Consider the following 56,166-nt stretch of genomic DNA (forward strand, 5'->3'; position numbering starts at 1 on the left):
GGCGACCTATGACTGTGCCTTGGGGGACTCGCGGTCACCGCGGGGGCCGGACCGGCGGCCCAGGGATCTCGCCCGGTCAAGCGACCCGGCCTCCTCGCACGGTCCGCGGCACGGGTCGCGGACCGCGCGGATTTTGGCGGATTGGGCGTCTGGCGGCGCGCCAAAACCGGGCGGCCAGATGGTGATCGACGCAGCGATAACGGCCGATTGCCAAGTCCCGGCTTTCCATTGCAGTATCATGTTCGTTCAAATCCGATGGCGTTGCGTCGGCGTTGTCGGGCGTTGTTGAGTTCGCGTGAGGCCAGGAAGGACGCGACATCTTTCTGTCCCGCCGGCTCGAACTGGGGAGGCGTTACAGTATGGACCGCAGGTTTTCCGCGGGCGGACGTTCACTCGTCGGCGTCCTGACAACATCTCGTCACAGCGCCGGCGCGCGTCTCTGCGGCCTCGCCGCCTGCGCGAGCCTGCTGGCGGCCGGATCGGCGATGGCGAGCGGCGGCGGCATCCGCACCGACGAGGATTTCACCGACAGCTTCAGCTTTCCGACGCTCTGCACCCTGGGCGCGGCCTGCAGCCCCACGTCCCTGGGCTTCAGCGTCAACGGCTCCAGTTCCATCTACCTCTACCGGGAAGGCATCATCGGCCTGGGCGCATCCCTGACCGGCGGGGCCACCCTGGGCTCGGTGGTCGGCGACTACGTCGCCCCGGCGTTCGGCGCCACCGCGAGCAGCTCGCGAAAGCAGTTCCGCAACGCCCACTACGAGGCGACCCATCAACCCGGTATCACCCTCATCAACTTCGACACCACAGATCCCGGCGGCGACAAGGGTGTCTACCAGGTGGCGTTCTTCAACAACAATGTCGCCTCCTCGCCGTTGGGTGGCTACGTCACCGGCAACCGGACCGTGACCATCTCCTTCGGCTATGGCCGCTTTGTAGATTGCTCGGCCCTGCCGGCGACCTGCGGCTTCACTCCGCTCAGCCAAGCCGGCTGGCGGGTGGGCAAGGTGAAGCAGCTGTTCGACGTGGGCAAGCTGCCCAGTCCCAACCTCACCCTGCCGATGGCCAAACCGAGCACGGGCACGCCGGAGCCAGCCACCTGGGCCATGCTGGTCACCGGCTTCGGTCTCGTGGGCCTGGCCGCCCGCCGCCGTCGCGTCGCCGCGCCCGCCTGACGCCCCGCCTTCGCCGGCGTGCGCTACGCGGCGTTCATCAGCTACAACCATCGCGACCGCCACATCGCGTCCTGGCTGCACCGCGCGCTCGAGACCTATCGCGTCCCGCATCGGCTGCGCGGCCGCCAGGGCGCGCTGGGCGACATCGGCGCTCGGCTGCCGCCCATCTTTCAGGACCGCGAGGAACTGGCGGCCTCCGCCGACCTGGCCGCCTCGGTGCGCGAGGCTCTGGGCGAAGCCGCCTCGCTGATCGTCATCTGCACGCCCAATGGCGCGGCCTCGCGCTGGGTCAATGAGGAGATCCGCGCCTTCACCGCCCTGGGCCGCGCCGGCCGCATCCAGTGCCTGATCGCCGGCGGCGTCCCACAGGCGGCCGCTTCCGGGGCCGATCCCGCCCTGGAGTGCTTTCCACCGGCCCTGTTCGAGACCGGCGCGAGCGAGCCCCTGGCCGCCGACATCCGCCCGGGCGGCGACGACCGCACGGCGGCAAAGCTGAAGCTCCTCGCAGGCATCCTCGGCGTCGGCTACGACGAGCTTCGCCAGCGCGATCTGGCGCGCCGCCAGCGCCAGCTGATGGGCGTGGCGGCGGCGGCGTCAGCGGGCTTCCTGGCCATGTCCGGCCTCGCCGCCGTGGCCGTCCGCCAGCGCGACGTGGCGCGCCAGAAGACGCTCACCGCCGAGCGCACCGTGGCCTTCGTCAAGTCGCTGTTCGCCGTGGCCGACCCGTCGGAGGCGCGGGGAGACACCATCACCGCGCGCGAAATCCTCGACCGCGGCGCGCGCCAGCTCGACCATGGGCTGGCCGGCGAGCCCACCGTGCGGGCGGAGCTCACCACCACCCTGGGCGAGGTCTATGGCGGGCTGGGCCTGCTACGCCAGTCGCAGGCCCAGCTGCAACACGGCCTCAGCATTGCCGCCGTCGATCCCGCCGTCCGCGCCCGCCAGCTGACCGCCCTTGGCGAGGCCCAGTGGCGCGCCGACGACTACGGCGCGGCGCTCGCCACCCACCGGCGCGCGCTGGCCCTGGCGCGCCGGTCCGAAGGCGAGGCCAGCCCGCTGGTCGCCCGCAACCTGGCGGGCCTGGCCCAGGCGCAGGACCGGCTGGGCGACTATGCCGGCGCCCTACGCAACGCCGGCGCGGCGCTGGCGCTGGACCGTCGGGCCCATGGCCCGGACAGCGCGGAGGCCGCCAACGATTACAAACTGATCGGCGAGACTCAGTTCTACGCCGGCGACCTGGCCGGCGCCCGCGCCAACGTCGAGCGCTCGCTGGCCATCTATCTGAAGACCCGGGGCGCCTCCCACCCGGAGGTCGCCGACGAGCTCAACACCCTGGGCAACATCGCCCATATGGCCGGCGACCCGGCCGGGGCGGAGGCCTATTTTCGTCGCGCGCTCGCCGGCTATGAGGCGATCCTCGGCCCCGATCACCCGCTGGTCGCCGGCGCGCTCAACAACCTGGCGCGGATGCTGTTGGAACGCGGGGCCTTCGCCGAGGCCGATCCGCTGCTGCGGCGCGCCGTCGCCATCGACCTGGCCCAGAAGGACGACATGGCCGACGACCTGGTGTTCGAATACGCCAACCTGGGCATTGCCGAGCGGGGCCTGGGCCGCTCGCCGGACGCCGACGCCCTGTTCGCCAGGGCCGAGGCCGCCGCGCGGCGCAACCACCACCGCAACCTGGCGCCCGTGCTGCTGGAACGGGCCGAGATCGCCTGCGCCGCCGGCGACCCGGCGCGCGGCCTGCGGCTGGTCGCCGAGGCGCGACCGATTATGGCGGCGGCCTATCCCAAGGACCCCTGGCGCATGGCGTGGGTCGAGGCGGTCGGCGGCGACTGCATGGTCCGCGACGGCCGGGCCCAGGCCGGCGCCGACGCGCTGCGCGCCCAGGCGCCGGTGGTCCACGCGCGCTGGGGGCCCGCCAGCCTCTACGGCGCCCGCCTCCAGGCCATGCTGCGCCACGCAGGCGCCGCGGCGGGGCGTTAGGTCGCCTTGTTTCTAGATCACGCCCTTTTCCCGCAACTTGGCGATCCGCGCCTCCGAGCAGCCGGCCCGCGCTCGCAGAACCTCGTCGGTGTGGGCGCCCAGCGGCGGGCCGGGCCAGCGCACGGCGCCCGGGGTGCGCGACAGCTTGGGAAAGACGTTCTGCATCTTCACCTGGCCGAACACCGGGTGGTCGGTGGTGACGATCGCCTCGCGGGCGACGAACTGCGGGTCTTCCAGCATGTCGGGCGCGCGGAACACGCGGGAGGCCGGGACGCCCTTGGCCTGCAGCCGGGCCAGCAGGTCGGGCAGGGTGAAGGTGCTGGTCCAGTCGGCGATGATCGCGTCGAGTTCGTGCTGGTTCACGCCGCGCGAGGCGTGATCGATGAATTTCGGGTCGGTCTTCAGGTCGGGGCGGCCCATCACCTCGGTCAGGCGGGCATAGACGGTGTCGCCGTTGCCGCCGATCAGGATCAGCTCGCCGCCCTGGCAGGGGTAGGCGTTGGACGGCGCGATGCCGGGCAGCACCGAGCCGGAGCGTTCGCGGACATAGCCGGTCAGGTCGTATTCGGTGACCAGGTTTTCCATAACCGCCAGCACGCTTTCATAGAGCGCCGCGTCGATCACCTGGCCTTTGCCGGTGCGCGCGCGCCCGTGCAGCGCCATGGTGATGCCCATCACTGCGTGCATGGCCGCCAGGCTGTCGCCGATGGAGATGCCGGCGCGCGCCGGGGGCCGGTCAGGCTCGCCGGTGACGTAGCGCAGGCCGCCCATGGCCTCGCCGATCAGGCCGTAGCCGGCGCGCTGCGAATAGGGGCCGGTCTGGCCGAAGCCGGAGACGCGGGCCATCACCAGGCCGGGGTTGTCGGCGGACAAGGCTTCATAGGACAGGCCCCACTTCTCCATGGCGCCGGGGCGGAAGTTCTCGATCACCACGTCAGCCTTGGCGATCAGCGCCCTGGCGATGGCCTGGCCGTCCGGCGTGCGCAGGTCCAGGCCGACGGACTTCTTGTTGCGCCCGATCACCGGCCACCAGGGCGAGTGGCCCTTGGGCAGGCTGCGGCCCCACTGGCGCATGGGATCGCCCGCCTTGGGGTCCTCGATCTTGATCACCTCGGCGCCGAAGTCGCCGAGGATCTGGCCGGCGAACGGCCCGGCGATCAGGGTGCCCATCTCGATGACAACGAGATCGGCGAGCGGGCCTTGGGCTTCGGGCGCATCGGTCATGGCCCTGGCATAGCGGTTCTGGCCGGGCCGTTCCAAGCCCCGAACGTGGTGCGCGCGCCGCCATGGGCGTTCGACAGTCGCCGCATGTCGCCGACCCCTTGGGTTCCGTAGCGTCGTCTGGTATCCCCTTGCGGCATGACTTCGGTTCGGAAAGACTTGCGAATTATCCGCCCGGCGTGACGCTGGCGGACGACCATGTCTGCGCGCGCGCCGGGTGCTTGTAAGCCCGTCATCCCCGGCCTACGAAGCGTCGAACGCCGCGAAGGCCGCGCCGGGGACCGCTCCGAACCAAGCTGGAAAATTCCATGGCCGACGACGCCGAGACACCCCTCTTCGACGAACAAAAGGGGCGGGACTATCGCGAAACCGTCTTCCTCCCCGAGACGCCCTTTCCCATGCGCGCGGGCCTGCCGCGGTTGGAACCGCAGATCCTGGAGCGCTGGGCGGGCATCGATCTCTACAACGCCATGCGCGCGGCCCGGCAGGCGGCGGGCGCCAAGCTGTTCGTGCTGCACGACGGCCCGCCCTATGCCAATGGCGCGATCCACATTGGCCATGCCCTGCAGAAGACGCTCAAGGACTTCGTGGTCCGCTCGCGCTTCGCGCTCGGCTACGACGTCGACTATCGACCCGGCTGGGACTGCCACGGCCTGCCCATCGAGTGGAAGGTCGAGGAGGAGCTGCGCGCCAAGGGCCGCCGCAAGGACGAGGTCTCCCGCGCCGAGTTCCGCGCCCGCTGCCGCGAGTACGCCGCCCACTGGATCGAGGTCCAGATGGCCGGTTTCAAGCGCCTGGGGGTGATCGGCGACTGGGAAAACCGCTACGCCACCATGGACTATTCGAGCGAGGCGACCATCGTCGCGGAGTTCCACAAGTTCGTCGCCTCCGGCCAGCTCTATCGCGGCTCCAAGCCGGTGATGTGGAGCCCGGTGGAGCGCACCGCTCTGGCCGACGCCGAAGTCGAATATCACGACCACACCAGCCCCACCGTCTGGGTGAAGTTCCCGGTGGTCGAGGGCTCCGACGCCACCGACGGCGCCAGCGTGGTGATCTGGACCACCACGCCCTGGACGATCCCGGCCAACCGGGCGGTGAGCTACAACCCCGATATCGCCTATTCGGTCTATCAGGTCGAGGCGATGCAGGCCGACCTGGCGTTCGAGCCCTGGGCGAAGGCCGGCGACCGGCTGATCGTCGCCGACAAGCTGGCCGCCGAGGTGATGGCCGCGGCCATGGTCGCCACCTTCAAGCGTGTCGAGACCGTCGATTGCCAGGGCATGGTGCTGGCCCACCCGCTGGCCGGGCTCGACAGGCACTACGGCTTCCAGGTGCCGATGCTGGCCGGCGACCACGTCACCGAGGACGCGGGCACGGGGTTCGTCCACACCGCGCCCGGCCACGGCGCCGACGACTATATGGTGTGGATCGCCCACGGTCATCGCGAGATCCCCGAGACGGTCGATCCCGACGGCGCCTATTACGATCACGTGGCGCTGTTCGGCGGGCTGAAAGTTCTGGAAACCGAGGGCAAGAAAGCCGGCCGGTTCGGACCGGCCAACGCCGCGGTGATGGATCGGCTGATCGAGGCCGGGACTCTGCTGGCGCGCGGCCGGCTGGCGCATTCCTATCCGCACTCCTGGCGGTCCAAGGCGCCGGTGATCTTCCGCAACACGCCGCAGTGGTTCATCCGCATGGACACGCCGCTGGAGGACGCCGCGCACGCCGGCCGCACCCTGCGGGAAACGGCGCTGGAAGCCATCGACGCCACCGCCTTCTACCCGGAGGGCGGGCGCAATCGCATCCGCTCGATGGTCGAGAGCCGGCCCGACTGGCTGGTCAGCCGCCAGCGCGCCTGGGGCTCGCCGCTGGCCATGTTCGTCGACAAGGAAACCAACCAGCCGCTGCACGACGAAGAGGTCAACCGCCGGATCGTCGAGGCGATCGCCCAGGACGGCGCCGACGCCTGGTTCACCCGCCCGGTGACCGATTTCCTCGGCGCCCACGACCCTGATCGCTATGAAAAGATCGAGGACATCCTCGATGTCTGGTTCGATTCCGGCGCGACGCACGCCTTCACCCTGGAAGGCCGCGCCGACACCCACTGGCCCGCCGACCTCTATCTGGAAGGCTCCGACCAGCATCGCGGCTGGTTCCAGTCGTCGCTGCTGGAAAGCTCCGGCACGCGCGGCCGGGCGCCCTACGACGCGATCCTCACCCATGGCTTCACCATGGACGAGGCCGGCGAGAAAATGTCCAAGTCCAAGGGCAACACCGTCGATCCCGAGACGGTGATCGGCGAGTCCGGGGCCGAGATCATCCGGCTTTGGGCCGCCAGCATCGACTACGCCGACGACAGCCGGATCGGCAAGACGGTGCTGCAGACCACCTCGGACGCCTACCGCAAGCTGCGCAACACGCTGCGCTACCTGCTGGGCGCGCTGGAGGGGTTCACCGACAGCGAACGACTGCCGCTGGAGGCCATGCCGCCGCTGGAGCGGTTCATCCTGCACCGGCTTTGGGAGCTCGACGCCCACGTCCGTGCCGCCTATGAGGGCTTCATCTTCCAGGACGTGGCGCGCGCCCTGATCGAGTTCTGCCAGGTCGAGCTTTCGGCCCTGTTCTTCGACATCCGCCGCGACGCCCTTTATTGCGACCGGCCCGACAGCGAACGCCGGCGTGCGACGCGCACGGTGATGGACGCGGCGTTCGAACGGCTGACCGTCTGGCTCTCGCCGCTGATGCCGTTCACCACCGAAGAGGCGTGGACCACGCGGTTCCCGGACGCCGCCTCGAACGGCCTGCGGGTGTTCCCCACGACGCCCGATGCCTGGCGCAACGACGTCGAGGCCGGGCGTTGGGCCCAGGTTCAGACGGTGACCTCGGTGGTTACTGGCGCACTTGAGGTCGAGCGGCGGGAGAAGCGGATGGGCGCCGCGCTGGAGGCCGCGCCCGCGGTGGAGATTGCCGACGCCGGCCTGCGGGCCGCCTTCGAGGGCCTCGACCCCGCCGAGGTGTTCCGCACCAGCGCCGCGACCCTGTCCCCCGGCCCCGGCCCGGAGGACAGCTTCCGGCTGAGCGAGGCGCCCGGCGTCGCGGTGTCGCCGATCCGGGCCAGCGGCCACAAATGCGCGCGGTGCTGGCGGGTGTTGCCGCAGGTCAAGGCGCCCAGCTTCCTCTGCGAACGCTGTGATGACGCCGTCGCCCACTGGGACGCGGCCAAGGCGGAGGCGGCGGCGTGAGCTGGGTGACAAGACTGGGCGGACTGGCGCTGATCCTGGCGCTGGCGGTGATCATCGCCGACCAGGCGTCGAAGCACTGGATCCTGGAGGTTCTGCAGCTGCGCGAGGGCGAAACCCTAGCGGTTTTCGGACCCCTGCACCTGACCGGCGTGCGCAATTCCGGGGTCAGCTTCGGCTTTCTGCAGGCCCGCCACGACCTGGTGCGCTGGGCGCTGGCGGTGTTCTCGATCGTCGTGTCGGTGGTGCTGGCGGTGTGGGTTCGCCGCACCGAGCGGCCGCTGTTCGCCGTGGCCGTGGGCCTGGTGATGGGCGGCGCCGTCGGCAACGTCATCGACCGCATCCGCTTCGGCGCCGTCGTCGACTTCATCGACGTCACCCGCCTCCAGTTTCCGTGGGTGTTCAATGTGGCGGATTCCGCGATCACCCTCGGCATCTGTCTGCTGCTGATCGACATGCTGCGCCAGGATGGTCGCGAACGCGCCGCAAAGACGTCGCAGGATACGGCCTGATGCGCCGTTGGCGTGTGCGCCCGTTTAGGCTATCCACAGTCTCTTTTCTGGCCGGGGGCGGTCCCCATCGATTTCCGGCATGCGGAATCGATGGGTCAACAAACTGGCGCGCTTCCCTTTCGGCGAGACTTCGCCGCGCCGGGAAGCGCTAGGAGCTACCACCTCATGAGCGTCAACCGAGTGATCGTCGCCTCCGCCCTGATCGCCGCGGCGGGTCTCGCCGGATGCCAATCGACGCGCAACGCGCTGGGCATGAACAAGGTGACTCCCGACGAATTCCGCGTGGTGACCAAGGCCCCGCTGGTGCTGCCGCCCGACTTCTCGTTGCGGCCGCCGGCGCCGGGCAAGCCGCGCCCGCAGGAGCTGCAGCCGGAAAGCGCCGCGCGCGTCGCCCTGCTCGGCCAACGTGAGGGCGAGGCTCGGTCCGACGGCGAGAAGCTGCTGGTGGCCAAGGCCGGCGCGGACAAGGCCGACCCCCTGATCCGCTACGTCGTCGATGACGAGTTCGGCGATGTCAGCCACAAGGAAAGGAGCTTCGCCGACAAGGTGATGTTCTGGCGCGCCGACAAGACCGCCGCGCCGGCGGCTGCGCCCATTGGCTCAGACGCCACGCCCATCGACGCCGCCGCCGAGGAAAAGCGCATCGCCCAACTGACCGGCGGCAAGACGGTGGTGATCCAGCGCGAAGGCCAGCACCGGATCAAGCTGCCGGGCCTTTAGAGTCCAGCTATTCGTCCCACTGGAACACATCGTCCAGGCTGGCTGAGAACACATGGGCGATGCGGAAAGCCGCTTCCAACGAGGGCGAATATTTGCCGGCCTCGATGGCGGCGATGGTCTGGCGGGTCATGCCGATTTTCTCGGCCAGCTGGCCTTGCGTCATCTCGCCGTGCTCGAACCGCAGGCGGCGGATCTGATTGACGATCGGCAGGCGCGCGGAGCCCACGTCAGGCCCCGCGCCGGAAGGTGACAATCTGGGCGACCGCGACAACCAGGGTGGCGATCACCACGCCCAGCAGCGCGAAGTTGGCCATGTCCAGCGCGCTGTGGCCCAGGTGGATCGGGATGAACATCGCCAGGCCCCAGACCATCAGCACATGGTAGCCGATCGTGTGTGAGCGGGCCTGGATCAGGATCTCGCGCTCGTCCCTCGGCGCGCGGCCGTCCCTGGGCGTGGTCAGCGCCGCGATCAGGGTCAGCCCGAGCTGCAACCCGATCAGGCCGACGCCGCAGATTAGCAGGAAGAACAGGGCTTGAAAGCCGCGGACGTGGCCGGTCAGCAGCGCGCCAAAATAGGCCCCGAAGCAGACGAGCACCGTCGCCAGGGTGATCCAGGCGGATTTCTCGCGGAACGACATGGCTTTGACCTCGGTGGACGACGGGCTTGAGAAGATGTATGATATCTTTTACATGATGTCAGTCTTTCTTGCCATCAATGCCCCGCCTTGGCGCGCGCCTGCGACCGGTTTCCGGGGCGGGGGAAGCCACGTCGAAACCTCAAGGAGCGTCACATGATTGCCTCGACCCGCCAACGCCTCGCCACGGGCGCCCTTTTCGCGTTCCTTGCGTTGAGCGCGCCCGCGCTGGCCCATCCGGCGCACAGCAAGGCCGCGGCGCCCGCCGCGGCCAGCCTGCAGGGCGGCCAGGAGCAGCAGGCCTGGATCAACGACCCGCACATGCACGCCTTCTATGACCTCAGCCGCGAGGCCTTCGCCAACGGCCCAGCCAAGGTCGATGTCGACGGGTTCGAGCAGAAGGCGTTCGCCATCTTTCGCGACTTCGGACCCACGATGGGCATGGCGCCGCTGAAGATGCAGGATCACCTGAAGCTGATCCCGCGCCAGGTGGTGCAGATCGTCCGGGAGGATCCCAAGGTGCTGGACAGCTACGCCAACTTCGTGGCCGCGACCTTCGGGCCCCAATGATCCGAGGCGCCGTTACTCCTCGTCTGCGGGCGTCGTCACCGTAAAGCCCTTCGAGCGAAGCCGGTCGAGCACGCCGCCCTGCGCCAGCAGCGGCCGCAGTTGCACCACGGCGATGGCGTGGCCCGGCGTCTTCAGCGCGGTCTCGATCGCCGCGACCTGATCGGCCTTGACCTGGGCGTCGAAGGCCTGGACGCCCGGCACACTGGCGATGCAGCGTTCGAAGGTCCGCTCATTGTCCAGCGCGCCGCGCACGTCGCCCTGCGCCCAGGCTCGCGCCGCGGCGATCGTGCCGGCGGGTCCCGCCTCGACCGTGCTCATCACCTCGTCGAGGCAGGTGCGCGCGGCCGGGGCGGGCGTGCGCGTGATGGCCCCCATCAGCGGGCCGATGTCATAGCTCTTCTGCAGGATCGGCACATGCGCCTGGCGGGCGAGCAGCCGGATCAGCTTGGTGGGATCGGTGACCGTCAGGCCGGTGTGCTCGCGGTTGTCGTTGGCCAGGATCAGGCCCGCCGCGAGTGCGCTGCGGGTGCCGTAGTGCGAGGCGGGCTGGCCCAGGCGCGTGCGTAGGGCGACGAACCGGGCGCGGGCAGCCGGCTCAAGAGTCTCCTCGAACGGGGTTCCAGACCGCAGGCGCAGGTAGGCGACGGCGGCGGCGAACGCCCCACCCAGCGTCACGCGGATCTGCTGGAAGGGAAGGATCACCACGTTCGCGCCCTTCAGGCGGCGTTCGAAGACGGTCCGGTCCCACGCCATGCGGCGCGGCGCCAGCGACGGCGAGCCCAGGACATAGACGGTCGTTTCGGCGTCGGAGACCGTCCACCAGGCCGGCCCCGGAAGGCGTCCCCTGACCACCAGTTCCTCGACCAGGACGGAATCGGGATCGGTGGGATCGGGTCTGGCGGCGGTCAGCGGGACCTGCGCCGTCGTCGCGGGCGCGGCGGCCATGCAGGCGGCCCCGAGCGCGGCCAGTGCGAACGCCGAAAGCTTGTGCCGCACGCCCATTCGCCGCCCCGGAATCGTCCTATAGTGCCGGACTGCTGAAAGCTCTGACATGCCGATCCGTCGCCTGCCGCCGCAAACCGTCAACCGCATCGCCGCCGGCGAGGTGGTGGAACGCCCGGCGAGCGCGGTCAAGGAGCTGGTGGAAAACGCCCTGGACGCCGGGGCGACCCGCGTCGAGGTGCAGGCCGACGGCGGCGGCCTGAGCCGCATCCTGGTGGCCGACGACGGCCAGGGCCTGGCCGCCGACGAGCTGCCGCTGGCCATCGAGCGGCACGCCACCTCCAAGCTCAGCCCCGACGCCGCTGGCGACTACGATCTGTTGCACATCTCCACCCTTGGTTTCCGCGGCGAGGCCCTGCCGTCCATCGGCTCGGTGGCCCGGCTGACGATCTCCAGTCGGGCGTGCGGTCAAGCCGAGGCTCACGCGATCTTCGTCGAAGCCGGCGCGGTGGGCCCTGTGACGCCCGCCGCCTTCCCCGATCCGCATGGGGCGAGGGTGGAGGTGCGCGACCTCTTCTACGCCACGCCGGCGCGGCTGAAGTTCATGAAGTCCGAGCGGGCCGAAGCCATGGCCATCGCCGAGGAGATCAAGCGTCAGGCCATGGCCCACGAGGCGGTCGCCTTCAGCCTGGACCTCGACGGCCGCCGCACGATCCGCCTGCCCGCCGAGGCGCCGGGGCCCGACGGGCGGCTGGCGCGGCTGGCGGCGATCATGGGGCGAGAGTTCGCGGAGAACGCCCTAGCCCTCGACCACGAGCGCGAGGGCGTGCGGCTGTCGGGGTTCGCCGGCCTGCCGACCTACAATCGTGGCAATGCCGGCCACCAGTACCTGTTCGTCAACGGCCGCCCGGTGCGCGACCGCCTGCTGCAGGGCGCGCTGAGAGCCGCCTACGCTGATTTCCTGGCCCGCGACCGCCATCCGCTGGCCGCGCTCTATCTCGAGCTCGACACGGCCTACGTCGACGTCAACGTCCACCCCGCCAAGGCCGAGGTCCGGTTCCGCGATCCGGGGGTGGTGCGCGGGCTGATCATCGGCGGCCTGCGCCACGCCCTGGCGGGCGCCGGGCATCGGGCCTCGACCACCCTATCGAGCGCGGCCCTGGGGGGCTTCCGGCTCGGCGGGCATGTTCCGCCGCCCTCCGCCGCCGGCTACTCCGCCTGGCGACAGGGCGGTTGGCAGCCGTCTGCCCTGGCCGCCGCCGTGCAGTCGATCCCCGGCCTGACCGAGGTCTCCGCCCGCGCCGAACCGCCCTGGGACTATGCAGCAGAGTCGGCGGTGGCCGAGGACGGCGCTCCCGCTCCGGCGTTCGATCCCGTCGACTACCCGCTGGGGGCGGCGCGGGCCCAGGTGCACGCGACCTACATCGTCGCCCAGACCCGCGACGGGGTGGTCATCGTCGACCAGCACGCCGCCCACGAGCGGCTGGTCTATGAGCGGATGAAGCACGAAATGGCCGAAGGCGGCGTCATGCGTCAGGCCCTGCTCTTGCCGGAGGTGGTCGAACTCGATCCCTCCGAGGCCGAACGGGTCTGCGCCAAGGCCGAAGAGCTGGCGGCGCTGGGCCTCATGGTCGAACCGTTCGGGCCGGGCGCGGTGCTGGTCCGCGAGACCCCGGCCCTGCTGGGCGAGACCGACGTCCAGGGTCTGGTCCGCGATATCGCCGACGACCTGGCCGAGAACGGCCAGGCCCTGGCGCTGAAGGAACGGCTGGAGGACGTCTGCTCGACCATGGCTTGCCACGGCTCGGTGCGCGCCGGCCGCAGGCTGGCCGCCGCGGAAATGAACGCCCTGCTGCGACAGATGGAAGCCACGCCCCACTCCGGCCAGTGCAACCACGGCCGCCCCACCTATGTCGAACTGAAGCTGGCCGACATCGAGCGGCTGTTCGGGCGGCGTTGATCTTCCTTTCCCGCACGTTGTTCACTAAGGGAGGGAAGCTACCCCCGCGTGCGGAACGGGTCGGCGGGGTAGACGCCGAGGATCTCGAACTTCTCGGCGAAGAAGCCCAGTTCCTCGAAGGCCAGCGCCAGGCCGCGGTCCTCGGGCCGGCCGTCGGCCTCGGCGTAGAAGAAGGTCGCTGTCCAGGCGCCGTCTTCCATGTAGCTTTCCAGCTTGGAGATGTTGACGCCGCTGGTGGCGAACCCGCCCATGGCCTTGTAGAGCGCCGCCGGCAAGTTGCGGACCTTGAAGGTGAAGCTGGTGATGCAGGGTTCGGTGAACGGCGGCGGCTTCGGCGCCGCCTCGGCGGTCATCACCAGGAAGCGGGTGGTGTTGTGGTGCTCGTCCTCGATGTCACGCGCCAGGATCTCCAGGCCGTAGATCTCGGCCGCCAGCGCCGGTGCGATCGCCGCGCGCGTTGGATCGGGGTGTTCCGAGACGATTCTGGCCGAGGCCGCCGTGTCGCCGGCGGCTTCCATGGTCACGTCAAGGGTGCTGAGCATTCGCCGGCACTGGCCCCAGGCAAAGGGCATGGAGACCACCGTCCTGATGTCCTCGCGCCGGACGCCGGGGTTGGCCATCAGGTGAAAGTGGATCGGCTTGAACCGCTCGCCGATGATCTTCAGGCCCGAGGAGGGCAACAGGTGGTGCACGTCGGCCACGCGCCCGGCGGTAGAGTTCTCCACCGGGATCATGCCCAGCTGGCAGTCGCCGGTCTTCACCGCCTCGAACGCCTCCTCGAAGGTGGCGTGCGGAACCGGCTGCATCGCCGGATAGGCGGCCATGCAGGCCTCATGGCTGTTGGCGCCCAGCTCGCCCTGGAAAGCGATGCGTCCCCCGCTCATGAAGACTCCCTTGCATGGTTGCGCGCGCGGTCCAGATCGGCGGGCGTGTCCACCGAGATCGGCGCTTCGTCGATTACCGCGGCCCAGATCGACAGGCCAAGCTCCAGGGCCCGCAGCTGCTCCAGCCGCTCGCGCAGCTCCAGCGGCGAGGGCGGGGTCGCGGCGAACCGCGCAAGCGCCGCCCGCCGGAAGCCATAGATCCCGTGGTGCAGCCACACCGGCCCCTCGCCATAGAGCACCGAGCGGGTGAAATAGAGCGCCCGGCCCGACCGTCCGTCGGCCTGCATCGCGGCGACCACCTTGGGGATGTGGGGGTTGGTCCGGTCGGCGGGATCGGCCAGCGCCACCATCACCGTGGCGATGTCGCAGGAGGGCTGGGCGGCCAGCAGGTCGGCCACCGCCCGCACGGCGTCGGGACGGACGAAGGGGATGTCGCCCTGCAGGTTGATCACCACGTCGTGGGCGCCGGCGGGGTCGAGCTGCGCCAGGGCGGCGACGATGCGGTCGGTGCCGGAGGGCAGGTCGGGGTCGGTCAGCACGCAGCGTCCTCCGGCGGCCTCCACCGCCGCGACGATCCGCGAATCACCCGCCGCCACGGCCACGGGACCGACGCCGGCGGCCTCAGCCTGGCGCAGCACGCGCACGATCATCGGCACACCGCCGATGTCGGCCAGGGGCTTGCCGGGCAGGCGGGTCGCGGCCAGGCGCGCGGGGATCAGCACGATCGGATTCATCGGAAGCGTTACGGCCTTGCCTGGGCGGTTGCGCGAGCGCCGGTAGCGTGTAAGAGAGCCGGGCGCAACAAGGGGCGGGATTCCCGCGCTTTCGCCGGCCTTCCCGGCCGGCCGTGAAGAGGGCCGATTTCGATACGATGAGCGACCTGACCTTCAACAAATACGCCGGCGCCGTGCTGGCGACGGCCTTCATCATCACCGGCCTGGTGCAACTGTCTTCCGGCGTGTTCAGCCCGGAGAAGGTCGCCAAGCCCGGCTATGTCGTCGAAATCACCCAAGACGCCGGCGGCGCGGCCGCGGCGCCCGATGTTCCGCCCGACTGGGGCGCGGTGCTGCAAAAGGCCGACCTGAAGGCCGGCGCGACGGTCTTCGAGAAATGCAAGTCCTGCCACAACGCCGACAACGGCGGCGCCAACGGCACCGGCCCGAACCTCTGGGGCGTCGTCGGCCGCGCGCCCGGCAGCCATGCGGGCTTCGCCTATTCCGACGGCATGAAGGCGTTCGGCGCCAAGCAGCCGATCTGGGACTACGAACATATCTACGAGTTCGTCAAAAACCCGCAGAAGTACATCAGCGGCACCAAGATGAGCTTCGTCGGCCTGAAACAGCCGCAGGACCGCATCGACGTTATTGCCTACCTGCACGCCCAGGGCTCCACCCTGCCGATCCCCGCGCCGAACCCGGCGGCCGCGGCCGCGCCGGCGCCGGCCGGAGCGCCCGCCAAGCCTGATAAGAAGCCAGCGGCGCCGGCCGCCGCCGAGACTGACGCCGCCAAGGCTCCCGCCGCGAAATAGGCGGATCGGGGGCGTCAATGGAAGATCTGGCCTGACGGCGCCGTCCCGCGCGACTCGGGCGCGGCCGGCGAATGGGCGAGACTCATTCCTGCGACTCTATTCTGGCTGGCGAAGGTCATTTCGGGGAGGATCATGAGCATCAAGGGCAAGGCCTATGTCATGGGCGCGTTCGAGCATCCGCTCCGCGATGCGCCGGACACCTCCACCGCGCAGCTGCACGCCGAATGCGCCCAAGGCGCCCTGGCCGACGCCGGCCTCTCCCACCTCGACATCGACGGCTACTTCTGCGCCGGCGACGCGCCGGGGTTCGGCGGCATGTCGATGGTCGACTACATGGGGTTGCGAAACGTCCGCCACCTGGATTCCACCGAGACCGGCGGCTCGTCCTACATCGTCCACGTGGGCCACGCGGCCCAGGCGATCGCGGCGGGCAAGTGCTCGGTGGCGCTGATCACGCTGGCCGGCCGGCCGCGACACGGCGGCAACCGGCCAGGCGGCGCCGGGCGCGGCCCGGCGGCCGGCGGGGGGCTCTCCGACGGGGCGCCGGAAGCTGGCTTCGAGAACATCTATGGCGGCTCGACCCACAACACCTACGGGATGTGCGCCATGCGCCACATGTATGAATACGGCACGACCAGCGAACAGCTGGCCTGGATCAAGGTCGCCGCCAGTCACCATGCCCAATGGAACCCGCACGCCTTCCTGAAGGACGTGGTCACCGTCGAGCAGGTGGTCAACTCCCGGATGATTTCCGACCCGCTACATCTGCTGGACTGCTGCGTCGTCACCGACGGCGGCGGCGCGCTGATCGTCACCTCGCCGGAAGTCGCCAGGACGCTCCACCGGCCAAAGGTGCGGGTGATCGGCGCGGGCGAGGCGCCGAAGGCGCCCCTGGGCGGCCTGGACCTCGACCTCACCCATTCCGGCGCCGTGTGGTCGGGGCCACGCGCGTTCGAGGAGGCGGGCGTGACACCTTCCGACATCAAATACGCCTCGATCTACGACAGCTTCACGATCACCGTGCTGATGCAGCTGGAGGACCTGGGGTTCTGTGCGAAGGGCCAGGGCGGCCGGTTCGTCAGCGACGGCAACCTGATCTCCGGCGTGGGCAAGCTGCCGTTCAACACCGACGGCGGGGGTCTGTGCAACAACCACCCCACCAACCGCGGCGGCATCACCAAGGTGATCGAGGCGGTGCGCCAGCTGCGCGGCGAAGCCCATCCCAAGGTCCAGGTGGCCGACTGCGACCTGGCCATCGCCCACGGCACGGGGGGCTCGCTGGGCACCCGGCACGCGGCGGCCACCGTGATCCTGGAAAGGGAGGGCTGAACATGTCTGAAGCTCAGGAGAAGATGACCCGCCCGATCCCGCCGCCGGCGGTGTCGATCGAGACCAAGCCGTTCTGGGACGCGGCCGCCGAGGGCCGATTCCTGATCGGCCGCTGCAACGCCTGCGGCAAAGCCTACTGGTATCCGCGCGCCATCTGCCCGCACTGCTTCTCCGGCGATACGGTGCTGGAGGAAAGCCCGGGCGAAGGCGTGGTCTACACCTATTCGGTGCTGCGCCGTTCGCCCACCGGCCCCTACGCCATCGGCTATGTGACGCTGAACGAGGGTCCGTCCGTGCTGACCAACTTCGTCGACGTGACCCCCGACGGGCTTGCCATCGGCCTGAAGGTCAAGGTTAGGTTCCAGCCGACCGAGGGCGGGCCGCCGGTCCCGGTGTTTGCTCCGGCTTAGGCGTCGGCTCCTGGCGGGCCCCTGGCCGGGCCAGATGGTGGAACGCTGATGCCCACGTCCGACTCCGCCGTCCTTCCAGCCGCCGCGACGGCGGGCGGCGGACACGGATCCGTCGGCCTCTTCGGGGCCACGGCGCTCGTTGCCGGCAGCATGATCGGTTCGGGCATCTACCTCCTGCCCGCCACCCTGGGCGCCGTGGGCTCCATATCGATCCTCGGTTGGCTGGCCGCGACCGCCGCGGCCCTGGCCATCGCCGGCATGTTCGCCTGGCTGGGGATCGCCGCGCCGCAAGCCCAGGGGCTGCCCGGCTATGTGGAGGCGGGGCTGGGCCCGTTCTTCGGCGTCCAGATCGCCGTGGCCTACTGGGCGACCAACTGGATCGGCACCGCGGCGATCGCGCTGGCCGTGGCTGGCGCGGCGGGGTTCCTGGTTCCAGCGCTGGCCGAGCCGGGTCCGCGGCTGCTGATCACCCTCGCCGCGATCTGGCTATCGGTCGCCGCCGCCTGGATCGGACCCAGGGCCGTCGCTCGTGTCGAGGGCCTGACCCTGGCGCTCGGCCTGCTGCCGGTGCTGATCACCGCGACCCTGGGCTGGCTCGCCTTTCACCCGGCCACCTTCATCGCGTCCTGGAATCCGCAAGGGCTGAGCCTGGGGTCGGCGGTGGGCGCCTCGGCGCTCAACGCCTTCTGGGCCTTCCTCGGCGTCGAGTGCGCCGCGGCGACAGCGGGCGTCGTGCGCAATCCGGCTCGCAATGTGCCGCGCGCCACGCTGATCGGCGTGATCGCGGTGGCGGTGCTCTACTTCAGCGCGTGCGCCGTGCTTATGGGCATTCTTCCGGCGACGGCCCTGGCCAGGTCCTCCGCGCCGTTCGCCGAGGCCGGGCGCACGACCCTCGGCGTCGGCCTCGCCGCGGCGATCGCGGTCTGCGCCCTGCTGCGCGCCCAGGGCTGCGTCACGGGCTGGGTGCTGGTGACCAGCGAGACCACGCGCACGGGCGCCGACGCCGGGGTCTTCCCGAAGGTCTTCCGCACCCGCCCGGGCGAGCACGCCTCGCCGATCAACCTGATGACCGCCGGCGGGCTGATGAGCCTGATGGCCGCCGTCACCGCCAGCCCGACGCTCGGCCAGCAGTTCGGCTTCCTGGCCAATGTCTCGGTGCTGCTCGCCCTCTACAGCTACACCCTGGCCGGCGGCTCGCTGATCCGCGTCTCGCGGGTGTTCGCCCCCCGGCGTAGGTTCGCCGCCGTCCTGACCGCCTTGGCCGCCATGGCCTGCAGCATCGCCTTGATCGCGACCGGCAAGCCCATTGAGCTGGCCTGCTGGCTGAGCGCCGTCGCCATGGCGGCGCTTCTGTATCTCTGGCTCCGGCGGCGCTAGGCTGGCGGTGCAACCCCAGCATTCCGGAGGCGCCATGCTGCGCGTCGATCTCTACTGCGGCGAAGAGCCCTTAAAGGTCGATCGGACCCAGGTGCTGCGGCGCTCCTGGCAGTTCATCGGTCATGAAGCCATGGCGCCCAGCCCCGGCGACTATCTGGCCGAGGAGATCGGCGGCGCGCCGGTGGTGGTGGTGCGGAACGCCGAGGGCGGCCTGGCGGCCTTCCACAACGTCTGCCGGCATCGGGCGGGCGCCCTGGTGGCCGACGGCCAGGGCAGCTGCGGCGAGGCCTTCGTCTGTCGCTACCATGGCTGGCGCTATGCGCTGGACGGGCGGCTGAAGAGCGCCACGGACTTCGGCGCAGCGCCGGGGTTCGATCCCCGGCGGTACGGGCTCTTCCCGGTGCGGGTGGAGACCTGGCGCGGACTGGTGTTCGTCAACCTTGACCTCGACGTCGCGTCCCTGGCGCAGATGCTGGAACCCCTGGCCGGGGCCGCACCTTTGCCGGCCTTTCCGCTGGTCGAGCGTCGCAGCCACACCTTGGCCTGCAACTGGAAGACCTATGTCGAGAACTATCTGGAGGGCTACCACCTGCCGATGGTGCATCCGGAGTTCGACGCCGACGTGGTGGTCGCCGACTACAGGGTCGAGATCCAAGGCGAGGTCATCTTCCATTCCGCCCCGCCGCGCGACGCCTCGGTCTACGCCGGGACCTGGGCGTGGCTGTGGCCCAACCTGGCCATCAACACCTATCGTCACGGCTACATGGTCGAGCGGATGACCGCGATGGGGCCGGAGGAAACGCGGCTCGACTATTTCTACTTCTTCGACCCGGCGCGCACCGCAGAGCTGGCGGCGATGTTCGCGGTCTCCGACCGCGTCACCGCCCAGGACAAGCGGGTCTGCGAGGAGGTGCAGCGCAACCTTCGGACCGGGATCTATCGCGGCGGGGTGCTCTCGCCCAAGCACGAACACGGCGTGGCCTGGTTCCAGACCCGCATCGCGCAGGCCCACGGCGAGCCCGCGCCGGCGTAGGCGCGCGCCTCGCTTGCATGGATCGGCGTCTATGGCCATGCTGAGGGTCGAGCCTGGGCGTGGCCGTTTCCTACGGGTCATGGGGCTTGAGGAGGGCGGTCGCATGCGAATTCAGGCGCTGGGCCACGTGGTGCTGCGGGTCACCGATCGCGCGCGGGCGGAGAAATTCTACAACGGCGTGCTCGGCCTGCCGATCTGCGCGCGAAACGACGAGGACGGGAAGAAGATGGCCTTCTTCACCCTGGGCAATCATCACGACTTCGCGGTGATGGAGGTCAGTGGCGAGGGCAGCGCGCAAGGCGACTCCGCCGTGGGACTGCACCACGTCGCCTTCAAGATCGGCAGTCATATCGACGCCTTGCGCGAAGCCAAGGCGAAGCTGGAAGCGGCGGGCCTGACCCTCCATCCCGTCGATCATGAGGTGACCAAGTCGCTCTACTTCAAGGATCCCGACGGCAACGGCATCGAGGTCTATGTCGATGTGTCCGACGCCTGGCGCCAGGATCCGCAGCGCGTCGCCCAGGGCGTCCCTATGGAACTCTAAAGGCGGGCCGGGCGCCCGCTGCCCGTCACCGGGATGAAAAGGGCCTCGGCGGCCAACCTTGCCTCCAGGGTCCGGGCCTCTCGCGGGTGGCGAAGGCGCTGTTTGCGGATGCCAGCGAGCCGCGCGTCGGCGAAGAGCATCTCGTACTGCGCGCGGCGGCGGGCAAAGGTGTCCCAGGCCCATCGGATCGGATGCTCCTTGTCGCGCCAGCGGCGGAAGGCCTCGCGATTTCCGGTACCCGGCCAAAGCTCCCGGCGGTCCAGCGCGCGCACGAACGAACGATGAATCACCCGCGGCATGACCACCCTGCGCGGGTAGTCCAGCCAGATCAGATCCGTCGCCCGGGGCAGAACAAGGGCCAGGGCGGCGCGGTAGTTTCCGTCGGTGATCCACTGATCGCCAATGATGGCAGCCTCGATCCGACGGGTGAACTCGCCGGGATCGGCAACGGACCGATTCAGCCAGGCCGGACCCCAGTTCAGCACGTCGAGTTCGACATGCGGCGCGTCGATCGCCGCGCTGAGGCGTCGGGCAAGCGTCGACTTACCCGATCCAGACGGCCCGACGATGACCACACGCATGGCTCACGCGTCCTCGTCTCCGCCCACCTCGGCCAGGATCTCGGCGGTGTGCTGGCCCAGGCCCGGCGGGTGGCGACGGATGTTGGACGGGGTCTTTGAAAACCGCACCGGCGGGCGCATCTGGCGATAGCAGCCGAGGTCCGGATGGTCGAAGGTCTGGAAGAAATCCACCGCCACCAGATGCGGATCGTCCGGCAAATCGTCGAGACGGTTGGTCTTCACCACCGGGATCGACAGCGGCTTTAAGAGATCCAGCCATTCCTGGGTGGTCTTGGTGGCGGCCGCCTCGCCCACCAGGGCGTAGAGCTCGTTGATGTGCTTGGACCGGGTGAAGTAGTCGGAAAAGCGTGGATCCGTGGCGATGGTGTCGGCCATGCCCGCGACCTCGAAGAACTGATCCCACTGCTTGTCGGTGTAGGGCAGGAGGCCGATGTAGCCGTCCTTGGTCGGAAACGGCCGGCGGTTGGGATTGACCACGCGAGTATAGCCCCACTGGCCGGTGGGCGGCTCGAACGTGTGGCCGAACAGGTGCTCGACCAGCAGGAACGAGGTGACGCACTCCAGCATCGGCACCTCTACGAACTGGCCCTCGCCGGTGCGCGCGCGGTGCAGCAGGGCGGCGGTCACCGACTGGGCCAGGAACAGACCCGAGACCTTGTCGGCCACCAGGGTCGGCAGGATGCGCGGCGTGGGATTGCCGTCGGTGCGCGGCAGCACGTCGGCCAGGCCCGAGGCCGACTGGATCAGATCGTCATAGGCGGGCTCGCCGGCATAGGGGCCGTCGGAGCCATAGCCGGCGGCGTGGACATAGACGATATCCGGCCGGATCGCTGCGACGTCCTCATAGGCTAGGCCCAGGCGCTCCAGGCCCTTGTAGCGGATCGAGGCGACGAACACGTCGCAGGACTTGATCAGCCGGACCAGGGCGCGCTTGGCGCCGGGCTTGGCGAGGTCCAGCAGCAGGGATCGCTTGTTGCGGTTGATGGTCACGAAGATCGGCCCGAAGCCGCGCGGGGCGCCGTCCGGCACGTGGCCGGCCCAGCGCATGATGTCGCCGCCGTCGCCGCGCCCGCTGCCGGGATCCTCGAGCTTGATCACGTCGGCGCCCTGGTCGGCTAGAATCTGAGTGCCATAGGCGCCGTTGACCACGCTGGTCAGGTCCAGGATGCGGATGCCGGCCAGCGGCCCCGTCGCTTTCCCGGCCAATTCCCTAGCTTGCGCCACTTGTCCACTCCCATCGCCGCTTCCGGTCGTTATGATCACCCTACAAAGAACGCGCACCCGGCGGGAGGGGCCATGGATTTCGAGATCGCCGAAGAGCATCGGATGCTGAAGGACCTGGTGGCCAGGTTCGTCCGCGACGAGCTGACGCCGCTGGAAGCCGGCGTGCTGGCGCGCGAGGCGTCCGGCCAGGGGCTGGGGATCGGTCCGGTGGAGCACGCCCGGCTGGACAAGGTGGCCCATGACCTCGGCCTGTTCGGCCTGGACGCGCCGGTCGACGTCGGCGGCTCGGACCTGCCGATGGTCGCCATGGTCGGCGTCGAGGAGGAGATCGGCCGCTGCGTCACCCCCTACACCCTGCCGCCGGACAGCCCGAACCTGCGGATGCTGATGCAGACGGTGGATGAGCGCCAGCGCGCCGCCTATCTGGCGCCTTATGTGGCCGGCAAGACCATCTCGGCGATCGGGATCTCCGAGCCAGGCGCCGGATCCGACCCTGCCGGCATGACCACGCGGGCGGTAAGAGACGGAGAAGACTGGGTAATCAACGGTCGGAAGATCTGGATTTCGCGCGCGGCGGACGCCGACTTCACGATCCTGATGGCGGTCACCGACACCGAGAAGCGGGCGCGCGGCGGGATCTCGGCCTTCCTTGTGGACAAGGGCACGCCCGGGTTCAACGTGCTGCGGCGCATCCCGATGGTCGGCGGCGCCGACACCTATGAGATCGCGCTGGAGGACTGCCGGGTCGAGGGCTGGAAGCTGCTCGGCCAGGAAGGCGCGGGGTTCGCGCCGATGCAGACGCGGCTGGGAACCCGGCGCATCCAGATGGCGGCCTGGTCGGTGGGCATGGCGCAGCGGGCGCTGGACATGATCGTCGAGTACGCGCCGCAGCGAAAAACCTTCGGCATGCCCTTGAGCGAGCGTCAGGCGATCCAGTTCTGGGTCGCCGAGGCGGCGACCAAGATCCACGCCACCCGGCTGATGACCTATGACTGCGCCTGGAAGCTCGATCAGGGCCGCGATGTCAGGAACGAGATCTCGATGATCAAGTGGTTCGCCACCGAGATGGCCTATGAGACCGTGGACCGCGCCATGCAGGCGTTCGGCGCCATGGGCATGACCAAGGAGCTGCCGCTGGCCCAGATGCAGGCCAAGCTTCGCACCATGCGGATCTACGACGGACCCACCGAGGTCCACAAATGGGTGGTGGCCCGCAATCTGTTGGGGACAAGAAAATGAACAGCCAGTTCGGAGACCACATCACCGTCGCGGTGGACGGCCACGTCGCGGTGGTGACCCTGGATCGTCCGCCGTACAACCACGTCAGCGTGGAGTTCATGGCCGATCTGGCCGACGCCATCGAGGCGATCGACGGCGAAGTCGATCTGCGCTGTTCGGTGCTGCAGGCCGATGGCAAGAACTTCTGCGCCGGCGCGGACCTGGTGCGCAGCGAGGGCGCGGGCGGCCTGGGCGCAGTCAACCCTCTCTACGACCAGGCGGTGCGGCTGTTCTCGGCCAAGAAGCCGATCGTCGCCGCCGTCCAGGGCGCCGCCGTCGGCGCGGGCCTGGGCCTGGCGGTGATGGCCGACTTCCGCATCGCCTCACCCGATGCGCGCTTCGCGGCCAATTTCGTCAAGCTGGGCTTCCATCCGGGCTTCGGTCTGACCCACACCCTGCCCAGGCTCGTCGGCCAGTCCAAGGCCGAGCTGATGTTCCTGACCGCGCGCCGGGTGAAGGCGCAGGACGGCCTGGCCTGGGGCCTGGTGGACGAGGTCGTGCCGCTGGAAGCGCTGCGCGGGGCGGCGCTCAGCCTTGCCCGGGAGATCGCCGAGAACGCGCCGCTGGCGATCATCTCGACCCGCAAGACCCTGCGTGGCGACCTGGCCGCCGCCGTCCGCGCCCAGACCGACAAGGAGGCCGCCGAGCAGGGCTGGCTGCGCGACACCGCCGACTACGCCGAAGGGGTGCGCTCGGTCTCCGAGCGGCGGGTGGGGAACTTCGTCGGGCGGTGACGGGAGGCGGAAGCCGGCTCAAGGTCTCCGCGAATTGGCCGCTGGCGAACCCGGCAAAAACCTCTAGCCTCCCAGGCAAAATCGGGCGGGGGCGACCATGGCGGTAGGGACTGGGGCGATCAGGGTGGCGCAGCCGCGCGCCGGGATGGGCGCGGCGATCGTGCCGCTGTTGGCCCTGTCGGTGTTCATCAACTATGTCGACCGGGGAAACCTGGCCACCGCGGCGCCCCTGATCAAGGACGAGCTGCACCTCTCGGCCAGCGCCTTTGGCCTGCTGACCTCGGCGTTCTTCTGGACCTACACGCCCTGCCAGCTTCTGGCCGGCTGGCTGAGCGAGCGTTTCCACCCGTATCGGGTGCTGGCCGTGGGCCTGGCGATGTGGTCGCTGGCCACCGCCGCCACGGGTCTGGTCACCGGCTTCACCGCCCTGCTGCTGCTGCGGGTCCTGCTGGGCCTTGGCGAGAGCGCGGCCTTTCCCTGCAGCTCAAAGCTGATCGGCAAACATCTGCCGGCGCATCGGATGGGCGGGGCCAACGCCATGGTGCTGCTGGGCACCACGCTTGGGCCGGCGTTCGGAATCTTCTTCGGGGGACTGGTGATGGCCAAGGTGGGCTGGCGGCCGACCTTCCTGATGTTCGGCCTGGCGTCCTTGCTGTGGCTGGTCCCGTGGTTTCTGGCCACCCGGCGATCGCCGCAGACCCGGGCGGCCGAGGTGGTCGCCGACGCGGACGCGCCGAAGGCCCCCTCCTTCGCCGCGATCATCGTCCGGCGCGAGGCCTGGGGCGCCGGCTTCGGCCACTTCTGCCTGAACTACGCCTTCTATTTTCTGATCAGCTGGATGCCGCTCTACCTGGTCAAGGCGCGCGGGTTCTCCATGTCGCACATGGCCATCATCGGCGGGGAAATCTACCTGATCAACGCCGCCAGCGGCATTGCGCTGGGCTGGGTCAACGACCGGCTGATCGCCGCGGGCAGGTCGGTCACCCTGGTGCGCAAGGGCTTCATCGCCACCGGCTTTCTGATTGTCGCCGCCAGCTTCATCGTCACGGCCCTTGCCGACGCCGAGGTCGCCGTCGCCGCCCTTTACGTCGCCGGTTTCGGCTTTGGCTTCATCGGGGCCAGCAATTTCGCCAACGGCCAGACCCTGGCTGGACCGCACGCGGCGGGCAAATGGATGGGCTTCCAGAACTTCGTCGGCAATTTCGCCGGCATCGTCTGCCCGCTGATCACCGGCTGGATCGTCGACGCCACCGGCAGTTTCAGCTCGGCCTTTGTCGTGGCCGCCGCGGTCTCGGTCGCCGGCGTGTTCAGCTGGTGCGTCGTGGTGCGCAGGATCGAGCCCCTCACCTGGCCGAAGGCGGTGGCCGGGGCGTAGCGACCGCGCCTTCAATCCGCGCGTCGAGGGCGGCGATGTCGGCCGGCGGGCGGGGCAGGGTCTTCCAGGGCATGTCCTTGTGCAGGGTCAACGCCCAGCGGGTCACCCAGGGGGTTCCGGCCGCGCCCACATAGTCGTCGGCGATGGCGTAGGCCGGGTCGGTCATGGCGCGGTCCAGGGTCACAGGCTTCAGGTCGTTGGCGCGCAGGATCGCGGCCAGCTCGCCCAGGCTGTCGGCGTTGATCCGGGTGGCGTGCAACAGGAAGACGAACGCCGGGCGCCGGCCCAGAACCTCCAGCGCCGCCTGGCGATACCAGGGCACGATCTGGGCGGTGAACGTCAGATAGGCCTGGCGGATGCGCTCGGCCTCGCCCGCATCGCCCCTTGTCACCGCCTCGTCATAGGGCAGGGCGAACAGCCAGTCGGAATTCTCCATCGACACCGGCGCGACCCGATAGCCATGCGCGGCCAGCCAGGTCTCGAAGGTGGCGCGGTCCTGCGACGTCGCGCCGGTCTCCAGATAGGGATGGCGGTACCAGCGGAGCGGCTTGCCGCGCGCCGCGAGCAGGGACCGGGTGACGACCTCGCCCCGGGCTACATCGGCGATGTAGTCGGCCACCGGGGTGGTCGAGAAGTGCGGGTGCGAATAGCTGTGGTTGCCCAGCGTCATGCCGGCGTCGAGCCAGCGCGTGAGCAGCGCGATCCGCTGGGGCTTGTCGCGCGCCTCCAGCTTGACCTCATTGACGAAGCCGATGGCCGGGATGTGGTTGCGGCGCAGGCCGGCCAGCAGGGCCTTGGTGGTCACCAGGGCGTAGTCGGTGGTCGGCGACAGGGCCATGGTCGGCAGGTCGTCGAAGGTGATCGCCACCGGCTCGGCGGCGGCCGGGGCGGCGGTTGCGATCAGGGCGGCCAGGGCGAGCAACAGCCTGCGCATGGGCCGCCTCCTGCGCTCTAAAGTCGGCGAAATGTGGTCGGAGGTCCAGCGCCGGCGGCCTCGATCCGCGCCAGCGCGGTCTCCAGCGGCTCGATCGCCACGGCCATGTGGAAGGCGTTGGCATGGACGATGCGCTCAGCATCGAGGCCGATCGCCACGTGGCCCTTCCAGACCACCAGGTCGCCGCGGCCGAAGGCCTCGCGGGCGATCTCCCGACCGAGCCCGGCCTGCTGGTCGGCATCGCGCGGGCAGGCGATCCCGCAGGCGAACAGGGCGGCCTGCGCCAGGCCAGAGCAATCCAGCCCCAGGCTCTCGCGCCCGCCCCACAGATAGGGCGCGCCCACGAACCGCTCGGCGACGGCGGCGATGTCGGTCTCGAAGACGCCGATGGGCGCCAGGTGCTCGGCGGCCATCCAGCCGGCGCCGGCGACCTTCCTGAGGCGGCCCTCCTCAGCCTCCACCGCCACCAGGGCGTTCAGCGAATAGGGTCCGGAAGCCCGCGACTTGATGCTGGGCGCGGCGAAGGCGTAGGTGCGCAGCGCGCTGACCCTGTGGGTCGGGAGCACGGGGGCCAGGGGCGCGAGGCTGGCGGCGGCGACAAAGCCCACATAGCCGTCGCGGCGCGCCTGGCCCCAAAGCCAGGCGCCTTCCTCCTCGATGACCTCGAAGGTCTCGCCGAACAGGAGCTGGTCCAGTTGTTCGCAGGCCGCATCCGGCGCGCGATGCAGGCCGGCGGCCGGGACCGCGCAGGTCATCGCCGTCGGGTCGAGATAGACCTCGGCGCGGACCAGGCCTTCCAGAGAACGGCCGGCGATCCCGTCGCGCAGCGGGCTCACGCGGCCGTCGAGGGTGTCCAGCGCCGGCGTCACGCGAACCGCTCGCGGATCATCCGATAGAGCCCGCGGATGGCTTGCGCCTCCGCGCCGGCGGGAAAGCCCGGCCGGTTGCGCGGGTTCCAGGCGAAGATGTCGAGGTGCGCCCAGGGGCCGCAGTCGGGACCGGACGGGGCGAACCGCTGCAGGAACAGCGCCGCCGTCACCGAGCCGGCCTGCGCCCAGCCGTCGGGATCGTTCTTGATCTGCGCCACGTCGCTGTCCAGCGCGTCCACATAGCCCTTCCACAACGGCATTCGCCAAAGCGGGTCGCCTGCCGCCTTGGCCGCGGCCTCGATCTGCCCGGCTAGCTCGTCATCGTCGGTGTAGAAGGGCGGCAGCTGCGGCCCCAGCGCCACCCGCGCCGCGCCGGTCAGGGTGGCGAGGTCCAGGGTCAGCGCCGGCTTGAGCTCCCCGGCCCGGGTCAGGGCGTCGGCCAGGATCAGGCGGCCCTCGGCGTCGGTGTTGCCGACCTCGATGGAGATCCCCTTGCGCGAGGCCAGCACGTCGCCCGGCCGCATGGCGTCGCCGGAGATGGCGTTCTCGACCACCGGAAGCAGCACCGCCAGCCGCACCGGCAGGCCGGCGGCCATGATCATCCGCCCCAGCGCCAGGGCGTGGGCGGCGCCGCCCATGTCCTTTTTCATCTGCCGCATGCCGGCCGAGGGCTTGATGTCCAGGCCGCCGGTATCGAACACCACCCCCTTGCCCACTAGGCAGACCAGTGGCCTGTCGGCCCCGCCCCCGGGCGGCGCCCAGCTCATCTCGATCATCCGCGGCGCGCGGGCTGGATCGGCGGCGCGGCCGACGGCGTGGACCGCCGGATAGTTGGCCGCCAGCAGGTCGTCGCCGGCGATCACGCTGATCTCCGCCCGGTGCTGCTCGGCGATCTCGCGGGCGATGGTCTCCAGCTGCAGGGGGCCCATGTCGTTGGCCGGGGTGTTAATCATGTCGCGGGCCAGGGCGCAGGCATGGGCCACCTGGCGCACCTCGGCCACGTCGCAGCCTTCGACCAGCAGCTTCGCGCGCTCGCCGCCATGGGCCTTGTAGCGGTCGAACCGGTAGCTCCCGAGCGCGAAGGCCAGCGCCATCTGGTCGGCGGCCAGACCCGGCGGCGTCTGGGCGATGCGGTAGACCCCGGCCGGCAGTTTCGCGGCGAGCTGGCGCAAGGTCATGGGGTCTGGATCGGCGCCAAGCCCGAACCAGACCCTGGCCAGGGCGCCGTCGGCATCGGGCGCCAGCAGGATCTGGCCGACCTTGCCCTTGAACTCGCACAGCGCGGCGAGGGCCCTGACCCACGGGGTGGCGGCGTCGAGGGCGTTCGCGACGTCGCTTTCCACGAGGGCATGGACCGGGATCGCGGGGATCTCCGAGGTTTCCAGGATCACTTCGGACATGCTGGGCTCCCTACCGGACGAGGAGTGACCCTCTTCAGGTCGCATGTGCGCCGCCGCCGCGACGGCCGCAAGGCCCCCTCAGAGGCGCGCCAGAAGGCTGCAGCCCGGAAAGGCCGCCAGGGCGCCCACCGCGATGGCCACGCCATAGGGCACATTCTCGCCGGGCTCGGCCAGCCGGACGAACCAGCCGGGCCCCGCCGGCAGATGCCGCCGCACGGCCGGCGCGCGCAGCGCCAGCAGGCCCACGGCCAGGACGCCGCCGGCCACGCCGGTCACCGCCAGGAAGGTCAGGATCGCTGGCCAGCCCAGCCAGAGCGCGGCGGCGGCGAACAGCTTGGCGTCGCCGCCGCCGATCCAGCCCAGGGCGAACATAGCCATCGCCGCGACGAGCGCGGCGGCGCCGAGGCCCAACTGTCCGCCGAGGACGGCCAGCGGCAGGCCCAGCGCCAGGGCCGCCAAAGGGAAGATCCCCACCAGCGCCAGCGAGATCCAGTTGGGTATGGTGTAGCTCGTCGCATCGCGCAGCGCCGCGATCAGTGTCAGCAGCGGGAAAGCGAGCAGGACGAGGCTCTGAAGTGCGTGGATCATCGCGTGACTCCGGGCCCCATGGTCTGGGCCCCGCCAGCATGACCGCGACGGGTGAACGGAGGGTTTCTCGAACGCGCGTGACGCTCGGGCGCGCCGAAAAAGAAGAACCCCTCGGCGGACGGTCCGCCTGGAGGCTCCCCTTAAGCGAACTGCGTCGGCGCCTAGACCCTGTCCCGGCTGACTTGGATCAAGTCAGCCGGATCTGGAGCCCTTCTCCTCCGCCCAGGTTGAACCAACCTGGGCGGGAAGAGCCCTAGGGAAGCGCGGCGCTGACGGCGGTAAAGGTGCTCGTGAGCTTGCCGCCCATCGCGGTGAGCGCGGAAACCAGTACGACGGCGACGAGCGCGGCGATCAGGCCGTACTCGATCGCCGTGGCGCCGGAGTCGTCCTTCATAAAGCGTGTGACAAAGTTGGACATGGTCAGGTCTCCCTTTCAAGCGAGCAGTCGATGGTGGGCTTCAAGCGGGTCAGCCTGCTCGCCCTCAATGCAGCCTCAACTTCGCAGGTCTCGCTTAATCCTGAGTAAAAATGTGAGTAATCGAAGCGTATTTCTATGATTAATTCAAATTTACTATCATTTTTGATGATCCGTTATCCAAGTTCAAAAAAAACTGTCATTCGTCTTGCTGTTAAGGACTACGCTTAAATCTCGATTATCCACGGCGTTGTAAATTGCGCCCTCGTTTCTCGAGGATGCCGTGTCGCTTGTCCGCCCTTCAGGCATGATCTCGTCGCTGCGGCGCTTCGCCCGCGCCGAGCACGGCGCGACGGCGGTGGAGTTCGCCATGGTCAGCCTGCCCATGATGGTGCTGGTCTTCGGGGTGATCGAGCTGGCCATGGTGCTGCTGGTCTGCACCACCCTGGAGAGCGCCACGGAGTCCGCCGCCCGGATGATCCGCACCGGCGAGTTCCAGACCAGCGCGTCCAACACCCGGGCCGACTTCAAGGCCCTGATCTGCGCGCGGATGAGCTGGCTGAGCGCCAAGTGCGCGAGCGACCTGTGGGTCGATGTGCGCACCTATTCGAACTTTGCCAGCCTGGGCGCCAGCGCGCCGCAACCGGGATCCACCTTCAACCCGGCGACCACCTGCTTCACGGCCGGCGCGCCCGCCGACATCGTGCTGGTGCGGACCTATTTCCAGTGGCGGCTGTTCACGCCCCTGCTGTCGACGGCGCTGGAGGACATGGGCGGCGGTTCGGGCCGGCGGCTGATCTCCACGGCCACCGCGTTCCGCAACGAGCCCTACAACGACAATCCGCCGGTGGGCGCCGCATGCTGAGGCGCCTGGCATCGGATCGGCGCGGCATGGCGGCGGTGGAGTTCGCGCTGATCGCCCCGATCATGATCTTGCTCTACATGGGCCTGGCCGAGCTCAGCCTGGCCATGATGGCCGAGCGGCGCGCGGCCCACTCCGCCTCGATCGTCGCCGATCTGGTGGCCCAATCCAACCAGATGGACGGCGTCCAGATGACCGACATCTTCAATGTCGGCGACGCCATCCTCAAGCCGTTCCCGACGACGCCGCTGAAGATCCGCGTGACCAGCGTCACCGCCGACGCCGCGGGTGTCGCGCGCGTCATCTGGAGCCAGGGCCACGGCCTGGGCGCGCTCGGCTCGGGCACGGCGGTGGGCGGGGTCCCCGGTGGCCTGCTGCTGCCCGGCGACAGTATCATCATGGCCGACGTGCAGTACGCCTTCACCTCGCCGCTGCACCACACGATCCCCACCGGCCTGCTGTTCAGCGAGACCTTCTTTCTGCGGCCCCGCAGGTCGCCGAGCGTGGTCTGGACCGGGCCTTAAGCCGTCGGCGTCCCCGCCTCCGAGCCCCGCCCGCCGCCCTTGACGAACATCAGCCCGAGCAGGCCCAGCACCAGCAGGATGATGATGGTGGCGAACCCGCCCTGCTGGCTGTGGGTGACCCGCGTGCCGATATTGACCAGGCTGGGCGCGAGCCATGCCGTGGCCACACCGGCCAGGGCATAGACCCCGAAGAACGCGCCCGTCCGCTCGGGCGGGGTCAGGCGGGTGAGCGCCGTGCGCGCCGAGGCGTACTGGCCGGTGATGAAGACCGCGTTGGAGAAACCGATCAGCAGGAAGATCAGGTCGGGCAGGGTGCGATAGACCGGACCGTTCCACAGCGGCGCGTGGTCGGCGGCGTGATAGGGCCAGACATAGAGGATCTTGTCCGGCGCCATGCCCAGCAGGGCGGTGAGGCCCAGGATGGTCATGAAGATCTCGATGCGCAGGGCGTTCTTCGGGCCAATGGTCTGGTCGAGCCAGCGCCCGGTGAAGCCGCCAAAGACAGCGACCACGCTCAGGATGATGCCGGTCAGCAGGAGGTCCAGCGCGCCCCATTTCATGACGCCGGCCGCCAGCACGCCGAAGAAGAACAGCACGCCGTTCATGCCGTCCACGAACAGCATCCGCGACAGCAGAAAGATCACCGCGTCCTTGAAGCGCGAGACGGTCCGAAGCATGCCCCACAGGTCGGCCGCGCCGTCGGCGAAGGCCTTGACGATCGGCACGCCGGTGCGCGGCGCGTCGGGGGTGAACAGGAAGATGGGGATCGCGCCCACCGCCAGGATGCCGGCGGCCAGCAGGGCGACAACCCGCTCAGGCTCGTGGGCCGCCGCGCTCAGGCCAAACAGCGGGCTCGCCGGCACCCAGCCCCAGGTCACCTTGCCGGGGAGCGCGAACGCCCAGGCGGTGAAGGCCAGCGCCAGCACCGAGGCGGCGTTGCCCAGCGAGAGCGCCAGGCCGGACGCTGCGTGGGCGCTCTTCATCCCGGCGGCGCGGATCAGCATCGAATTGTGCAGCACCTCGGAATAGGCGAACAGCACATTGACCAGCATGGCGATAAACATGGTCACCGGGATGGTCAGGCCGCTCTGATCTGGCTTGGCCCACCACAACGCACCGATCAGCGGGACCATGCCGGTCACCGCCAGCGCCAGCCACAGCTTGCGCGGCCCCAGCTTGTCGATCGAGGCGCCGAGGAAGGGCGCCGTGGCCATGACGATCCAGCCGGCGTATTGCTGGAAGCGCGAGATCACCTCCTGTCCTCTGACCGGATCGCCGACCATGGTCGAGGCGACGTAGGGCATGAAGATGTAGATGGTCATCAGGATGACGTAGGGGTCGCGGCCGCCCTCGAAGATCGACCAGGAGATCGCGCCGCGGCTCAGCCTGCCGTCGCCGCCCAGCTCGGAAATCGCCGGGGGGTCGATGACCGACGAAGGCCCATGGATCTCCAGGGGTGTGGATTCACTCAAGCACGTCCCTCCCGATCCGCTTTTCAACATGCGGTTGGCCAGACGTTAGTCGCTTTCCGCCAAAGCGCTAGGCGAGCTTCGCGTCCGCCGCCGCCAGCGCCGCCTGGGCGTCGGCCTTGAACCCCTGGGCGTTCAGCGCCTCGCAGAGCGCCGTCAGGCACAGGCGCACGTGCCAGGGGGTGGCTGAGGCGCCCATCAGCCCGATCCGCCAGACCTGGCCCTTGAGTGGCCCCAGGCCCGCGCCGATCTCCAGGTCCCACACGTTCAGCACATGGGCGCGCACCTTGCCCTCATCGACGCCGTCGGGGACTCGCACCGTGTTGAGCTGCGGCAGGCGGTGGGCGGCGTCGACCAGCATCTTCAGCCCGGCGGCCTCCAGCCCGGCCACCAGGGCCTCGTGGGTGCGGGCGTGGCGCACGATGGCGGCCTGCTGGCCCTCCTCGAAGATCGCCACCAGGCTCTCGTGCAGGCCATAGAGCGCGTTGATCGGGGCGGTGTGGTGATAGGTCCGGCCGCCGCCCCCACGTCCATCGGGGCCGCCCCAGTAGGCCATCAAGAGGTTGAAATCCAACAGCCAGCTACGGACCTTTTCCTTTCGTCCGCTGATCGCCGCCTGCGCCCGCTTCGACAGGGCGATGGGCGACAGGCCGGGCGGCGCGGAGAGGCATTTCTGGGTTCCCGAATAGACCACGTCGGCGTCCCAGGCGGCCACGTCGACGACGATGCCGCCCAGCGAGGTGACGCAGTCGACGATCGACAACGCCCCGTGCCGGCGGGCGATCGCACACAGGGTGGCCGCGTCGCTGCGCGCGCCGGTGGAGGTCTCGGCGTGGACGAAGGCCAGCACCTTGGTCGGCGCCTCGGCGAGCGCGGCCTCGACCCGGGCCGGATCGACGGGCTTGCCCCAGTCGTGATCGACGGTGACCACGGTGGCGCCCGCGCGGCCGGCCATGTCGGCCATCCGCCCGCCGAAGGCGCCGTTGACGCAGATTACCGCCCGGTCGCCGGGCTCCAGCAGGTTCATGATCGCCGCTTCCATCCCCGCCGTCCCCGGCGCCGGCAGCGGCACGCAGGCGTGGTCCGGCGCGTTGAACAGCCGTTGCAGGGCGGCCTTGATCTCCTCCATCAGGTCCTGGAACGCCGGGTCCAGGTGGCCGATGGTCGGCCGCGCCAGCGCGCTCAGAACGCGCGGGCTGACGTCGGAGGGGCCGGGCCCCATCAGGATGCGTCGGGGCGGCTGAAAGCTCTGCATGATCGGTCCTTGGGTCTAGGCGAGCAGCCGGGCCCGCAGGCGGGCGCGCAAGGGGGCGTCGACGCCCAGGACGTCGGCCAGATAGCCGTCGAGCGAGCCGTTGGCCTGGCGGATCACCGAAAACGCCGTCTCCAGATAGTCGGCATTGACCGAGACGGCCACGCGCAGGCCGGCCTCGTCCACGGACTTGCCCACCGTGTCGCGCAGCCAGGGGCCGAGGAAGGCCATCTTGCGCGCCATCCGCGCCTCGTCATTGGTCAGGAGGTAGTCGGCCATGATGTCGTCGGCGCCGACGCCCAGGATGTGGTGGGTCAGCGCGCAGATCAGGCCGGTGCGATCCTTGCCCGCCGCGCAGTGGACGACAATGGCCCCGTCCGTATCGGCCAGGGTGTGGAAGTAGCGGCGGAACAGGTCGATGTGCCGGGCCTCGAACGGCGCGCGGCGATAGTAGGCCATGCCGTCGTCGAAGAACCACCGGGCGTTGACCTCGGCGTCCTTCATGGCCACCGCCCAGTCGGCGTGGTCGGAGAGGATGTCGTTCTCCACCACCGCGGCGCCAAAGCCCGGCCAGCGTTTGGAAGGCTCACGCGCCCGCTCCTCGCTGCGCCGCAGGTCGACGATGGCGGCCAGGCCCAGGTCGGCCATCCGCGCCAGATCGCCCTCGCTGGCATAGGCATGGTTGGCGGAGCGATAGAGCAGGCCGCGCTTTACGGCGCGCCCGTCGGCGCCGCCATAGCCGCCGAAATCGCGGAAGTTCTCGATGCCTTCGAAGTCGATGTGCCGGGTCATGGGCGTGCAGATAGCCGCAAATCAGCTCCGGATCGAGAGGCCGTCGCCAGGCGGATCGCCCGGCGGGGGAACCGACGCCGTTGCGGAAACATTAATCCTCCAAAGGCCGCACGCCGCGACCTATGAGAGGCAGAACAATGCTCGCGACTATCGCCGTCGTCCTTCTGGTCCTGTGGTTGCTGGGCTTCTTCGCCTTCCATGTCACCGCCGCCTTCATCCACGTGCTGCTGGTGATCGCCCTGGTGCTGGTCGTCCTGCACTTCCTGCAAGGCCGCCGATCGCTTTAGGCGGACGCCCCGCCGCCTACCGGAACGGCGGCTCGTCGAAGCTGCGGAGTTTGCGTGAGTGCAGGCGCACGCCGTCCTGGCGCAGCAGGTCCATGGTGGCGATGCCGATCCGCAGGTGCTGGCCGATGGCCCGGTCGTAGAAGGCGTTGGCCTGGCCGGGCAGCTTGATCTCGCCGTGCAGCGGCTTGTCGGATACGCAGAGCAGGGTCCCGTAGGGCACCCGGAAGCGATAGCCCTGGGCGGCGATGGTGGCGCTCTCCATGTCGATGGCCACCGCCCGGCTCTGGTTGAACCGCTTGGCGCTGGAGGAATAGCGCAGCTCCCAGTTGCGATCGTCGGTGGTCACCACGGTGCCGGTTCTGAGGCGCCGCTTGAGCACCTCGCCGGTCTCGCCGGTGACCATCTCGGCGGCCCGGTTCAGCGCCACCTGCATCTCGGCGATCGGCGGGATCGGGATCTCCGGCGGCAGCACCTCGTCCAGCACATGGTCGTCGCGCAGATAGGCGTGGCCCAGCACATAGTCGCCGATGGTCTGGGACCCGCGCAGGCCGCCGCAGTGGCCGATCATCAGCCAGGCCTGGGGCCGGAGCACCGCCAGGTGGTCGCAGATGGTCTTGGCGTTGGAGGGGCCGACGCCGATGTTGACCAGGGTGATCCCGGCCCGGCCCGGCGCCATCAGGTGATAGGCCGGCATCTGATGCTTGCGCCAGGTCGCCGCGGCCACCGTGGCCTCCGGATCCGGCGTCTCGGCGGTGATCAGCACGTTGCCGGCCGCCGACAGCGCCGTGTGGGGCCCGCCCGCCTTCAGCTGCTCGCAGCCCCAGCGGACGAACTCATCGACGTAGCGGTTATAGTTGGTGAACAGGATATATTGCTGGACGTGGTCGGCCGGCGTGCCGGTGTAGTGCGCCAGCCGGGCCAGCGAGAAGTCGGTTCTGAGCCCGTCGAACAGCGCCAGGGGGCGGGGCTTGTCGGGGCTGTGCGCCCAGGACCCGTCGACGATCTCGTCGCCGATGAACGCCAGCTCGGTGGTCGGGAAGTGCCGGGCGATCTCGGCCGACCCGATGTCGGCCAGCGCCACATCCGCCTGGCCGTCCAACACATAGGGGAACGGCATCTCCTGCGTCGAGCGGCCGACCTCGATCTCCACCTGGAAATCCTGGGCCAGCAGGCCCAGCTGCTCGATCAGATAGTCGCGATAGAGCCGGGGGCGGGTGACCGTCACCGCATAGTGTCCCGGCGCGCCGATCCGGGCATAGGCGCGGCCGATCCGCGGAAACGCCTGGCCCGCCGGCCAGTGCAGCCGAAGTTCCGGATAGTTGAAGGCGCCCGAGGCCCGGAGGCCGGGATCCGGCGGCGGGCCGCCGGCCAGGAACGCCTTGAGGGCGCCGCGCAGGGCCTCGACCGTCCTGCCGTATTCGTCTTCGAGCCGGTCGACGATGCCGGCGGCGTCTGTCTTCGCTGTCATCGCCTGCTTATAGCGACGCTGGGCGCGGCTTGCGAGCGGCGGCGCAAGGCGGGCGAACCGCCGCGCGCAGGTTGCCAGGGTTCACGGGGCAGCCCATGCTGCTGTGCAGCAGAGAGGCGAGGGCGCAGGCGGGCCTGGGGTCTCGGTCGAGAGGCGGACGTGACGACGGGCAGCAGAGTCGAGCGGCGACTGGCGGCGATCCTGGCGGCCGATATCTCGGGCTACAGCCGCCTCGTGGCCGCGGATGAGGAAGGCACCCTGGCCCAGGTCGCCGCGCATCTGCGCGAGATAATCCAGCCGGCGGTGGCCGAGCACGGCGGCCAGGTGATCAAGACCACCGGCGACGGGGTGCTGGCGGCGTTCGCCAGCGTGGTCAGCGCCCTGCAGTGCGCGCTGCGCATTCAGGCGGCGATGGCCGAGCGCAATATCGCGGCGCCGCGGGGCAAGCGCGTGGACTTCCGCATGGGCCTGCACGCCGCCGATGTGGTGGTCAGGGACGGCGACATCTTCGGCGACGGGGTCAACGTCGCCGCACGCCTGGAAACACTGGCCGAGCCGGGCGGAATCTGCGTTTCCGGCCGCGTCCAGGAGGACACCGACGGCCGGCTAGAGGTCGCCTTCGAGGATATGGGCGAGCAGTCGGTCAAGAACATTCCCCGCCCGATCCGCACCTTCCGCGTGCGGATGGAAGCCGGCCCGCCCCTGTTGGAGGCGCCCCTGACCCTGCCGACGAAGCCGTCCATCGCGGTCCTGCCGTTCCAGAACAAGAGCGGCGATCCCGAGCAGGAATATTTCGCCGACGCCATCACCGAGGACATCGTCACGGCGCTCTCGCGCTGGCGCTGGTTCTTCGTCATCGGCAGCACGTCGAGCTTCACCTACAAGGGCCGCGCGGTGGACGTGGCCCGCGTCGGCCGTGAGCTTGGGGTGCGCTACGTGCTGCAGGGCAGCGTCCGCAAGGTGGGCGCCCGGGTGCGGGTCAGCGCCCAGCTGGTCGAGGCGGCGAGCGGCGTGCACATCTGGGCCGACAACCTCGACCGCGACCTGGTCGACATCCTGGCGCTGCAGGACGACATCACCGAACAGGTGGTCGGGGCCATCGAGCCGGCCATGCTGCATTCCGAAGGCCGGCGGATCGCGCGCAAGAACCTCAACGACCTTGACGCGCTCGACTGCTTTCAGCGCGGCATGTGGCAGTTCAACAAAATGTCGCAGGACGGCTACCGGATCTCGCTCGACCTGTTCCGACAGGCGATCGCCAGCGATCCGGAGCTGTCGCTGGGCTACATCGGCCTGGCGCGCACCCTCTACGGCGGGGTGATCTACGGATGGTCGCGGCAGGTGTTGCAGGACCTGACCGAGGCGCGCGAGGCCGCGCAGACCGCCATCGGCCTGGATCCCCGCGACGCCTACGGCTATTTCGCCGCCTCAGGCGCGTCGCTATACCTGCGGCGCCACCGTGACGCCCTGGACGAGGCGCGCAAGACCCTGGCGCTCAACCCGAATTTCGGCTTCGGCCACTTCCGGCTGGGGCAGGTGCTGATCTATTCGGGCCGCGCGGCCGAGGCCGTTGCGCCCATCGAGCGCAGCCTGCGCCACAGCCCCTACGACCCCCAGCTCGGCGCCATGTACTCGCTGCTGGCGCTGTCGCACTTCCACGCCGGCGCCTATCCCGACGCGATCCGCGAGGCCGAGAAGGCGGTGCGCCTGCAGGATGGCCGCGCGGCCCTGGTGATCGCCATGAGCCTGGTCAAGCTGGGCCGCCTCGAGGAGGGCCGCCAGATGGCCGCGGGCGAGGCCTCGAGCGCCAGCATCGCCCAGATGTCCCGGCTCGCCCCCTACGCCAACACCGCCGACCGCGACGATATCCTGGACACCCTGCGCCAGGCCGGCCTGGCGGTGGACGCGTTCTGAGTTAAGCCTTCTGGATCGGGTGCTTGTCGTCCGGATAGCGGCTCTTCAACAGGACGGTGATGCCGCCCTTGGTCATCTTGGTGTCCGGCGCCTGCCACAAGGTCAGCTCATAGTCGTAGCCCGGCGCCCAGGCGAAGGTGATCTGCGTCGGCGGGCTGGTGGTCAGCGCATGGTGGATGATGCAGCGCAGCGTCTCGCGGAAACTCATCGGCGCAAGTTCGATATAGCTCTTCCAGGCGCGATAGAGCGGCGTCTTGGGGTCGACGAGAAAGGTCAGGTCTAGCGGCTTGCCGGCGGAGAACTGTTCGGCGCGCGCCTCGGCGAACCGGATGATCCGGTCTCTGCCGAACTCATGGTTCAGTTCCGCCAGAACGGTCTGAAAAGCAGGCATTGGTCATCCCTCTCTGGGGTCCGCCAAAGCGGCGCAACCGACACTCTCGTCCACGTCCAGCGATGACTATGCCTCCGCCGGGTCAGGCTTCAACTGTTGAATTGCCGATCCACCAGGCTTTGCAGCCGCGCGGCGACCACCAGGCGCACGCCCGCCGAGGTGACCTCGACCGATCCGTCGCGCACCCACGCCTGAAGTTTCCGGTTCACGGTCTCGCGCGAGACGCCCAGCCTGCGCGCCAGTTCCGACTGGGTGAGCGCGATCATCCCGCGGGCGTTCTGCTCGCCGACCAGCAGCTGCGCCAGGCGGCCCCCGAGGTCGAGGGTGGCGCGCGCGCCCAGCGCCGCGTTGGTCCGCCGCAACCGTCCGCTAAGGTCGGCCAGGAGGGCGACCGCCGCCTTCGGCTCGGTCTCCAGCGCCTCGATCAGCGCGGCGCGCGGGATGCGCCAGAGCCGGGTGCGGCGCGCGGCCACCATGTCCGCCGACCGCGCCCCGCCATCGAGCGCGGCCATCTCGCCGACGATTTCGCCGCGCCCCAGCGCCACGAGGCGGACGTCGCGCCCGCTGGAACTGCTCGCGCGCACCTCGATCTCCCCCTCAACGATCAGATAGACCGCATCGCCAGGGTCGCCGATCCGGCAGAGAAAGGCGCCGGTTTCCAGGTCGACCGGTCCGCCGCGCTGGGCCAGCGCCGCGCGCGCCCCGGGCGACAAGACGCCCAGCACCTCGCCGCCCCGAAGCGCCGCGAGGATCTGGCTAGGTGGCTCTTTGGCGACCGAGGGCATGGCCCACCCTTGCACGGGAAGCGCTGCGGTCCCAAGCGTCGGTGGCCAGTCCGCAGGCCGGCGCGCCGGGACACGCCCCGAGCGCCGGCGCCGGAAGGCAGGGCCACGCCTCAACGCGGGTCGCGGCTGGCCAGCAGGATGTTCGGCTGGGCGCGATAGAGCGCGGTCACCCCCGGCGCGGCCAGCTGGTCCACCGCCTTGCCGATCATCCGGGACTCGCAGGCGCGCTGGTAGGCGATGCGGCCCAGGTCGCGGCTGTCGCCGTCCCGGCAGAACCGCGCCGCGCCGGCGTGGATGCGCCGGAAGGCGACCTGCGCCCCCTGGGCGCTGGCGGTGTTGAGGTCGCCCAGGCGGATCACCATGATGTCAGTCTCGGCGCGCACGGCGCCGGCGCTGAGCAGGGTCGAGGCCGCCAGGGCGGCTAGCAGACTGAAGCGGGTCATCTGGGAATTCCTTGCGGAGGTTCGGCCGCCGATCGCGGCGGGGCATTTCCTACGCCGCCCGAGGGCGGCAGGCTGTGACACGGCTCACCCGCCGCGCGGGATGGACGCCGCCGTGCTTCCCGGCGACAAAGGCGGCCTTGGCGAACTCTCGGACCCCCGCATGAACCGGCTTTTCTCGATCCTCATCGTCTCGGCCATGGTCCTGGGGATCGGTGTCGGCTGGGCGATTAACCAGTACGCCACCCCCGTGCAGGCCAAGGCGGTCGCCGAGAACCTGTCGATCGTCACCGACGTGTTCCTGCGACTGATCAAGATGATCATCGCCCCCCTGGTGTTCTCGACCCTGGTGGCCGGAATCGCGCGCATGGAGGACGCCTCGACCATCGGGCGCGTCGGCGCCAAGACCATGGGCTGGTTCATCTCCGCCTCGCTGATCTCGCTGACCATCGGGCTGGTGATGGTTCACATCCTGCAGCCGGGCGCCGGCATGCACCTGGCGGTTCCCGACGCTGGCTCGGCCAAGTCGGCGGTCGATATGACCAAGTTCAACCTCAAGGAATTCGTCAGCCACATCTTCCCCAGGTCGATCGTCGAGGCAATGGCCAACAACGAGATCCTGCAGATCGTCATCTTTTCGATCTTCGTCGGCACGGCGGTCTCCGCGCTGGAGGATCGCGCCCCGGCGGTGCTTGTGCTGGTCGAGCAGATCTCGGCGATCATGCTGAAGGTCACCGGCTATGTGATGAAGACCGCGCCGTTGGCGATCTTCGCGGCCCTGGCCGCCACCGTGGCGACGCAGGGGATCGGCGTGCTGGCGACCTACGCCAGGTTCGTCGGCGGCTTCTACCTTTCGCTTGGCCTGTTGTGGGCGCTGCTGATCGCCGTGGTGACCCTGATCGTCGGGCCCCGCGCGCTGAAGCTGATGCTGGCGATCCGCAGCCCCGCCCTGCTGGCGTTTTCCACGGCCTCGTCGGAGGCCGCCTATCCGGGCACGCTCGAGGCGTTGCAGCAATGGGGGGTCTCGCGCCGGGTGGCCAGCTTCGTCCTGCCCCTGGGCTATTCGTTCAACCTCGACGGCACGATGATGTACTGCACCTTCGCGACCCTGTTCGTCGCCCAGGCCTATGGCATCCACCTGACCATCGGCCAGCAGATCACCATGCTGCTGCTCCTGATGATCACCTCCAAGGGCGTGGCCGGCGTGCCGCGCGCCTCGCTGGTGGTGATCTCCGCGACCCTGACCTATTTCCACCTGCCCGAGGCCGGCCTGCTGCTGATCCTGGCCGTCGACCATCTGCTCGACATGGGCCGCTCGGCCACCAATGTGGTCGGCAACTCCGTGGCCTCGGCGGTCGTCGCCAAGTGGGAAAACCAGATCGAGGCGCCGGCCATCGCGTCGATGGCGCCGGCCACCTAAAGCCCACACGCGCGACCGGCGGCGAACTTCCCCCGCCGCGGACACCAAATGGCGCGCCCCGCGTTGGGTGGACAGCACTCAGCTGACCACCACCCTTCACCGCCCACCTGGGGACCCCAAATGGCCAAGACCAAGCCCGCGCCGACCCACGCCAAGAAGCCCGCCGCCCCCCAGTTCGGCGCGAGCGCCGGACACGGCGGCGAGATTCACCAGACGGCGACCACCCCGGAGACCCGGCTGACGACCAATTTCGGCGTCCCCATCAGCGACGACCAGAACTCGCTCAAAGCCGGACCGCGCGGGCCGTCGCTGCTCGAAGACTTCGTCCTGCGCGAGAAGATCCAGCACTTCGACCACGAGCGGATCCCGGAGCGCATCGTCCACGCCCGCGGCTCGGCGGCGCACGGCTATTTCGAACTGACCCGGTCTCTGGCCCGCTACACCCGCGCCAATATCCTCACCGAGGTGGGACAGCGCACCGAGCTTTTCGCCCGCTTCTCCACCGTGGCCGGGGGTGCGGGGTCGGTCGACACCCCGCGCGACGTGCGCGGCTTTGCGGTCAAGTTCTACACTCGTGAAGGCAACTGGGACCTGGTGGGCAACAACATCCCGGTGTTCTTCATCCAGGACGCCATCAAGTTCCCCGACCTGATCCACGCGGTGAAGATGGAGGCCGACCGCGGCTATCCGCAGGCCGCCAGCGCGCATGACACCTTCTGGGATTTCATCGGCCTGATGCCGGAGTCCACCCACATGATCCTGTGGGCCATGTCCGACCGGGCGCTCCCGCGGTCGCTGCGGATGATGGAAGGCTTCGGCGTCAACACCTTCCGGCTGCTCAACGATCGGGACGAGGCCACCTTCGTCAAGTTTCACTGGCGCCCCAAGCTCGGGACCCAGTCCACCGGCTGGGACGAAGCCGTGAAGATCGCCGGCGCCGATCCTGATTTCCACCGCCGCGACCTGCACGAGGCGATCGCCTCCGGCGCCTTTCCGGAATGGGAGTTCGGCGTCCAGCTGCTGAGCCAGGCGCAGGCCGACGCGCTGCCCTTCGACATCCTCGACGCCACCAAGCTGATCCCCGAAGAGCTGGTCCCGATCCAGGTGGTCGGCCGCATGGTGCTGAACCGCAACCCCGACAACTTCTTCGCCGAGACCGAGCAGGCGGCCTTTCTGCCCACCAACATGCCGCCGGGCATCGACGCCTCCGAGGACCCGCTGCTGCAGGGACGGCTGTTCTCCTATCAGGACACCCAGCTGTCGCGCCTGGGCAGCGTCAACTTCCACCAGCTGCCAATCAACCAGGCCAAGGGCTGCCCGTTCCAGAACCTGCAGCGCGACGGCCACATGCAGATGCAGGTTCCCAGGGGCCGCGCCAACTATGAGCCCAACAGCCTGGCCGAGGCCGGCGAGATCGGCGGCCCCCGCGAGGACCCGCAAGGCGGCTTCCGCACCGCGCGGGTGGCCTTCGATGGGCCAAAGGTGCGCCTGCGCGCCGAGAGCTTCGCCGACCACTACAGCCAGGCTCGGCTGTTCTATGCCTCACAGACGCCCATCGAGCAGGCGCACATCGCCAGCGCGCTGGTGTTCGAACTCTCCAAGTGCGCCTTCGACCATGTCCGCAACCGCGTGCTGGCCAATCTCGGCAATGTCGACGCGGGCCTCGCCGGGCGCGTGGCGGCGGGCCTGGGCGTGGATCTTCCGGCAAGATCCAAGCCCGCCGTCGAGCCCATCGACCTGGACCTGTCGCCGGCGCTGCGGATCGTCGGCAAGTCGCCCCCGACGCTGATGGGGCGGACGGTCGGGGTTCTGGTCACCGACGGCGCCGACGGCGCCGTGGTCAAGGCGGTGCGCAGGGCCTGCGAGGCGCAAGGCGCCGCCGTCAAGATTATCGCGCCCAAGATCGGCGGCGTGACCCTGGCCAACGGCAAGCGGCTGAAGGCGGACGGCCAGCTCGCCGGATCGCCCTCGGTGATCTTCGACGCGGTGGCGCTGGTCCTGTCCAAGGACGGCTGCGCCCAGCTGCTGGGCGACAGCGCGGCCATCGACTTCGTCGCCAACGCCTTCGTCCATCTGAAGGCCATCGGGTTTACGCCCCAGGCCCAGCCGCTGCTCGACAAGGCCGGCGTCCATCCCGACCCCGGGATCGTTGACCTGGCAAAGGGCGGCGAAGCGTTCCTGGAGCCGGCCAGCACCCGGCAGTGGGCGCGCGAACCCAAGGTCCGCACGCTGGCCTGATCCACGCCTTGTCTTGCCCTGCCGCCTTGCCTCATCCGACGACGGATGGGAAACAGGGCGCAGGGGGGCCAGGCCATGCACAGTTCAAAGATCCACCGGGTTTCAGCAGGCTGCGGCAAAGAAGTGAGCGCATCGCTGGTGTGCGGGTTCTGAAGTACGCCTTCTTGCGGCATCGAGCACCGAACGGACTTCGGAGTCGGGACACTGGCCGCGCGCGCCATTGCGAACACCCCCGCCCGATGCTTTGGGGGCGCATGACGCCGGTTAGATTCGTCCTGACGCTGGGCCTCACCCTGGTCAGCGCGCAGGCCCAGGCCCTCGGCCAGACCCACGCCCTTGGCCAACCCCGGGCCCAGCAGGGCTATTCGCGCGCGGCGCAGCGGGTGCTCGCCCAGGCGCGCGCGGCCTCCGGCGGGGCGGCCTGGGGCTATCTGCGCGGCTGGCACGAGGCCGGCCGGCGGGACGGCGCGCCCTATGAGACCTGGGTGGACCCCCTCCGCTACGGCCTGCGCACCGAGATCCATGAGACCGCCGGCGTCAGGGTCCACGGGTTCAATGGCCTGGGCGCCTGGCAGATCGCCCCCTCGGGCGTGGTCAGCGGCACGGGCGATCCGGCGGCCGTGATCCCGGCCCGCGGCGAGGCCTTCTTCGCCGCCAACGGCTTTCTGTTTCCCGGCCGCTTCGACGCGCGCGGCGACTATCTTGGCCGCCGCCGGCGCCAGGGTCGTGACTTCGACGTGGTCAGCGTCAAGCCTTGGGGCGGCCCGGCGCGAGACCTGTGGTTCGACAGCGCCACCCACCTCCTGGCCCGCGCCGTCACCCCCGGTCGCCCGCGACCCACCACGGAGGAGATCTCGGACTATCGCCGCGTCGGACCCTTGCGCGTCGCCTTCCGCTTCACCCTCGACGACGGCGCGGCGGGCGGGGCGCGGGTGCGACAGCTGGAGCGCCTGGACTTCGCGCCCGCCGACCGCAGCCTGTTCAGCCTGCCCCGGCCTTGACCCCACGTTGCAAGGGGTGTGTCCTCGCGTCGAGGGCGAGAGGCGTTTCGGCGGGGCGATCCTGATGCGGCAGACCACCTTGTCAGTACCCCTGGAGGTCAAGCCGGAAAGCTGGGCGCGGCTGACCGGGCTGATCGACGCGCTGCGCGATGTCCAACAGCCGGCCGGCTATCCCGACCAGTATGCGCGCTTGCTGCGCGAGACGCCGGCCCTGCACTTCATGTCGCTGAGCGTCTTCCCGCATGAGGCGTTCGATCCGCTGTTTGTGCTTGAGGCCAATTTCGACGGCCCGCCGGGGGTGTTCTGGGGGCAGCTGGAGGCGACCTTCGGTCCGGAGCTGCGCGACATGCTGCGCTGCTGCAAGGCGCCGCTCGATGGGGACGGCCCGCTCTATACGGCGGTGACGGCGGCGGGATCGCGGGCGCCGATCGCGCCCTATCTGGAAGCCAGGACCGAACGGCCCAGCGTGTTCCATCACGGCAACCGCGGGCTTTCGCGGGACCGCATCCTGGCCGACGCGGCGCTGTTCCTGGCGATCCGCGCCGCCCTCTCGGGCTCCGAGCCCGGCGGCGTGGATCCCTACGCCGGCGCGACGCCGCAGGATGTCCACGCTCGCCTGCGCCGGGCGCTGGTTCCTGGGTTTCCCTGGCTGCTGGACGCTGCGCCGCCGCGCATCCCCTGGCCGGAACGGGTGGTGGATATCGCCCGGCTGTTCTGGTTTGCCATCGCGGCCATATTCTGCCTCTCCGCGCCGGGGTTGATCCTCAGCCTGGCCATGCCGACGACCCGCTACCTGGTGCTGATCGCCGTCCTGATCGGGCTGATCGGCCTGCTGATCTTCCGAAAACGCGCGCCGCTTCCCGGCACGGGCGTTCCCAGCCGCTTCAGGCTCGCGGGCGTGCTGCTGCGTCAGACGCCGCTGATCCTGTTTCTGCTGGCGGTCTACGTCGCCGCGGCGACGGCGGCGAGCGTCATCCCTGTCGCCCTGATCACCGGGCTCGACGCCAGCCAGGCCCTGCCGGAGACCTGGCGCTGGGTGCTGCTGGGCCTGGCCAGTGTGCCCCTGTCGCTGGCCGGAATGCTGCTCTGGCTGCGCTATCTGGAGCGGCGCGACAGCGCCCAGGATGCGCCGGTCGTCGACGAGACCATGCTCGCCGGGATGGTCCGCCGCGAGGACTGGATCGCCCAGAACCACATGGGCTCCGTGGTGCTGCTGAAGCCCGGCGTGCTGCGCGCCATCCTGGTCCACGCCGGCCACCTGGGCCTGGGCCTGCTGCTCAGGGTCAAGGCCACCAACGGCTATCTGGGTAGCATGCGCACGGTGCATTTCGCCCACTGGGCCTTCGTCAACAATTCCAGCCGGCTGATGTTCTTCAGCAATTTCGATCACAGCTGGGGGTCCTACCTGGACGATTTCATCGAAAAGGCCCACCCCGGCCTGACCCTGGCCTGGGGCGCCGGCGTCGGCTTTCCACCGACCCGCTTCCTGGTGCTGGACGGGGCCAGCCACGGGCGGCAGTTCAAGGCCTGGGCGCTGGCCTCGCGCGCGGTCAGCCGCTTCTGGTACAGCGCCTATCGCAATCTCACCGTCGATCAGATCGAACGGCAGGCGCGTATCGCCGAGGGCCTGCGCAAGGCCCGGCTCAATCCCAGGGAGGCGCAGGCGTGGTTGCAGGACCTGTAGCGAAAGCCACGGCCGCCGGCCCACCCAGCTGGAGGCTGACGGCGCCGCACAACGCCGCCGCCCAGGGCCTGGTGGTCGGCGGGTTCGGCGACCTGGGGACCGGTCGCGCTCTGTTCCTGGAATTCGGCTGGCCGCCCGGCACGGTGCAGGCTGGAGGATGGATCGCCGCCTTGCAGGCCCTGGCGCCGGTGACCAACGCCGACGGCCGCGAGCCGCGCGCCACGGCTCTGGCCTTCACCGGCACGGGTCTGGCCCGCATGGGCCTGGGCGAGGAGGCCCTTAATTCCTTTTCCCGGCCGTTCCGCGAAGGCATGTTCCAGGAGGATCGCGCGCGCCGGCTGGGCGACCGGCGCGGCGAAGCCTGGCTGGAAACGGTCATCGCGGGCGGGCCGCAGTGGAGCGCCAACACCCGCCAGCCGCCGCCGCCGGCCGGCGCGCCGACCCAGGCGCAGATCACCACCCCGATCACCGTCCACGCCGTCGTCCTGCTCTATGACCGCGACGAGGCGGCGGCCGAGGCCTGGTCCCAAGCGGTCGAGGCGGCGCTGGCCCCGCAGGGTGTGCGCATCGTCCACCGGCTGCCGCTGGTGCTCGACCCCGACAACATGGGCGTCAGCCGCGAGCATTTTGGCTTTGCGGACGGTCTGTCCCAGCCCGCGCCCTATGACGCCGAGGCGGTGACCCTGGGCGGGGCGCCGGCGCCGGCCGACGGCCGCAACAGCGTGCCGCTGGGCGAATTCCTGATCGGCCACCTCAACGGCCACCATGAGAAGGCGCCCGGCCCGATTGTCCCTGACACCCCGGCGGCGGCCGCCGCCGGACTGGCGCCGCACGAGCTGGCCGAGGGCTTTCGCGACCTCGGCCTCAACGGCAGCTATGTGGTGATCCGCGAACTACGCCAGGACGTGGCGGCCTTCTGGCGTTCGATGCAGAAGGGCGCCGAGGCGATCCGGGCGCGCGACCCCCAGCACAGCGCCCACGTTGACGCCGGCTGGATCGCCGAGCGGGTGGTCGGGCGCAGCATCGAGGGCAACCTGCTGTGTCCCGGCGGCTACCTGCCCGCCGACCGCTATGGCCTGCCGGACAACGACTTCCTGTTCCTCGATCACGACCCGCAAGGGGTCGGATGCCCGGCCGGCGCCCACGTCCGCCGCGCCAACCCTCGTGACAGCCTGGCCCCCAGCCCGGCCATGGCCCAGACCCTGCTCGACGCGGCCAACAACCACCGGATCCTGCGGCGCGGACGCAAATACGGCCCCAAGCTCGCCGACCCATCGGCCGACGATGGCCAGGACCGGGGCCTCCTGTTCATGTGCCTGAACACCGACATCGCCCGGCAGTTCGAGTTCGTGCAGCAGACCTGGCTGTTGAACGAGAACTTCGCCACCCTGTTCGACGAGACCGACCCCCTAGTGGGCCCGGCCGGCGCTATGACCCTGCGCGACACGGCGCTGCGTCGCCGGGTGGAGGTCGAGACCTTCATCAAGTTGGTGGGGGGCGACTATTTCTTCCTGCCCAGCCTGCCGGCCCTGGCCTATCTGGCGACCCTGTGAGCGGCGGCGCCCTCTCCGACCCGCGGCTCTCGACGCTGGTGCTGCGGCCGCGGCCACCGGGGCTGAAAGGCTGGATCACGGGCCAGGTCATGGTCGCCGCGCCGCTGGGCCTTGGCCTGCTGCGGCGCTTCGCGCCCCTGCCCAGGTTCGGCAACCTGGTCATCGCCACCCTGCACGACGACGTGGTCGAGGTGTTCGCCACCGACGCCGCCTTCGCCGCCCCCTATCGCGACAAGCTGGACGTGATCACCGGCGGCGAACCCTTCTTCCTGGGTCTGGCCGACGGCCCGGAGTATCGCGGCGCCGTCGCGGCCATGCGCCGCGTGGTCCGACCCGACGACCTGCCCGGCCTGGCCCGCCAGGCCGAGGCCCTGGCGGAGAAGGCCGTCGCCGGGGCCGGGGGCCGGATCGAGGTGGTGGACGCCCTGGTCCGCGAGGTCACCTTCAAGCTGCTCGGCGACTATCTCGGCGTGCCGCCGCCGCCGAAGGGCGACATCAGGGTCTGGGCGACTCGGCTGTTTGAGTTCCAGTTCGCCGACCCGGGCGGCGACCCGGCGCTGCGGGTCCAGGTCGACGCCATCGCGCCAGCGATGCGCGCGCACATCCAGGGCGAGATGGATCGCCGGCGCGCGACTGGCGCAGCCGCCCAGCCCGACGATGTGCTCGGTCGCTGCCTGGCCCTGCAGGCGGCCGGCGAAAGCTGGTACACCGATGCGGCGATCCGCACCGCCATCGCCTGCCTGATGGTCGGCGGCCCGCCGCAGCCGCCGATGGTGGTGCCCCAAGCCCTGGAGCAGCTGCTGCGTCGCCCGGAGGCCCTGGCCGACGCCCAGCGGGCCGCCCGCGACGGCGACGACGACCTGCTGGCGGGCTATGTGTTGGAGGCCATGCGCTTCGATCCGCTGGCGCCAGGCCTGCCGCGCCATGTGGCGGCCGAGGCCACCATCGCCGCCGGAACCCGCCGCGCGCGAACCGTGCCGGCCGGCGCCACCGTGCTGGCGGCCTTCGCCTCGGCGATGATGGACGCGCGCCGTCTGCCGGATCCGAAGGTCTTCAACCCCCGCCGGCTGGCCTATGAATACATCCACTTCGGCCACGGCCTGCACGAATGCTTTGGCCGGCATATCAACCGCGCCACCCTGCACCTGATGTTGAAGCCGCTGCTGCGGCGCCCCAACCTGCGCCGCGCGCCGGGCCCCGCGGGCCGGTTGAGCAAGAACGGCGTCTTCGCCGAACGCCTGGTCGTCGAGTTCGATTGAAGGCGCGGCCGTCGTCCGGGTCGCTCGCGGTCAATCCGCCGTCAGCGTCACCAGAACCGCGCCCTCGCTGACCTGATCGCCGAGCGCCACCGACACCGTTTCCACCACCCCGTCGAAGGGGGCGGTGAGCGCGTGCTCCATCTTCATGGCTTCCAGGGTGAGCAGCGACTGGCCCTTGGCGACCTTGTCGCCGGGCTTGACGGAAAGGCCCGTCACCTTGCCGGGCATGGGCGAGCGGATCGCGCCGTCGCTGGCCGCGTCGAGGCTGTCGCCCAGCGGCGGATGGGTGGTGAAGACAAACGCCTCGCCGGCCTCGAACACCACGATCTCGTCGTCCTCGGTAAGCAGCAGCGAGCGCGGCGCGCCGGCCTCGGTGGCTAGGGCGATCACCGGCTTGCCGCCCAGGAACAGGCGCACGGTCATTTCCGGTGCGGCGTTGAGGCGGAAGCCCGCCAGGTCGCGCCAGGGCTCGGCGTTCGGCGCGCGGGTCTCGTCCACCGCCATCGCCGCCTGCGCCGCGGCCGACAGCGCGGCGGGCGACGGCTCGGCCTGGGCGGCCAGCTCGGCGAGATGGCGTTCGATGAAGCCGGTGTCGACGTCCCCGGCGATGAAGTCGGGCGCCTCCAGGCAGCGGGCCAGGAACCCTGCGTTGGTCTTTACCGGCCAGACCTCGACCGCATCGCAGGCCTCGGCCAGTTCCGCCAGCGCCTGCTCGCGGGTTTCGGCGTGGGTGATCAGCTTGGCGATCATCGGGTCGTAGAACGGCGTCACCTCACCGCCCTCCTCGACGCCGGTGTCGGCGCGCACGGTGGGCGGCAGCGCGAAGTGCTCGAGCCGGCCGGTGGACGGCAGGAAGCCGGCCGACGGGCTCTCGGCATAGAGCCGGGCCTCCACCGCGTGGCCGGTCAGGCCGATCTCAGCTTGCGTCAGCGGCAGGGGCTCGCCTGCGGCCACCCGCAGCTGCCATTCAACGAGGTCGAGCCCGGTCACCATCTCAGTCACCGGATGCTCCACCTGCAGGCGGGTGTTCATTTCCATGAACCAGATGCGGTCGGGGCGCAGGCCAGCGCTGGCGTCGGCGATGAACTCCACGGTGCCGGCGCCGACGTAGTTCACGGCCTTGGCGGCCTTGACCGCGGCCTCGGTGACGGCGGCGCGGGTGGTGGCGTCCATGCCCGGCGCGGGCGCCTCCTCGATCACCTTCTGGTGGCGGCGCTGCAGGGAGCAGTCGCGTTCGAAGAGGTGGACGACGTTGCCGTGGGCGTCGCCGAACACCTGCACCTCGATGTGCCGTGGGCGGGTGACATAGGTCTCCAGCAGCACGCGCTCGTCGCCGAACGACGCGCCGGCTTCGCGCCGGCACGACGCCAGGGCCGCGGCGAAATCGGCGGCCTTGTCCACCCGGCGCATGCCCTTGCCGCCGCCGCCGGCCACGGCCTTGATCAGCACCGGATAGCCGATGCGCGCGGCCTCTCGCGCCAGGGTCGCCTCGGCCTGGTCCTCGCCCAGATAGCCCGGCGTCACCGGCACGCCGGCCTTGTGCATCAGGGTCTTGGCGGCGTCCTTCAGGCCCATGGCGCGGATCGCCGAGCTTGGCGGTCCGATCCAGATCAGGCCGGCGGCGGTGACCGCGTCGGCGAAGGCGGCGTTCTCCGACAGGAAGCCGTAGCCCGGATGGATGGCCTCGGCGCCAGTCTCGCGGGCGGCGGCGATGATCCTTTCCGGCACGAGGTAGCTCTCTCGCGCCGGGGCGGGCCCGATCGGCACGGCCCGGTCGGCGTCGGCGACATGGGCAGCGCGCGCATCGGCCTGCGAATAGACCGCTACGGTTTCCAGGCCCATGCGCCGCGCGGTGGCGAACACCCGGCGGGCGATTTCGCCGCGATTGGCGACCAGGACGGATCGGAACATGGCCACCTCAATGCGCCGTGGCGAGGCCGACGAAGACCAGTCCCACCCCCAGCAGGCTGACCGCGATGGTCGTGCCGACAAAGAGGAGGCTCATCCGCGCCAGGGTCCCGAAAACGCCGGTCCGATAGGTCCCGCGCATGTGGAAGAATAGATGGACCGGCGCGGCCAGGAGCAGCCACCACACCCCGGGGGCGACGATGGAGACGAGAAATATCGTGGTCAGCAGTATCCCGACAAACGACAGCGAGTGCATTGCGAAAATCACGTGGTCGAACACGTAGACGCTCTTCCGGAAGGCGAACAACCCGGTAAGCATGAGGGCCGCGATCGGCAGCAACAGGATCGCGAACCGATGTCCCCACTGCTCGATGGCGACGAAGAAAGAGTCCGGATTCTTCAACGCTTTGGTGACCCGCTGGCGCACCCACGCGGAGCGGGAGGTTACCTTAGTGTCGGCGCTGACGCCCATGTCCAGATTGGCCGTCCGGCCTGCCTTGGCGTTGGAGGCCGCGGTCCTGGCGGCTGCCTCCTGCGCCGCGGCGGTCAACGGACCGGCTGCCAGTTCATTGCGCAGCGGGGCCATTTCCCTGTCGAATTCGGCTTTCTCCTTCGGGGTCATGTTCTGGGTGAGTTCGGAATGGGTTGCATCCGCCAACGCGAAGTTCGGATGGCTCTGATCGACCGCGAGGCCGCCTGCGAAGAACACCATCAGCAGAACGATCAGGAAGATGCGAAACGGCGGCAGCTGCGCCGCCCGGTGGCCGTTCAGATAGTCGTGGGTGAGCTTGCCGGGCCGGAAGATCAGCCGCGGCCCGGTGGTCCAGAACCGACCGTCGAGATGGGTCAGGCCCTCAAGCGCCTCGCCCATCAGGCGCCAGATGGAACGGTCGTACTTCTCGCCCTTCTGGCCGCAGTTGTAGCACCAGGGCCCGGCCAGCCGGGTCCCGCAGTTGGGGCAGGGCGTTCCGACCGCCAGGGCATGGGCGCGGGCGCGGGCGATCTCGCCGGCGACGGTGTCGGCGGCCGCGGCGGCCTCGATGTCAGGCATGTCGATGGCCATGGCGTTACATCCGGAACACGCCGAAGCGTGTCTCGCCGATGGGCGCGTTCAGCGCCGCGGAGATCGACAGGCCCAGCACGTCGCGGGTCTGGACCGGGTCGATGACCCCGTCGTCCCACAGGCGCGCCGTGGCGAAATAGGGATTGCCTTCGTCCTCGTAGGTCTGGCGGATCGGAGCCTTGAAGGCTTCCTCTTCCACAGGCGTCCACTTGCCGGCGTCGCGGTGGACGGTGGCCAGGACGCTGGCGGCCTGTTCGCCGCCCATGACGGAGATGCGGCTGTTGGGCCAGGTCCAGAGGAAGCGGGGCGAATAGGCGCGGCCGCACATGCCGTAGTTGCCGGCCCCGAACGAGCCGCCGATCAGCACGGTGAACTTCGGGACCTCGGCGCTGGCGACGGCGGTCACCAGCTTTGCGCCATCCTTGGCGATGCCGCCGGCCTCGTACTTGCCGCCGACCATGAAGCCGGAGATGTTCTGCAGGAAGATCAGCGGGATCTTCCGCTTGCAGGCGAGCTCGATGAAGTGGGCGCCCTTGAGCGCGCTCTCCGAAAACAGCACCCCGTTGTTGGCCAGGATCGCCACCGGATAGCCCCAGATCCGCGCGAAGCCGGTGACCAGGGTCGTCCCGTAGAGCGCCTTGAACTCGTCGAACTCCGAGTTGTCGACAATGCGCGCGATCACTTCGCGCACGTCGTAGGGCGCGCGCACATCGGTGGGAACGATGCCGTAGAGCTCTTCCGGGTCGAAGGCCGGCGGACGGGGCTCGGCCACGTCCATCTCGACGCGTTTGGTGGTGTTGAGGTTACCCACGATGTTGCGGACGATGGCCAGAGCGTGCTCATCGTCATCGGCCACGTGATCGACCACGCCCGAGCGGCGGCCATGGGTGTCGGCGCCGCCCAGTTCCTCGGCGGTGATGATCTCGCCGGTGGCGGCCTTCACCAGCGGCGGGCCCCCCAGGAATATCGTCCCCTGGCCCCTGACGATCACCGTCTCGTCGCTCATCGCCGGCACATAGGCGCCGCCGGCGGTGCAAGATCCCATGACGCAGGCGATCTGCGCCAGGCCCTGCGCGCTCATCCGGGCCTGATTGTAGAAGATGCGCCCGAAGTGGTCGCGGTCGGGGAACACCTCGGACTGGTAGGGCAGGTTGGCCCCGCCCGAATCCACTAGGTAGACGCTGGGCAGGTGGTTCTGCAGGGCGATCTCCTGGGCCCGCAGATGCTTCTTCACCGTCAGCGGAAAATAGACCCCGCCCTTCACCGTGGCGTCGTTGCAGACCACCACCACCTCGCGACCGCTGACCCGGCCGACGCCGGCGATCAGCCCTGCGCCCGGCGCCTCATCGTCATAGAGGCCGCCGGCCGCCAGCTGGCCCACTTCCAGGAACGGCGAGCCTGGGTCGAGGAGGCGCATCACCCGCTCGCGCGGCAACAGCTTGCCACGGCCGACGTGGCGCTTGCGGCTGTCCCGCGGCCCGCCAAGCGCCGCCGCCGCCGCGCGCTCGCGCAGATCCGCCGCGAGAGCCCGGTTGGCCTGGGCGTTGGCGGCGAAGGCGATGGAGTTTGGGTCGACTGCGGAGGAGAGTTTGCGCATCAACCTCTTCCAGCATTCAAAAAATGCGTCATCCCGGACGGCCGACGAGCCGATCCGGGATCCAGGAGCGGCCGCACAGCTTGACCCGCTGGGTCCCGGCTCTCCGCTACGCCGCGGCCGGGATGACGGAGTTGGGTATCAGCAATCATGCGGTCTTTTCCGGCGCCAGGCTCAATTCCGCAATCATCGCCTCGCGCATGGCGAATTTCTGCACCTTGCCCGTGACCGTGGTGGGGAAACCGTCCACGAAACGGATATGGCGTGGAATCTTGTAGTGGGCGATCTGGCCCTTGCAGAACGCCTGGACGGCCTCAGGCGTCAGCACCTCGCCGGGCTTCAGCACGATCCAGGCGCAGAGCTCCTCGCCATACCGCGGGTCCGGCACGCCGATCACCTGCACGTCCTCAACGGCAGGATGGCGGTAGAGGAACTCCTCGATCTCGCGCGGATAGACGTTCTCTCCGCCGCGAATGACCATGTCCTTGATCCGCCCGACGATGTTGCCGCAGCCGTCGGCGTCCAGCGTCGCAAGGTCGCCGGTGTGCATCCAGCCCGAGGCGTCGATAGCCTCGGCGGTGCGCTTCGGATCGTCCCAGTAGCCGACCATCACCGAATAGCCCCGGGTGCAGAGCTCGCCTGTTTCGCCCCGCGGGACGATGCGGCCCGCCTCATCGATGATCTTGACCTCCAGGTGCGGGTGGACGTGGCCGATGGTGGCGACACGGACTTCGAGACTGTCGTCGACGCCGGATTGGAAGCTGACGGGCGAGGTCTCGGTCATGCCGTAGGCGATGGTCACCTGAGGCATGTGCATCCTGTCGATCACCTGGCGCATCACTTCGATCGGGCAGGGCGATCCCGCCATTATTCCCGTCCGCAGCGTCGTGAGGTCAAAGTGAGCGAACTCGGGATGGGCGAGCAGGGCGATGAACATGGTCGGCACGCCATAGAGCGCTGCGCAGCCCTCGGCCTGTACGGCCTCGAACACCGCCAGCGGGTCGAAGCCTTCCGAGGGATAGACCATGGTCGCGGCATGGGTGATGCAGCCCAGGTTGCCGCTCACCATGCCGAAGCAGTGATAGAGCGGGACCGGGATGCACACCCGCTCCCCGGCCGCCAACCGCATGGCCTGGCCCGTGAAATAGCCGTTGTTGAGGATGTTGTGATGCGACAGCGTCGCGCCTTTCGGGAAGCCGGTGGTGCCGCTGGTGAACTGGATGTTGATCGGGTCGTCGAACTGCAAGCCAGGCCCGATCTCGGCCAGGCGCTGGTGGTCGGCGGGCGTGCCGGCGTCGCAAGCCTGATGGAAGGCGAGGCACCCGGCGTGCTCCTGATCGCCCAGGGTGATCACCAGCCGAAGCGCCGGCAGGCGGGTGGCCTGCAGGGCGCCCGGCCGCGCCGATGACAGCTCCGGAGCGAGCTCGCGCAGCATGTGGAGATATTCGCTGGTCTTGTGGGCGATGGCCGTGACCAGCGCCTTGCAGCCGACCTTGTTCAGCGCGTATTCGGCCTCGCTCAGGCGGTAGGCTGGGTTGATGTTGACCAGGATAAGACCGGCCTTGGCGGTGGCGAACTGGGTCACCACCCATTCCGCGCAGTTGGGCGCCCAGATGCCGATCCGGTCGCCGGGCTCCAGGCCCAGCGCCAGCAGGCCGGCGGCCAGGGCGTCCACGCGGTCCTTCAGCTGCGCATAGGTCCAGCGGATGTGCTGATGGCGTGAGATCAGCGCCATCTGGTCCGGGTGCCCCGCGCAGGTGGCCTCGAAACGGGCGCCGATGGTCTGGCCCAGCAGGGGCCGGGTGCTCGCGCCGCTCACGTAGCTCAGGTCGGTCATGTCGCCAGATGACCACCTTTGGCGGTCGATCTCCAGCCCGGCCCGTGGCAAGAGTTGCAGCCGTGGCCTACGACAGCGACCAGACCTTCCCTGAAATCCGCGAGGCGGTGCGCAAGCTGTGCGCGCGGTTTCCCGGCGCCTATTGGCGCGCGCTGGATCGGGATCGGGAATATCCCACCGCCTTCGTGACCGCGCTGACCGAGGCGGGGTTCCTGTCGGTGCTGATCCCCGAGGCCTATGGCGGCTCGGGCCTTGGGCTGTCGGCGGGCGCAGCGGTGCTCGAGGAGATCCATCGCTCGGGCGGCAACGGCGGCGCCTGTCACGCCCAGATGTACACCATGGGCACGCTGCTGGCCCACGGCTCGCCGGCGCAGAAGCAGGCCTATCTGCCAAAGGTGGCGTCGGGCGACCTGCGCCTGCAGGCCTTTGGCGTCACCGAGCCTGACGCCGGCACCGACACAACGCGCATATCTACCTTCGCGCGGCGCGACGGCGAGCACTATGTGGTCAGCGGCAAGAAGCTGTGGATCAGCCGGGCCGAGCACTCCGACCTGATGGTGCTGCTCTGCCGCACCACCGCGCGCGCCGACGCGGCCAAGCCCTCCGACGGCATGAGCGTGCTGCTGGTGGATATGCGCCAGGCTGTCGGCAACGGGCTGACCATCCGCCCGGTCAGGACGATGATCAACCACGCCACCACCGAGCTGTTCTTCGAGGACCTTCGGGTTCCGGTGGGAAGCCTGATCGGCGAGGAAGGCCAGGGTTTCCGCTACATCCTGTCGGGGATGAACGCCGAGCGCATCCTGATCGCGGCCGAATGCATCGGCGACGCGAAGTTCTTCATCGACCGGGCCAGCGCCTACGCCAGGGACCGGTCAGTGTTCGGCCGCCCGATCGGCCAGAACCAGGGCGTGCAGTTCCCGATCGCCCGGGCTTACGTCCAGATGACCGCCGCCGAACTG

Annotated in this window: 51 protein-coding genes (1 of these 51 only partly in view); 27 read left to right on the forward strand and 24 right to left on the reverse strand. The window is 69.6% G+C overall.

Annotated features, from left to right (window positions below):
* Positions 1 to 359: 359 nt before the first annotated feature.
* Together RMN86_RS01470 and RMN86_RS01475 are read left to right on the forward strand one after the other, a co-directional pair.
* Positions 360 to 1,175, forward strand: a complete 816-nt coding sequence (locus RMN86_RS01470; RefSeq protein WP_309604050.1) for a PEPxxWA-CTERM sorting domain-containing protein — start codon at positions 360 to 362, stop codon at positions 1,173 to 1,175.
* Between the two features lie 18 nt (positions 1,176 to 1,193).
* Positions 1,194 to 3,161 (forward strand): toll/interleukin-1 receptor domain-containing protein, encoded by a 1,968-nt coding sequence (locus RMN86_RS01475; protein ID WP_309604051.1) that lies wholly within the window; start codon positions 1,194 to 1,196, stop codon positions 3,159 to 3,161.
* 12 nt (positions 3,162 to 3,173) lie between these two features.
* Here the strand turns inward: RMN86_RS01475 and RMN86_RS01480 are convergent, their stop codons facing one another.
* Positions 3,174 to 4,385, reverse strand: a complete 1,212-nt coding sequence (locus tag RMN86_RS01480; protein WP_309604052.1) for a CaiB/BaiF CoA-transferase family protein — start codon at positions 4,383 to 4,385, stop codon at positions 3,174 to 3,176.
* A gap of 305 nt (positions 4,386 to 4,690) precedes the next feature.
* Here RMN86_RS01480 and ileS point away from each other — a divergent pair, with 305 nt between their 5' ends.
* The 3 genes from ileS (at position 4,691) to RMN86_RS01495 (ending at position 8,853) form a co-directional block, all read left to right on the forward strand.
* Positions 4,691 to 7,624 (forward strand): isoleucine--tRNA ligase, encoded by a 2,934-nt coding sequence (gene ileS, locus RMN86_RS01485; protein ID WP_309604053.1) that lies wholly within the window; start codon positions 4,691 to 4,693, stop codon positions 7,622 to 7,624.
* Entirely contained in the window at positions 7,621 to 8,133 is a 513-nt protein-coding gene (gene lspA, locus RMN86_RS01490; RefSeq protein ID WP_309604054.1) for a signal peptidase II, read from the forward strand. Before ileS ends, lspA begins: the two co-directional genes overlap by 4 nt.
* Before the next feature lie 165 nt (positions 8,134 to 8,298).
* Positions 8,299 to 8,853, forward strand: a complete 555-nt coding sequence (locus tag RMN86_RS01495; protein WP_309604055.1) for a DUF3035 domain-containing protein — start codon at positions 8,299 to 8,301, stop codon at positions 8,851 to 8,853.
* A 7-nt stretch (positions 8,854 to 8,860) separates the two neighbouring features.
* On the opposite strand, the gene RMN86_RS01500 is transcribed toward RMN86_RS01495, so the two are convergent.
* Positions 8,861 to 9,079 carry a helix-turn-helix transcriptional regulator gene (locus RMN86_RS01500; RefSeq protein WP_405041298.1) on the reverse strand — a complete coding sequence of 73 codons (219 nt, stop codon included), beginning with the start codon at positions 9,077 to 9,079 and terminating at the stop codon, positions 8,861 to 8,863.
* A 1-nt stretch (position 9,080) separates the two neighbouring features.
* Complete coding sequence (locus RMN86_RS01505) at positions 9,081 to 9,491, reverse strand: hypothetical protein (RefSeq protein WP_309604056.1); 411 nt, start codon at positions 9,489 to 9,491, stop codon at positions 9,081 to 9,083.
* Between the two features lie 153 nt (positions 9,492 to 9,644).
* Here RMN86_RS01505 and RMN86_RS01510 point away from each other — a divergent pair, with 153 nt between their 5' ends.
* On the forward strand, positions 9,645 to 10,058 hold the full coding sequence (locus RMN86_RS01510; protein WP_309604057.1) for a hypothetical protein: 414 nt from the start codon (positions 9,645 to 9,647) through the stop codon (positions 10,056 to 10,058).
* A 12-nt stretch (positions 10,059 to 10,070) separates the two neighbouring features.
* On the opposite strand, the gene RMN86_RS01515 is transcribed toward RMN86_RS01510, so the two are convergent.
* Positions 10,071 to 11,054 carry a TraB/GumN family protein gene (locus RMN86_RS01515; protein WP_309604058.1) on the reverse strand — a complete coding sequence of 328 codons (984 nt, stop codon included), beginning with the start codon at positions 11,052 to 11,054 and terminating at the stop codon, positions 10,071 to 10,073.
* A gap of 55 nt (positions 11,055 to 11,109) precedes the next feature.
* Here RMN86_RS01515 and mutL point away from each other — a divergent pair, with 55 nt between their 5' ends.
* Positions 11,110 to 12,960 carry a DNA mismatch repair endonuclease MutL gene (mutL, locus tag RMN86_RS01520; protein WP_309604059.1) on the forward strand — a complete coding sequence of 617 codons (1,851 nt, stop codon included), beginning with the start codon at positions 11,110 to 11,112 and terminating at the stop codon, positions 12,958 to 12,960.
* A gap of 38 nt (positions 12,961 to 12,998) precedes the next feature.
* On the opposite strand, the gene RMN86_RS01525 is transcribed toward mutL, so the two are convergent.
* Both RMN86_RS01525 and RMN86_RS01530 read right to left on the reverse strand, forming a co-directional pair.
* Positions 12,999 to 13,844, reverse strand: coding sequence for a prephenate dehydratase (locus RMN86_RS01525; RefSeq protein ID WP_309604060.1), 846 nt, complete (start codon positions 13,842 to 13,844; stop codon positions 12,999 to 13,001).
* Positions 13,841 to 14,578, reverse strand: coding sequence for a 3-deoxy-manno-octulosonate cytidylyltransferase (locus RMN86_RS01530; protein ID WP_309604061.1), 738 nt, complete (start codon positions 14,576 to 14,578; stop codon positions 13,841 to 13,843). The genes RMN86_RS01525 and RMN86_RS01530 overlap by 4 nt, the downstream gene beginning before the upstream one ends.
* A gap of 137 nt (positions 14,579 to 14,715) precedes the next feature.
* On the opposite strand from RMN86_RS01530, the gene RMN86_RS01535 reads away from it, so the two are divergent.
* The 6 genes from RMN86_RS01535 to RMN86_RS01560 all read left to right on the forward strand — a co-directional run bounded on the left by RMN86_RS01535 (position 14,716) and on the right by RMN86_RS01560 (position 20,065).
* The gene (locus RMN86_RS01535; protein WP_309604062.1) at positions 14,716 to 15,372 is read left to right on the forward strand and encodes a cytochrome c family protein; all 657 of its coding nucleotides are present in this window, start codon (positions 14,716 to 14,718) and stop codon (positions 15,370 to 15,372) included.
* A 132-nt stretch (positions 15,373 to 15,504) separates the two neighbouring features.
* Positions 15,505 to 16,701: a thiolase domain-containing protein gene (locus RMN86_RS01540; protein WP_309604063.1), complete on the forward strand. Its 1,197-nt coding sequence runs from the start codon at positions 15,505 to 15,507 to the stop codon at positions 16,699 to 16,701.
* 2 nt (positions 16,702 to 16,703) lie between these two features.
* Positions 16,704 to 17,111, forward strand: coding sequence for a Zn-ribbon domain-containing OB-fold protein (locus tag RMN86_RS01545; RefSeq protein ID WP_309604064.1), 408 nt, complete (start codon positions 16,704 to 16,706; stop codon positions 17,109 to 17,111).
* A gap of 48 nt (positions 17,112 to 17,159) precedes the next feature.
* A complete protein-coding gene (locus tag RMN86_RS01550) occupies positions 17,160 to 18,488 on the forward strand; it encodes an amino acid permease (protein ID WP_309604065.1) in 1,329 nt (442 codons plus the stop codon).
* 34 nt (positions 18,489 to 18,522) lie between these two features.
* A complete protein-coding gene (locus tag RMN86_RS01555; RefSeq protein WP_309604066.1) occupies positions 18,523 to 19,521 on the forward strand; it encodes an aromatic ring-hydroxylating dioxygenase subunit alpha in 999 nt (332 codons plus the stop codon).
* Between the two features lie 103 nt (positions 19,522 to 19,624).
* Positions 19,625 to 20,065: a VOC family protein gene (locus RMN86_RS01560; RefSeq protein ID WP_309604067.1), complete on the forward strand. Its 441-nt coding sequence runs from the start codon at positions 19,625 to 19,627 to the stop codon at positions 20,063 to 20,065.
* On the opposite strand, the gene RMN86_RS01565 is transcribed toward RMN86_RS01560, so the two are convergent.
* Both RMN86_RS01565 and RMN86_RS01570 read right to left on the reverse strand, forming a co-directional pair.
* Positions 20,062 to 20,646, reverse strand: a complete 585-nt coding sequence (locus RMN86_RS01565; RefSeq protein ID WP_309604068.1) for a hypothetical protein — start codon at positions 20,644 to 20,646, stop codon at positions 20,062 to 20,064. The genes RMN86_RS01560 and RMN86_RS01565 overlap by 4 nt on opposite strands.
* Positions 20,647 to 20,649: 3 nt before the next feature.
* The gene (locus RMN86_RS01570; RefSeq protein WP_309604069.1) at positions 20,650 to 21,852 is read right to left on the reverse strand and encodes a CoA transferase; all 1,203 of its coding nucleotides are present in this window, start codon (positions 21,850 to 21,852) and stop codon (positions 20,650 to 20,652) included.
* A 90-nt stretch (positions 21,853 to 21,942) separates the two neighbouring features.
* Between RMN86_RS01570 and RMN86_RS01575 the strand changes: the two genes are divergently transcribed.
* The 3 genes from RMN86_RS01575 (at position 21,943) to RMN86_RS01585 (ending at position 25,257) form a co-directional block, all read left to right on the forward strand.
* A complete protein-coding gene (locus RMN86_RS01575; protein ID WP_309604070.1) occupies positions 21,943 to 23,109 on the forward strand; it encodes an acyl-CoA dehydrogenase family protein in 1,167 nt (388 codons plus the stop codon).
* Positions 23,106 to 23,882, forward strand: a complete 777-nt coding sequence (locus tag RMN86_RS01580; protein ID WP_309604071.1) for an enoyl-CoA hydratase/isomerase family protein — start codon at positions 23,106 to 23,108, stop codon at positions 23,880 to 23,882. Before RMN86_RS01575 ends, RMN86_RS01580 begins: the two co-directional genes overlap by 4 nt.
* 124 nt (positions 23,883 to 24,006) lie before the next feature.
* Positions 24,007 to 25,257 (forward strand): MFS transporter, encoded by a 1,251-nt coding sequence (locus RMN86_RS01585; protein WP_309604072.1) that lies wholly within the window; start codon positions 24,007 to 24,009, stop codon positions 25,255 to 25,257.
* On the opposite strand, the gene RMN86_RS01590 is transcribed toward RMN86_RS01585, so the two are convergent.
* The 5 genes from RMN86_RS01590 to RMN86_RS01610 all read right to left on the reverse strand — a co-directional run bounded on the left by RMN86_RS01590 (position 25,226) and on the right by RMN86_RS01610 (position 29,466).
* Complete coding sequence (locus RMN86_RS01590) at positions 25,226 to 26,191, reverse strand: polysaccharide deacetylase family protein (RefSeq protein WP_309604073.1); 966 nt, start codon at positions 26,189 to 26,191, stop codon at positions 25,226 to 25,228. The genes RMN86_RS01585 and RMN86_RS01590 overlap by 32 nt on opposite strands.
* A 17-nt stretch (positions 26,192 to 26,208) precedes the next feature.
* Positions 26,209 to 27,060 (reverse strand): C40 family peptidase, encoded by an 852-nt coding sequence (locus tag RMN86_RS01595; protein WP_405041299.1) that lies wholly within the window; start codon positions 27,058 to 27,060, stop codon positions 26,209 to 26,211.
* Entirely contained in the window at positions 27,057 to 28,460 is a 1,404-nt protein-coding gene (locus tag RMN86_RS01600; protein ID WP_309604074.1) for a leucyl aminopeptidase family protein, read from the reverse strand. The genes RMN86_RS01595 and RMN86_RS01600 overlap by 4 nt, the downstream gene beginning before the upstream one ends.
* A 78-nt stretch (positions 28,461 to 28,538) precedes the next feature.
* On the reverse strand, positions 28,539 to 29,045 hold the full coding sequence (locus tag RMN86_RS01605) for a prepilin peptidase (protein ID WP_309604141.1): 507 nt from the start codon (positions 29,043 to 29,045) through the stop codon (positions 28,539 to 28,541).
* A 256-nt stretch (positions 29,046 to 29,301) separates the two neighbouring features.
* Complete coding sequence (locus RMN86_RS01610) at positions 29,302 to 29,466, reverse strand: Flp family type IVb pilin (RefSeq protein WP_309604075.1); 165 nt, start codon at positions 29,464 to 29,466, stop codon at positions 29,302 to 29,304.
* A gap of 280 nt (positions 29,467 to 29,746) precedes the next feature.
* Here RMN86_RS01610 and RMN86_RS01615 point away from each other — a divergent pair, with 280 nt between their 5' ends.
* On the forward strand, positions 29,747 to 30,328 hold the full coding sequence (locus RMN86_RS01615; RefSeq protein ID WP_309604076.1) for a pilus assembly protein: 582 nt from the start codon (positions 29,747 to 29,749) through the stop codon (positions 30,326 to 30,328).
* Positions 30,322 to 30,849, forward strand: a complete 528-nt coding sequence (locus RMN86_RS01620; protein WP_309604077.1) for a pilus assembly protein — start codon at positions 30,322 to 30,324, stop codon at positions 30,847 to 30,849. The genes RMN86_RS01615 and RMN86_RS01620 overlap by 7 nt, the downstream gene beginning before the upstream one ends.
* Here RMN86_RS01620 and RMN86_RS01625 read toward each other — a convergent pair.
* From RMN86_RS01625 to RMN86_RS01635, 3 genes are all read right to left on the reverse strand, one after another.
* The gene (locus RMN86_RS01625) at positions 30,846 to 32,321 is read right to left on the reverse strand and encodes an MFS transporter (RefSeq protein ID WP_309604078.1); all 1,476 of its coding nucleotides are present in this window, start codon (positions 32,319 to 32,321) and stop codon (positions 30,846 to 30,848) included. The two genes, RMN86_RS01620 and RMN86_RS01625, sit on opposite strands and share 4 nt — an antisense overlap.
* Positions 32,322 to 32,388: 67 nt before the next feature.
* On the reverse strand, positions 32,389 to 33,573 hold the full coding sequence (locus tag RMN86_RS01630) for an alanine--glyoxylate aminotransferase family protein (RefSeq protein WP_309604079.1): 1,185 nt from the start codon (positions 33,571 to 33,573) through the stop codon (positions 32,389 to 32,391).
* A gap of 15 nt (positions 33,574 to 33,588) precedes the next feature.
* A complete protein-coding gene (locus tag RMN86_RS01635) occupies positions 33,589 to 34,362 on the reverse strand; it encodes a tyrosine-protein phosphatase (protein ID WP_309604080.1) in 774 nt (257 codons plus the stop codon).
* Positions 34,363 to 34,499: 137 nt separating this feature from the next.
* Here RMN86_RS01635 and RMN86_RS01640 point away from each other — a divergent pair, with 137 nt between their 5' ends.
* Positions 34,500 to 34,649, forward strand: coding sequence for a lmo0937 family membrane protein (locus RMN86_RS01640; RefSeq protein WP_309604081.1), 150 nt, complete (start codon positions 34,500 to 34,502; stop codon positions 34,647 to 34,649).
* Positions 34,650 to 34,665: 16 nt separating this feature from the next.
* Here RMN86_RS01640 and RMN86_RS01645 read toward each other — a convergent pair whose 3' ends face one another.
* Entirely contained in the window at positions 34,666 to 36,117 is a 1,452-nt protein-coding gene (locus RMN86_RS01645) for an AMP nucleosidase (RefSeq protein WP_309604082.1), read from the reverse strand.
* 159 nt (positions 36,118 to 36,276) lie between these two features.
* Here RMN86_RS01645 and RMN86_RS01650 point away from each other — a divergent pair, with 159 nt between their 5' ends.
* Positions 36,277 to 38,031 (forward strand): adenylate/guanylate cyclase domain-containing protein, encoded by a 1,755-nt coding sequence (locus tag RMN86_RS01650; protein WP_309604083.1) that lies wholly within the window; start codon positions 36,277 to 36,279, stop codon positions 38,029 to 38,031.
* A 1-nt stretch (position 38,032) separates the two neighbouring features.
* On the opposite strand, the gene RMN86_RS01655 is transcribed toward RMN86_RS01650, so the two are convergent.
* The 3 genes from RMN86_RS01655 to RMN86_RS01665 form a co-directional block, all read right to left on the reverse strand.
* Positions 38,033 to 38,422 carry a hypothetical protein gene (locus RMN86_RS01655; RefSeq protein ID WP_309604084.1) on the reverse strand — a complete coding sequence of 130 codons (390 nt, stop codon included), beginning with the start codon at positions 38,420 to 38,422 and terminating at the stop codon, positions 38,033 to 38,035.
* A gap of 89 nt (positions 38,423 to 38,511) precedes the next feature.
* A complete protein-coding gene (locus tag RMN86_RS01660; protein WP_309604085.1) occupies positions 38,512 to 39,207 on the reverse strand; it encodes a Crp/Fnr family transcriptional regulator in 696 nt (231 codons plus the stop codon).
* Positions 39,208 to 39,317: 110 nt separating this feature from the next.
* Positions 39,318 to 39,650, reverse strand: coding sequence for a UrcA family protein (locus RMN86_RS01665; RefSeq protein WP_309604086.1), 333 nt, complete (start codon positions 39,648 to 39,650; stop codon positions 39,318 to 39,320).
* A gap of 160 nt (positions 39,651 to 39,810) precedes the next feature.
* On the opposite strand from RMN86_RS01665, the gene RMN86_RS01670 reads away from it, so the two are divergent.
* The 6 genes from RMN86_RS01670 (at position 39,811) to RMN86_RS01695 (ending at position 48,802) form a co-directional block, all read left to right on the forward strand.
* A complete protein-coding gene (locus tag RMN86_RS01670) occupies positions 39,811 to 41,067 on the forward strand; it encodes a dicarboxylate/amino acid:cation symporter (RefSeq protein WP_309604087.1) in 1,257 nt (418 codons plus the stop codon).
* Between the two features lie 120 nt (positions 41,068 to 41,187).
* Positions 41,188 to 43,305, forward strand: coding sequence for a catalase (locus RMN86_RS01675; protein ID WP_309604088.1), 2,118 nt, complete (start codon positions 41,188 to 41,190; stop codon positions 43,303 to 43,305).
* Between the two features lie 254 nt (positions 43,306 to 43,559).
* Complete coding sequence (locus tag RMN86_RS01680) at positions 43,560 to 44,306, forward strand: hypothetical protein (protein WP_309604089.1); 747 nt, start codon at positions 43,560 to 43,562, stop codon at positions 44,304 to 44,306.
* Positions 44,307 to 44,370: 64 nt separating this feature from the next.
* Positions 44,371 to 45,990: a hypothetical protein gene (locus tag RMN86_RS01685; RefSeq protein WP_309604090.1), complete on the forward strand. Its 1,620-nt coding sequence runs from the start codon at positions 44,371 to 44,373 to the stop codon at positions 45,988 to 45,990.
* Entirely contained in the window at positions 45,972 to 47,543 is a 1,572-nt protein-coding gene (locus RMN86_RS01690) for a Dyp-type peroxidase domain-containing protein (protein WP_309604091.1), read from the forward strand. Before RMN86_RS01685 ends, RMN86_RS01690 begins: the two co-directional genes overlap by 19 nt.
* Positions 47,540 to 48,802: a cytochrome P450 gene (locus tag RMN86_RS01695; protein ID WP_309604092.1), complete on the forward strand. Its 1,263-nt coding sequence runs from the start codon at positions 47,540 to 47,542 to the stop codon at positions 48,800 to 48,802. The genes RMN86_RS01690 and RMN86_RS01695 overlap by 4 nt, the downstream gene beginning before the upstream one ends.
* Before the next feature lie 30 nt (positions 48,803 to 48,832).
* Here RMN86_RS01695 and RMN86_RS01700 read toward each other — a convergent pair whose 3' ends face one another.
* From RMN86_RS01700 to RMN86_RS01715, 4 genes are all read right to left on the reverse strand, one after another.
* A complete protein-coding gene (locus tag RMN86_RS01700; protein ID WP_309604093.1) occupies positions 48,833 to 50,713 on the reverse strand; it encodes a biotin carboxylase N-terminal domain-containing protein in 1,881 nt (626 codons plus the stop codon).
* Positions 50,714 to 50,720: 7 nt separating this feature from the next.
* Complete coding sequence (locus RMN86_RS01705) at positions 50,721 to 51,773, reverse strand: DUF3667 domain-containing protein (protein WP_309604094.1); 1,053 nt, start codon at positions 51,771 to 51,773, stop codon at positions 50,721 to 50,723.
* A 4-nt stretch (positions 51,774 to 51,777) separates the two neighbouring features.
* The gene (locus tag RMN86_RS01710; protein ID WP_309604095.1) at positions 51,778 to 53,370 is read right to left on the reverse strand and encodes a carboxyl transferase domain-containing protein; all 1,593 of its coding nucleotides are present in this window, start codon (positions 53,368 to 53,370) and stop codon (positions 51,778 to 51,780) included.
* A gap of 145 nt (positions 53,371 to 53,515) precedes the next feature.
* Positions 53,516 to 55,204, reverse strand: a complete 1,689-nt coding sequence (locus RMN86_RS01715) for an AMP-binding protein (RefSeq protein WP_309604096.1) — start codon at positions 55,202 to 55,204, stop codon at positions 53,516 to 53,518.
* Between the two features lie 62 nt (positions 55,205 to 55,266).
* On the opposite strand from RMN86_RS01715, the gene RMN86_RS01720 reads away from it, so the two are divergent.
* A protein-coding gene (locus RMN86_RS01720) for an acyl-CoA dehydrogenase family protein (protein ID WP_309604097.1) crosses the window boundary here: on the forward strand, positions 55,267 to 56,166 show its 5' portion. Its footprint extends 264 nt past the window's final position; the window shows 900 of its 1,164 coding nt (coding positions 1-900); it begins with the start codon at positions 55,267 to 55,269; its stop codon lies beyond the right edge, outside the window.

The sequence above is a fragment of the Phenylobacterium sp. genome (assembly GCF_031360265.1).
Lineage (GTDB): Bacteria > Pseudomonadota > Alphaproteobacteria > Caulobacterales > Caulobacteraceae > Phenylobacterium.

What these genes read in the sequence shown, in the direction of transcription:
- RMN86_RS01470 (WP_309604050.1), top strand. Translation starts at nt 360, where the DNA reads ATGGACCGCAGGTTTTCCGCGGGCGGACGTTCACTCGTCGGCGTCCTG.
- RMN86_RS01480 (WP_309604052.1), bottom strand. Translation starts at nt 4,385, where the DNA reads ATGACCGATGCGCCCGAAGCCCAAGGCCCGCTCGCCGATCTCGTTGTC.
- ileS (WP_309604053.1), top strand. Translation starts at nt 4,691, where the DNA reads ATGGCCGACGACGCCGAGACACCCCTCTTCGACGAACAAAAGGGGCGG.
- RMN86_RS01495 (WP_309604055.1), top strand. Translation starts at nt 8,299, where the DNA reads ATGAGCGTCAACCGAGTGATCGTCGCCTCCGCCCTGATCGCCGCGGCG.
- RMN86_RS01505 (WP_309604056.1), bottom strand. Translation starts at nt 9,491, where the DNA reads ATGTCGTTCCGCGAGAAATCCGCCTGGATCACCCTGGCGACGGTGCTC.
- RMN86_RS01510 (WP_309604057.1), top strand. Translation starts at nt 9,645, where the DNA reads ATGATTGCCTCGACCCGCCAACGCCTCGCCACGGGCGCCCTTTTCGCG.
- mutL (WP_309604059.1), top strand. Translation starts at nt 11,110, where the DNA reads ATGCCGATCCGTCGCCTGCCGCCGCAAACCGTCAACCGCATCGCCGCC.
- RMN86_RS01525 (WP_309604060.1), bottom strand. Translation starts at nt 13,844, where the DNA reads ATGAGCGGGGGACGCATCGCTTTCCAGGGCGAGCTGGGCGCCAACAGC.
- RMN86_RS01530 (WP_309604061.1), bottom strand. Translation starts at nt 14,578, where the DNA reads ATGAATCCGATCGTGCTGATCCCCGCGCGCCTGGCCGCGACCCGCCTG.
- RMN86_RS01535 (WP_309604062.1), top strand. Translation starts at nt 14,716, where the DNA reads ATGAGCGACCTGACCTTCAACAAATACGCCGGCGCCGTGCTGGCGACG.
- RMN86_RS01540 (WP_309604063.1), top strand. Translation starts at nt 15,505, where the DNA reads ATGAGCATCAAGGGCAAGGCCTATGTCATGGGCGCGTTCGAGCATCCG.
- RMN86_RS01545 (WP_309604064.1), top strand. Translation starts at nt 16,704, where the DNA reads ATGTCTGAAGCTCAGGAGAAGATGACCCGCCCGATCCCGCCGCCGGCG.
- RMN86_RS01550 (WP_309604065.1), top strand. Translation starts at nt 17,160, where the DNA reads ATGCCCACGTCCGACTCCGCCGTCCTTCCAGCCGCCGCGACGGCGGGC.
- RMN86_RS01555 (WP_309604066.1), top strand. Translation starts at nt 18,523, where the DNA reads ATGCTGCGCGTCGATCTCTACTGCGGCGAAGAGCCCTTAAAGGTCGAT.
- RMN86_RS01560 (WP_309604067.1), top strand. Translation starts at nt 19,625, where the DNA reads ATGCGAATTCAGGCGCTGGGCCACGTGGTGCTGCGGGTCACCGATCGC.
- RMN86_RS01565 (WP_309604068.1), bottom strand. Translation starts at nt 20,646, where the DNA reads ATGCGTGTGGTCATCGTCGGGCCGTCTGGATCGGGTAAGTCGACGCTT.
- RMN86_RS01575 (WP_309604070.1), top strand. Translation starts at nt 21,943, where the DNA reads ATGGATTTCGAGATCGCCGAAGAGCATCGGATGCTGAAGGACCTGGTG.
- RMN86_RS01580 (WP_309604071.1), top strand. Translation starts at nt 23,106, where the DNA reads ATGAACAGCCAGTTCGGAGACCACATCACCGTCGCGGTGGACGGCCAC.
- RMN86_RS01590 (WP_309604073.1), bottom strand. Translation starts at nt 26,191, where the DNA reads ATGCGCAGGCTGTTGCTCGCCCTGGCCGCCCTGATCGCAACCGCCGCC.
- RMN86_RS01600 (WP_309604074.1), bottom strand. Translation starts at nt 28,460, where the DNA reads ATGTCCGAAGTGATCCTGGAAACCTCGGAGATCCCCGCGATCCCGGTC.
- RMN86_RS01610 (WP_309604075.1), bottom strand. Translation starts at nt 29,466, where the DNA reads ATGTCCAACTTTGTCACACGCTTTATGAAGGACGACTCCGGCGCCACG.
- RMN86_RS01620 (WP_309604077.1), top strand. Translation starts at nt 30,322, where the DNA reads ATGCTGAGGCGCCTGGCATCGGATCGGCGCGGCATGGCGGCGGTGGAG.
- RMN86_RS01630 (WP_309604079.1), bottom strand. Translation starts at nt 33,573, where the DNA reads ATGCAGAGCTTTCAGCCGCCCCGACGCATCCTGATGGGGCCCGGCCCC.
- RMN86_RS01635 (WP_309604080.1), bottom strand. Translation starts at nt 34,362, where the DNA reads ATGACCCGGCACATCGACTTCGAAGGCATCGAGAACTTCCGCGATTTC.
- RMN86_RS01640 (WP_309604081.1), top strand. Translation starts at nt 34,500, where the DNA reads ATGCTCGCGACTATCGCCGTCGTCCTTCTGGTCCTGTGGTTGCTGGGC.
- RMN86_RS01645 (WP_309604082.1), bottom strand. Translation starts at nt 36,117, where the DNA reads ATGACAGCGAAGACAGACGCCGCCGGCATCGTCGACCGGCTCGAAGAC.
- RMN86_RS01655 (WP_309604084.1), bottom strand. Translation starts at nt 38,422, where the DNA reads ATGCCTGCTTTTCAGACCGTTCTGGCGGAACTGAACCATGAGTTCGGC.
- RMN86_RS01660 (WP_309604085.1), bottom strand. Translation starts at nt 39,207, where the DNA reads ATGCCCTCGGTCGCCAAAGAGCCACCTAGCCAGATCCTCGCGGCGCTT.
- RMN86_RS01665 (WP_309604086.1), bottom strand. Translation starts at nt 39,650, where the DNA reads ATGACCCGCTTCAGTCTGCTAGCCGCCCTGGCGGCCTCGACCCTGCTC.
- RMN86_RS01670 (WP_309604087.1), top strand. Translation starts at nt 39,811, where the DNA reads ATGAACCGGCTTTTCTCGATCCTCATCGTCTCGGCCATGGTCCTGGGG.
- RMN86_RS01675 (WP_309604088.1), top strand. Translation starts at nt 41,188, where the DNA reads ATGGCCAAGACCAAGCCCGCGCCGACCCACGCCAAGAAGCCCGCCGCC.
- RMN86_RS01680 (WP_309604089.1), top strand. Translation starts at nt 43,560, where the DNA reads ATGACGCCGGTTAGATTCGTCCTGACGCTGGGCCTCACCCTGGTCAGC.
- RMN86_RS01685 (WP_309604090.1), top strand. Translation starts at nt 44,371, where the DNA reads ATGCGGCAGACCACCTTGTCAGTACCCCTGGAGGTCAAGCCGGAAAGC.
- RMN86_RS01700 (WP_309604093.1), bottom strand. Translation starts at nt 50,713, where the DNA reads ATGTTCCGATCCGTCCTGGTCGCCAATCGCGGCGAAATCGCCCGCCGG.
- RMN86_RS01705 (WP_309604094.1), bottom strand. Translation starts at nt 51,773, where the DNA reads ATGGCCATCGACATGCCTGACATCGAGGCCGCCGCGGCCGCCGACACC.
- RMN86_RS01710 (WP_309604095.1), bottom strand. Translation starts at nt 53,370, where the DNA reads ATGCGCAAACTCTCCTCCGCAGTCGACCCAAACTCCATCGCCTTCGCC.
- RMN86_RS01715 (WP_309604096.1), bottom strand. Translation starts at nt 55,204, where the DNA reads ATGACCGACCTGAGCTACGTGAGCGGCGCGAGCACCCGGCCCCTGCTG.